General features: G+C 63.6%; 47 protein-coding genes and 1 tRNA gene (2 of these 48 only partly in view). 15 read left to right on the top strand and 33 right to left on the bottom strand.

The genetic code is table 11. The annotated features are described in order from the left end of the window. The 10 genes from rimO to tagH (J1C56_RS03525) all read right to left on the bottom strand — a co-directional run. A protein-coding gene (rimO, locus tag J1C56_RS03570; RefSeq protein ID WP_214386018.1) for a 30S ribosomal protein S12 methylthiotransferase RimO crosses the window boundary here: on the bottom strand, positions 1-456 show its start. It extends 861 nt beyond the left edge of the window; 456 of the gene's 1317 nt are visible here — the first part of the coding sequence; the start codon lies at positions 454-456; its stop codon lies beyond the left edge, outside the window. 198 nt (positions 457-654) lie between these two features. Then, complete coding sequence (locus J1C56_RS03565; protein ID WP_214386016.1) at positions 655-1350, bottom strand: TerC family protein; 696 nt, start codon at positions 1348-1350, stop codon at positions 655-657. A gap of 193 nt (positions 1351-1543) precedes the next feature. Next, entirely contained in the window at positions 1544-1882 is a 339-nt protein-coding gene (locus tag J1C56_RS03560; protein WP_214386014.1) for a hypothetical protein, read from the bottom strand. A gap of 76 nt (positions 1883-1958) precedes the next feature. Further along, positions 1959-2975 (bottom strand): YncE family protein, encoded by a 1017-nt coding sequence (locus tag J1C56_RS03555; protein ID WP_214386012.1) that lies wholly within the window; start codon positions 2973-2975, stop codon positions 1959-1961. Positions 2976-3080: 105 nt separating this feature from the next. Beyond that, positions 3081-5474, bottom strand: a complete 2394-nt coding sequence (locus tag J1C56_RS03550) for a peptidoglycan DD-metalloendopeptidase family protein (protein ID WP_214386010.1) — start codon at positions 5472-5474, stop codon at positions 3081-3083. After that, positions 5471-5860, bottom strand: a complete 390-nt coding sequence (locus tag J1C56_RS03545; RefSeq protein WP_246591165.1) for a DUF1036 domain-containing protein — start codon at positions 5858-5860, stop codon at positions 5471-5473. The genes J1C56_RS03550 and J1C56_RS03545 overlap by 4 nt, the downstream gene beginning before the upstream one ends. 67 nt (positions 5861-5927) lie before the next feature. Beyond that, positions 5928-6695, bottom strand: a complete 768-nt coding sequence (locus tag J1C56_RS03540) for a PP2C family protein-serine/threonine phosphatase (protein ID WP_214386005.1) — start codon at positions 6693-6695, stop codon at positions 5928-5930. 128 nt (positions 6696-6823) lie between these two features. Beyond that, a complete protein-coding gene (gene tssM / locus J1C56_RS03535; RefSeq protein WP_214386003.1) occupies positions 6824-10339 on the bottom strand; it encodes a type VI secretion system membrane subunit TssM in 3516 nt (1171 codons plus the stop codon). Positions 10340-10367: 28 nt separating this feature from the next. Beyond that, the gene (gene tssL, locus J1C56_RS03530; protein WP_214386001.1) at positions 10368-11903 is read right to left on the bottom strand and encodes a type VI secretion system protein TssL, long form; all 1536 of its coding nucleotides are present in this window, start codon (positions 11901-11903) and stop codon (positions 10368-10370) included. 171 nt (positions 11904-12074) lie between these two features. Next, the gene (gene tagH, locus J1C56_RS03525; protein ID WP_214385999.1) at positions 12075-13172 is read right to left on the bottom strand and encodes a type VI secretion system-associated FHA domain protein TagH; all 1098 of its coding nucleotides are present in this window, start codon (positions 13170-13172) and stop codon (positions 12075-12077) included. Between the two features lie 201 nt (positions 13173-13373). Between tagH (J1C56_RS03525) and J1C56_RS03520 the strand changes: the two genes are divergently transcribed. From J1C56_RS03520 to J1C56_RS03510, 3 genes are read left to right on the top strand one after another with little or no spacing between them, the layout of a single operon-like run. After that, positions 13374-15698 (top strand): type VI secretion system Vgr family protein, encoded by a 2325-nt coding sequence (locus tag J1C56_RS03520; protein WP_214385997.1) that lies wholly within the window; start codon positions 13374-13376, stop codon positions 15696-15698. A gap of 11 nt (positions 15699-15709) precedes the next feature. Further along, a complete protein-coding gene (locus J1C56_RS03515; protein WP_214385995.1) occupies positions 15710-16135 on the top strand; it encodes a DUF6484 domain-containing protein in 426 nt (141 codons plus the stop codon). Continuing rightward, complete coding sequence (locus tag J1C56_RS03510; RefSeq protein WP_214385993.1) at positions 16135-16470, top strand: hypothetical protein; 336 nt, start codon at positions 16135-16137, stop codon at positions 16468-16470. The genes J1C56_RS03515 and J1C56_RS03510 overlap by 1 nt, the downstream gene beginning before the upstream one ends. Before the next feature lie 30 nt (positions 16471-16500). Here J1C56_RS03510 and J1C56_RS03505 read toward each other — a convergent pair whose 3' ends face one another. From J1C56_RS03505 to tssA, 17 genes are read right to left on the bottom strand one after another with little or no spacing between them, the layout of a single operon-like run. Next, a complete protein-coding gene (locus tag J1C56_RS03505; RefSeq protein WP_214385991.1) occupies positions 16501-17421 on the bottom strand; it encodes a hypothetical protein in 921 nt (306 codons plus the stop codon). 44 nt (positions 17422-17465) lie between these two features. Continuing rightward, positions 17466-18548: a PAAR-like domain-containing protein gene (locus J1C56_RS32740; RefSeq protein ID WP_246591091.1), complete on the bottom strand. Its 1083-nt coding sequence runs from the start codon at positions 18546-18548 to the stop codon at positions 17466-17468. Then, positions 18545-19570, bottom strand: a complete 1026-nt coding sequence (locus J1C56_RS03495; protein WP_214385989.1) for a 3-oxoacyl-ACP synthase — start codon at positions 19568-19570, stop codon at positions 18545-18547. Before J1C56_RS03495 ends, J1C56_RS32740 begins: the two co-directional genes overlap by 4 nt. Next, positions 19567-20664 (bottom strand): DUF2169 family type VI secretion system accessory protein, encoded by a 1098-nt coding sequence (locus tag J1C56_RS03490; RefSeq protein WP_214385987.1) that lies wholly within the window; start codon positions 20662-20664, stop codon positions 19567-19569. The genes J1C56_RS03495 and J1C56_RS03490 overlap by 4 nt, the downstream gene beginning before the upstream one ends. Beyond that, on the bottom strand, positions 20664-21206 hold the full coding sequence (gene tagF / locus J1C56_RS03485; protein ID WP_214385985.1) for a type VI secretion system-associated protein TagF: 543 nt from the start codon (positions 21204-21206) through the stop codon (positions 20664-20666). The genes J1C56_RS03490 and tagF overlap by 1 nt, the downstream gene beginning before the upstream one ends. Beyond that, a complete protein-coding gene (gene tssM / locus J1C56_RS03480) occupies positions 21188-24727 on the bottom strand; it encodes a type VI secretion system membrane subunit TssM (protein ID WP_214385983.1) in 3540 nt (1179 codons plus the stop codon). Before tssM (J1C56_RS03480) ends, tagF begins: the two co-directional genes overlap by 19 nt. Before the next feature lie 3 nt (positions 24728-24730). After that, on the bottom strand, positions 24731-26050 hold the full coding sequence (gene icmH, locus J1C56_RS03475; protein WP_214385981.1) for a type IVB secretion system protein IcmH/DotU: 1320 nt from the start codon (positions 26048-26050) through the stop codon (positions 24731-24733). A gap of 4 nt (positions 26051-26054) precedes the next feature. After that, positions 26055-27389, bottom strand: coding sequence for a type VI secretion system baseplate subunit TssK (gene tssK / locus J1C56_RS03470; RefSeq protein WP_214385979.1), 1335 nt, complete (start codon positions 27387-27389; stop codon positions 26055-26057). Between the two features lie 40 nt (positions 27390-27429). Beyond that, positions 27430-27882: a type VI secretion system lipoprotein TssJ gene (gene tssJ / locus J1C56_RS03465; RefSeq protein WP_214385977.1), complete on the bottom strand. Its 453-nt coding sequence runs from the start codon at positions 27880-27882 to the stop codon at positions 27430-27432. 3 nt (positions 27883-27885) lie between these two features. Beyond that, on the bottom strand, positions 27886-29400 hold the full coding sequence (gene tagH, locus J1C56_RS03460; RefSeq protein ID WP_214385975.1) for a type VI secretion system-associated FHA domain protein TagH: 1515 nt from the start codon (positions 29398-29400) through the stop codon (positions 27886-27888). Then, complete coding sequence (gene tssG, locus J1C56_RS03455) at positions 29397-30461, bottom strand: type VI secretion system baseplate subunit TssG (RefSeq protein WP_214385973.1); 1065 nt, start codon at positions 30459-30461, stop codon at positions 29397-29399. Before tssG ends, tagH (J1C56_RS03460) begins: the two co-directional genes overlap by 4 nt. Beyond that, positions 30425-32299, bottom strand: a complete 1875-nt coding sequence (gene tssF / locus J1C56_RS03450) for a type VI secretion system baseplate subunit TssF (RefSeq protein WP_214385971.1) — start codon at positions 32297-32299, stop codon at positions 30425-30427. Before tssF ends, tssG begins: the two co-directional genes overlap by 37 nt. A 2-nt stretch (positions 32300-32301) precedes the next feature. Further along, a complete protein-coding gene (tssE, locus tag J1C56_RS03445) occupies positions 32302-33063 on the bottom strand; it encodes a type VI secretion system baseplate subunit TssE (protein WP_214386666.1) in 762 nt (253 codons plus the stop codon). Further along, positions 33050-33514 carry an Hcp family type VI secretion system effector gene (locus J1C56_RS03440; RefSeq protein ID WP_214385969.1) on the bottom strand — a complete coding sequence of 155 codons (465 nt, stop codon included), beginning with the start codon at positions 33512-33514 and terminating at the stop codon, positions 33050-33052. The genes tssE and J1C56_RS03440 overlap by 14 nt, the downstream gene beginning before the upstream one ends. A gap of 25 nt (positions 33515-33539) precedes the next feature. Beyond that, the gene (gene tssC, locus J1C56_RS03435) at positions 33540-35042 is read right to left on the bottom strand and encodes a type VI secretion system contractile sheath large subunit (RefSeq protein ID WP_214385967.1); all 1503 of its coding nucleotides are present in this window, start codon (positions 35040-35042) and stop codon (positions 33540-33542) included. 4 nt (positions 35043-35046) lie between these two features. Next, the gene (gene tssB, locus J1C56_RS03430; protein ID WP_214385965.1) at positions 35047-35586 is read right to left on the bottom strand and encodes a type VI secretion system contractile sheath small subunit; all 540 of its coding nucleotides are present in this window, start codon (positions 35584-35586) and stop codon (positions 35047-35049) included. Between the two features lie 6 nt (positions 35587-35592). Beyond that, entirely contained in the window at positions 35593-36759 is a 1167-nt protein-coding gene (gene tssA, locus J1C56_RS03425; RefSeq protein ID WP_214385963.1) for a type VI secretion system protein TssA, read from the bottom strand. A gap of 257 nt (positions 36760-37016) precedes the next feature. Here tssA and tssH point away from each other — a divergent pair, with 257 nt between their 5' ends. After that, positions 37017-39812, top strand: a complete 2796-nt coding sequence (gene tssH / locus J1C56_RS03420) for a type VI secretion system ATPase TssH (RefSeq protein ID WP_214386664.1) — start codon at positions 37017-37019, stop codon at positions 39810-39812. A 23-nt stretch (positions 39813-39835) separates the two neighbouring features. Here tssH and J1C56_RS03415 read toward each other — a convergent pair whose 3' ends face one another. Further along, positions 39836-40102 carry a hypothetical protein gene (locus tag J1C56_RS03415; RefSeq protein ID WP_214385961.1) on the bottom strand — a complete coding sequence of 89 codons (267 nt, stop codon included), beginning with the start codon at positions 40100-40102 and terminating at the stop codon, positions 39836-39838. A 13-nt stretch (positions 40103-40115) separates the two neighbouring features. Further along, entirely contained in the window at positions 40116-42824 is a 2709-nt protein-coding gene (locus J1C56_RS03410; RefSeq protein WP_214385959.1) for a caspase family protein, read from the bottom strand. Between the two features lie 350 nt (positions 42825-43174). Between J1C56_RS03410 and J1C56_RS03405 the strand changes: the two genes are divergently transcribed. After that, complete coding sequence (locus J1C56_RS03405; RefSeq protein WP_214385957.1) at positions 43175-45211, top strand: serine/threonine-protein kinase; 2037 nt, start codon at positions 43175-43177, stop codon at positions 45209-45211. An 8-nt stretch (positions 45212-45219) separates the two neighbouring features. Here J1C56_RS03405 and J1C56_RS03400 read toward each other — a convergent pair whose 3' ends face one another. Further along, positions 45220-45888, bottom strand: coding sequence for a DUF2161 domain-containing phosphodiesterase (locus J1C56_RS03400; protein ID WP_214385955.1), 669 nt, complete (start codon positions 45886-45888; stop codon positions 45220-45222). 165 nt (positions 45889-46053) lie between these two features. Between J1C56_RS03400 and J1C56_RS03395 the strand changes: the two genes are divergently transcribed. Genes J1C56_RS03395 through J1C56_RS03370 form a run of 6 tightly spaced genes read left to right on the top strand, consistent with a single transcriptional unit; the run spans position 46054 to position 52172 of the window. Then, entirely contained in the window at positions 46054-46290 is a 237-nt protein-coding gene (locus J1C56_RS03395; protein ID WP_214385953.1) for a hypothetical protein, read from the top strand. 6 nt (positions 46291-46296) lie between these two features. Next, on the top strand, positions 46297-48756 hold the full coding sequence (ligD, locus tag J1C56_RS03390) for a DNA ligase D (protein WP_214385951.1): 2460 nt from the start codon (positions 46297-46299) through the stop codon (positions 48754-48756). Positions 48757-48796: 40 nt separating this feature from the next. Next, entirely contained in the window at positions 48797-49669 is an 873-nt protein-coding gene (gene ku, locus J1C56_RS03385) for a non-homologous end joining protein Ku (RefSeq protein ID WP_214385949.1), read from the top strand. Beyond that, positions 49666-50754, top strand: coding sequence for a tetratricopeptide repeat protein (locus tag J1C56_RS03380; protein ID WP_214385947.1), 1089 nt, complete (start codon positions 49666-49668; stop codon positions 50752-50754). The genes ku and J1C56_RS03380 overlap by 4 nt, the downstream gene beginning before the upstream one ends. Next, positions 50755-51393: an alpha/beta hydrolase family protein gene (locus J1C56_RS03375; protein WP_214385945.1), complete on the top strand. Its 639-nt coding sequence runs from the start codon at positions 50755-50757 to the stop codon at positions 51391-51393. It abuts the gene before it with no gap. An 8-nt stretch (positions 51394-51401) separates the two neighbouring features. Further along, a complete protein-coding gene (locus J1C56_RS03370) occupies positions 51402-52172 on the top strand; it encodes an exodeoxyribonuclease III (RefSeq protein WP_214385943.1) in 771 nt (256 codons plus the stop codon). A gap of 61 nt (positions 52173-52233) precedes the next feature. Here J1C56_RS03370 and J1C56_RS03365 read toward each other — a convergent pair whose 3' ends face one another. The 3 genes from J1C56_RS03365 to J1C56_RS03355 all read right to left on the bottom strand — a co-directional run bounded on the left by J1C56_RS03365 (position 52234) and on the right by J1C56_RS03355 (position 53815). Then, on the bottom strand, positions 52234-52512 hold the full coding sequence (locus tag J1C56_RS03365) for a DUF2218 domain-containing protein (RefSeq protein WP_214385941.1): 279 nt from the start codon (positions 52510-52512) through the stop codon (positions 52234-52236). A 224-nt stretch (positions 52513-52736) separates the two neighbouring features. Beyond that, complete coding sequence (locus tag J1C56_RS03360; protein WP_214385940.1) at positions 52737-53504, bottom strand: GGDEF domain-containing protein; 768 nt, start codon at positions 53502-53504, stop codon at positions 52737-52739. Between the two features lie 223 nt (positions 53505-53727). After that, positions 53728-53815: transfer RNA gene (locus J1C56_RS03355), tRNA-Ser, on the bottom strand. Positions 53816-54235: 420 nt separating this feature from the next. Between J1C56_RS03355 and J1C56_RS03350 the strand changes: the two genes are divergently transcribed. The 4 genes from J1C56_RS03350 to J1C56_RS03335 all read left to right on the top strand — a co-directional run. Further along, positions 54236-55531: a septal ring lytic transglycosylase RlpA family protein gene (locus J1C56_RS03350; RefSeq protein ID WP_214385938.1), complete on the top strand. Its 1296-nt coding sequence runs from the start codon at positions 54236-54238 to the stop codon at positions 55529-55531. 123 nt (positions 55532-55654) lie between these two features. Next, entirely contained in the window at positions 55655-56821 is a 1167-nt protein-coding gene (locus tag J1C56_RS03345; protein WP_214385936.1) for a D-alanyl-D-alanine carboxypeptidase family protein, read from the top strand. A 114-nt stretch (positions 56822-56935) separates the two neighbouring features. Then, positions 56936-57607: a dTMP kinase gene (gene tmk, locus J1C56_RS03340; protein ID WP_214386662.1), complete on the top strand. Its 672-nt coding sequence runs from the start codon at positions 56936-56938 to the stop codon at positions 57605-57607. Then, a protein-coding gene (locus tag J1C56_RS03335; RefSeq protein ID WP_214386660.1) for a DNA polymerase III subunit delta' crosses the window boundary here: on the top strand, positions 57604-57671 show its 5' end (the start). It continues 988 nt past the right edge of the window; 68 of the gene's 1056 nt are visible here — the first part of the coding sequence; the start codon lies at positions 57604-57606; its stop codon lies beyond the right edge, outside the window. Before tmk ends, J1C56_RS03335 begins: the two co-directional genes overlap by 4 nt.

Genomic DNA, 57671 nt, shown 5'->3' with positions numbered 1-57671 from the left:
GAAGGTGCAGCGGTTGTTGCAACCCTCTGAAATCTTGAGATACGCATAGTGGCGCGGGGTGAGCTTGACGCCTTGCGGCGGCACAAGGTCGGTATACGGATCATGTGCCGGCGGTGCTGCCTCATGCACCGCGGCCATCACGCTTTCATAGGCCTGTGGTCCGGTGATGGCGAAGACGTTGGGGTGCTTCTCGCGGATCAACTCCGGCGTTGCGCCCATGCAGCCAGTGACGATGACCTTGCCGTTCTCCTTCATCGCGGTGCCGATCGCGTCCAGCGACTCGGTGCGCGCGGAATCGAGGAAGCCGCAGGTGTTGACCACGACAAGGTCGGCGCCGTCGTGCTTGCGGGCGATTTCGTAGCCTTCGGCGCGGAGCTGAGTGAGGATGCGTTCGGAATCGACAAGTGCTTTCGGGCAACCGAGGCTGACAAAACTGACGCGGGGTGCTGCGGACATAGACAAGGTTCCAATGGACAAGGGCCGCAACCCAAGTGGGCCGGCCCGGAAGTCTCGAATTTTCTCGATCTGTCGGCTCTGAAAAGAGCTCAATTCGGGCGGCGCAATAGCACAGATCGGCGTCCAAGCAAACCACCTGATCGCCACATGCTCAAAGGGCCGGAGTGTCTCCGGCCCTTCTAGTCAATCATTTCGGCTTCAGTGGGCGGGGGCGCTATGCCCACCGAACCACTGGCTCAGGAAGCCGAATTGCTCCGGAAACTGGTCGACAGCGCCGTCGAGCAGCATCTTGACCGCGACGTAAAGGATGATCACCAGGCCGATATAGGCGATCCAGCGGTACTTGTGCAGCAGACGCGCGACGAACGAAGCGGCAAAGCCCATCAGCGCGATCGACAGTGCCAGGCCGATGATCAGGACTGTCGGGTGATCCATCGCGGCGCCGGCGACGGCAAGCACGTTGTCGAGCGACATCGACACGTCGGCGATGACGATCTGCCAGGCAGCCTGGGCAAAGGTCTTGCGCGGCCCCCTGCCGGCGATCTTGCCGTCTTTGTCGTAGTCGGCGTCGGAGAGCGCTTCAGTGGCCTCGTGTTCCTGTTCATGGCTGACGCTGAGTTCGCGCCACATCTTCCAGCAAACCCACAAAAGCAGCAGGCCGCCGGCGATGAGCAGCATCGGACCGATGGCCAGGAGCCACTGGGTGATCAGCGCGAAGCCGATGCGGAGAACGGTCGCGGCCGCGATGCCGACGAGGATGGCCTTCTTGCGCTGATCAGCGGGAAGCCCCGCGGCGGCAAGGCCGATGACGATGGCGTTATCGCCAGCGAGCACGAGGTCGATAGCTATGACCTGCAGAAGCGCCGTGAAGCCTGCGGCAGTAAATATCTCCATCGGACGGGACCCTCTCCGTTCATTTCCAATGTCTGATGTGGGCTATAACGCCCGACGCGCGTGCGTCAACAGACAAGCGGGGCGTTTATTCGAAACGGCTCAAATCCCCGCCATCCCTGACGCGAAGCTGACGAAACGCGGTGATAAAGGCGGCATCCGACCATGATCGGAACTCGGCCGACCGGTCTTGCGCCTATTCGCAGACGTATCTGACACGGCCAGTGGGCCCGCTTACCGCGCGACACGCGATCGGCTTGGTGTTGCCGGTGCTGGCCGCGCGGCTTGGCGCGCGGGTCACCGGGCGAGGGCCCGGTTGCTGTGTGGCGAAGCGGATCTCGGGTCCGGCTGGAAAAGCGGTGGCCTGTTGGCGTTCGGCCGCGGCGCGCCTCGCTTCGTCGTCCTGCCAGAAGCGCCGCGAATCCACCGTTTTAGGGATGACCACAGTGCCGTCGGACGAGCGACTGCAGCCGCCAAGAAGCGCGGCGGAAAAACCCAAGGTAAGCGCAAGCGTCAATGTGGAACCGAAACTCATGCGAATGCTATATCGTGCCCGATGGCGTCGATAAAGTCCCTCAGCGCAAGCATTTGGGATAAATGAGAAAATTCGTCTACGTCAGCAAGGCGGGAACATGAAAGCAGGCGAGCGGCTGTTCCTCGTTGGTGACCACGAGCAACTCCCCTGACGGATCGAGATCGAGCCCCTTGGATCCGCCTTCCTCAGGGTTATGCCTGCCCTTGTAAAAGGTCTCGTCGTCGAGGACCCTGAACGAGGCCACCGACCCGTGCTCGCCGGTCCAGTTTCCACGGTGTGGCTCGTAGACCTGGACGTATGGCGTGCCGGCATCGGCCACGTAAATCCTGTTGCCATTTGGCGAAAAGCGAAGTCCGTGCGGATAGCTGACGCCCAGGAGCGTTCCGACATGGCGCGACTGGCGATTGAGGCGCTCTTTGTTGTCGAAAACCAGCACGCTGTGCGTCATGTGATTGCTGACGGCGATCCAGGCCTTGTCCGGGCTGATGGCAATGCCGTCGGGTACGTCGAGGCCTTGTTCCAACAGGACCGAGTTGCGCGGCAGGCTCCGGCCGCCGTCAGCGCGGATCACATGCCGGGTAATCCGGTGCTTGTAATTGTTGCAGACGAGAAGTTCGCATCGGCCGTTCTTTGTGCCGGAAACGCATACCGAGCCAGGGGAATGGAGACGCGTTGCAAGACCTGCCCGTGTGATGGTTCGTAGCGGTGTGAGATTGTGGATGCGCTGCGCTTTGCTGTGAACCGGGATGGCAAGGATCGCGACACCGCCCATCCGATTGGCGACCACCAGCGTTCGATCATCGATGAAGTCGAAGCCATGTGGTTCGTTCAAAGCGGCCGAATGCAGCTCCATGTAGTCTGTGACGTGCAAGATCGGCCGGCTTCCCGAACGCTCGATCTCGACATCGAGCAGCAGGCAGGTTCCCTTGGCGAAACCAGCGATGGCGATGCGGCGACCATCGGGAGAAAACTTCACGTCTTCGGTCCGCCCAAGACGTGCCATTGCCAATTCGGCTTCCTGCGCCACGACGATGTCCAGCCTTGCGCGGCTGTCGTCGATGATCCTGTCGGCGTTGGGAACGGCGATGTTCATGGACTGCTGGCTCGAAAACGCGATGTCTAAAGGATCGTCAGCGCACAAATCACGTCGGCGGGCAGTCTGGCAAGCCGGCCCGGAACAAGCTGCAGGGATACGCGCTCACAGCGTCGTCGCAACCGAACTCAGCGTCGTGGTGATCGCCTGCTTGTACTTCTCGAATTCCGGCGAAGTCTGCCGGACGACCGGCGGCGGTGGCGCAGTGGTGGCTGTGCCGGGCTGCGACGATACGGCCGGGGCGCGTCCGGTCATCTTTTTCTCCGCCCAGGCGACGACATAAGTGGCGTTCTTGCCGGTCAGGAACGGATTGGCCTTGATGACGACCGCACCAAGGACATCGGCAATCAATGCGTCGCCGGACGACGACAGGATCTGGTGGGCACCTTCCATCCCGAGGAAATGGCAGAGATAGAGCCGGCCGGCGGTGATCTGGTGGCCGCGCTGCTTGAGATAGGCTTCGCCCTCGCGGGCCAGGTTGCGCACCATTTCGCGCGAGATCGTCGGGTCGAAGCGCAGTTCGAGCAGTTCGGCGGTCGAGAGCGACCTGGCGAGATCGGGCCGGTAGGTGTTCATCATCCTGATCCAGGTCTTGCTGATGAACTGCCCGAGGCCTGTCGCCGACGACAGCGGGTTCTTGGCACGCGCGCTGCCGCCGCTTTCGACATGGATGATGCGGTTGGTCAGCACCTCGATGGCTGTATCGTCCGAGGAGGTCGTGACGCCGACTGATGTGGTGGTCGTCGTCGTCGTGGTCGTTGCCACGGCGACCGTCACCGTCCCCAGAGGGTCGATGGCCTGGCCGTCCTGATAGAGTTCGAAATGCAGGTGCGGGCCGGTCGACAGGCCGGTGGTGCCGATGTAGCCGATGACATCGCCGGCCTTGACTGTTGTGCCCACGCTGATGCCGTCGGCGAAACGTTGCATGTGGGCATAGCGGGTCTCGCGGTTGTTCGCGTGCGAGATGCGGATGAGGTTGCCGTAGCCCTTGCCGTCGCCCTCGAACACGACCTGACCGTCGAAGGCGGCGGCGATCGGCGTGCCGATGGGCGCGGCCCAGTCGACGCCCTTATGGATGCGGACCGTCTTCAGGATCGGATGCTTGCGCGGCCCGAATGTCGAGGTCATCACGCCATTGACCGGCGTCGCCATGCCATTCGTCGTTGCCAGCGAGCGAACCTGGTCGTCACCGCTCACGCAAGAAAACTGTCCGTCGCTTTGCTGGAAGACGAAGCACTCGAGCTTTTTGTCGGTGCCGTGAACGCCCACATAGAGCACGCGGCCGGCGACGCCTTCCTTGCCGCGCGCAGTCTCCGAATAGAGCAGGACCAGCCGCTGGTCTTCGCTTGCAAAAGCGTTCAGGTCCTGGCCGCGCGACAGGTACATGATCGCTTCGCCAAGCACCCCCGTAGGAACGTTGTTGCGGGCGGCGGTCGAATAGATTGCGTCGAGCAGCCGGTACTGCCGCTTCTGCGCGCCGGCCTGCGGGGCACCGGAATAGTTGAACAGGTCGTCGCGCACCCAGGGGTCGACGCCTGACACAAACTGGCCGGCCGAGTTGCGGGCAAGTGTGCCGACGAACCTGTTCATGGCGTAGACCGAAACCTGCATCAGCGCCATTGCCGGTGCGCCGCGTCGTGGCCGGAAGCCGCGCAGGGCGACGACATAGCCAGGTTCGAGGTTCTCCAGCCTGAAGACCGCCTTGAGCGCGTCGCTGACCAGCTTGGCTTCATCTGTCGCGAAATGGGCCTCGAGCGCCACGCTTTCGAGGGTGCGGTTGGTGAGGATCTTGACGAAGATATCCTCGGTCGCCTCGAAACGCTCGGTTTCCGGCGTCACGCTTGCCACGCTGGTGTTGTTTTCGACGGCGGTTTTTTCGAAGGCGGGCAGGGCGGCTTCGCCCTGGTCGATGGTTTCGCCCCACCCGGCGCCGACATCGGAGGTGTCATCGCCCTCGGGTTCGATCGCATCGAGATCGGTCGCGGCCGGCGGTGTCGGCTGGACGTCGGTTTGTTGCCCTGGCACAGGCTCGGACACCGCGCGCTGCGCCTGGAAGAAGGCGAAGTCCTCCTGCGTCGAAGGGATGGCGGTCATGAAGCGTTCGCTGGAACTCAGCATCGTGTCGGAGAGATATTCGATGCTGGGCGAGATGCCGTCCTCGACAAGGTCAGGCGGGCGGGACAGTTGGCGTCGCTTCGTCTCTGTGCCGGCCTCATGCGCCAGATTGATCCACATCGGGTCGCCGGCGAGATCGACGATGGCCGGCACGTAGACGGCGGCATCCGCCGGCACGATGTCCGCCTCTTCCGTAGGCTGGAGATCGCCGTCATATTCGGCTGATATCCAGTAATCCGCGCCGAAATAGACGGCTGCCGCGATTATGCTGGCGAGTGTCAGGACACCCGCCACTATCAAGGCCTTCAGCCGGCGCTCACGTGAGCGCCTGGCCATACGCTGTTGTTTTTGCTGCTTGAAGCTCGCGTCGATGCCATGGGTCATGGCGAGGACCCGGTCAGGAAGAAGGTCCAGCGGGCCTGTTCGAGCGTGTCGACTTCATAGAACCGGGCAGCGATGTGGCCGCGCTGCCAGCATTCGTCGATGCCGCGCACGGTGAAGCGCTTGCGCTCGACGCACATGTCGGTCGAGCCGCTGAGTATCGCGTTGCCGAAGACGTCGGTCGCGTAGATGTAGATGTAGCGGTTGGCCAGTTCGTCGCGGATGACGTTGACGCACTGGTTCGCGCCGATCGTCCACCAGCCATCGGTCTGGAATGCAGCGTCGACCTCCTGACCGACGGCGAGATTGACGACGTCGAGGGTCTGGTTGCAGACGGTGAATTCCGCTCGGGCCAGATTGGGGGCGAAGAGCAGCGACAGCAGCGCCAGGAGGGCAACAAGCGCCGCGCGTGCATCGGTTCGGTCCCCGATCCCGTCCGCATCGTCTTGCCGGCCGCTATCGGCCTCCCGCCAAAGCCCCAGAAGCTGCACCGTCGGCCTCGCCCCGAATCCGCACCAGCACAATGGTGACGTTGTCCGTTCCGCCGCGCTCGAGAACCTTTGCCAACAGGTCTTCGCATGCCGCCTGCGGTGTCGTCGAAACCACCGCCGCCTCGATCTCGTCGTCCGAGACATGGGCGGTCAGCCCGTCCGTGCCCAGAATGAAGACATCGCCGGGCAAGAGGTCGCCCTGACGGAAGTCGACGTCGATGTCGTCGCTGACGCCGATGGCGCGGGTGATGACGTTGCGGCGCGGCCAGGTTTGCGCTTCCTCGGCCGTGATCGCGCCGCGATCGAGGAGTTCCTGGACCTCGGTGTGATCGTGCGAGACCTGCGAGATTGCGCCATCGCGCACCAGGTAGACGCGACTGTCGCCAAGCCACAGGCAGGCGAACTTGCCGTCCATGGCGAGCAGTGCCGCGACCGTCGAACCCATCGTCGCGCCACGCGAGTCGGAAATCTCGCGGATGTCGGAATGGGCCAGTCTCAGCCTGTCGACGAAGCGCGCGCGCAGGTCTGGTGCCGATTCGGGAATGCCGATCGTCGACAAATGTTCGACGATGCTGGCGGAGGCGACTTCTCCGGCGTCATGCCCACCCATGCCGTCGGCGACCACCCACAAGCCGCTTCGAGGCTCGATCAGGTAGCTGTCTTCATTGACCTGACGGACGCAGCCCTTGTGGCTGACGCCATAGCTTTCGAAGGGGAGGGCAACATTGTTCAATGGCCTCAAGCGCTTCTCAAGCGCCCCTCTGCGTTGCGTGTTGACGCGCGCGTCTTCAGTCTGCCACAGGCCCGTGCGTTAGAGTACAGAAATTAACACGTGCGATATCGCCCTGCTTCCTCACCGGTTCACAGGCCCTTCGGGCAGGTGAAGCCGGAGAATGCGGCAAGCGCAAACGGGTTGCCCGGCGGGTTGATCTGGACCGTGTAAGCGACATCGCGGCCGCCGATGACGTAGCGCAGTTCGAGCTTGTCGCCGTTGAGCGTTGACGTTCCTGCGTCGAGCAGGCGTTTCAGTGCCCATGGGCCCTCGAACCTGATGGCGGACTCGCGCCCGGGCAGCTCCGGCGTCAGGCTGAGATTGGCCGAGCCGGCGGACGCGCTGCCGGGCCAGGTGACGATGCCAGGGCTGCTGCCGTTCTGGTAGCTTTGGACGACCTGTCCGTTGACGTCGAGCAGGGCCATATCGGCGTCGCCATGCAGCGAAAACGGCGTGAAGGTGATGTTGACCGCAGGCATCGAGCCGCCAAGTGGAAAGAACGCGTCACGGATCTCGGCGGCAAGCTGGAATTGCTTCAGCGTCGACCGCGACAGCCCACGCCCGAGGCGCGACTCCTGCTTCCACTGCCACTCCTGGCCCGACATGTCGGCGAAGGAGGCGAGATTTTGGGCGAAAAACCTGTCGATGACGCCGCTGGGCGCGAAAAGCCTGGCGAAGTCGCCGATCGGAACGTCCTGGCTGGCGCCGGTGCCGAAGGGATAGCGGTTGGCGATCACCTCCTCGCATGGGCCGCTGACGGTTTCCTGCAGCGACTGGTTGAGTTGCGCGACAGAGGTTTCCGCGACATCGCCTTCGAAATCGTCGGCTGCGGCATGGACCATCCGCGACAGCGTCTTGGGCACACGCGAGGCATTGGCGCGGAGGTTGGATATCTGCAGCTGCAGATTGGCATTGACCCGGCCGGCTTGAGACGGGGCCGCCGCAGAAATCGTCAGGCTCTGATAGACGGCATGGAAATTCTGGATCAGGGCATCGATCGGCCGCTGGCCGGGACGGCCGTCAACGAGAAGCTGGAACGGGCGGAATTGGGCCTCGATGTTTGCGCCCGGCACGACGGTCGGCGCATTGGCGAAGGCTGCGCCGGCGCGACTGGCGGATTTGCGGCCTGCCAGTTCGATGCCGATGCGGGCAAGGCCTTCGCCGCGGGCATCGGCGTCGCCCGTGGCACTTGCGCCGCGTGTCAGCGCCGTTTCGCGGGCTATCGCCTCGAACAGCTGTGCCAGCGCCGAACTGGGCGAGCCGGCGGCGGAAAGCGCCAGGTACTCCGGTTTATCCGCCGACATCGGCCTGAACTTCAGCTTGTCGAGGACGCCGTTCCATGCGGCCGAAAACTCGTTGCTGTAGCGCTCGAGCATTTCGGGGCCGAGCCGCAGCAACTCCTGGTCCACATCGCCTTGCTCGCCGCCGGCGCCGATGACCCACTGCTCGTCGACGAGTTTTTGCGCGATGCCGGAAAGCTCTGTCAGGTAGAAATCGGTGAAGCCGGCATGGGTGTAGAGGCCGGGAACGCGCAGCGCCGACAGGTCGCTGCCATCGACGGTCTCGAACACCAGTTTTGCTTCCTGACCGCCTTTCGTGGCGACGATGAAGTCGTCGAGAGTGGCGGCAGACAGCGCCGAGGCGATCAGGGCGGAGGCGCGGTCGGCGACCGTCATGCGGCCCAGCGCGCGCTGCGCCGACTCGACGACGAGGCGATTGAGCTCGAATGCCGGATCGAACTCATCGTCGAGCGTGAGCATCGCCCGCAGGTGTTTTTCCAGTATGAGACGGCCTTCGCGATTCTGCGGACCTGGATAGCGGTTCTTCTCCCAGTCTTGCTTCATCCACGACACGATCTGTTCGTCATCGACCTTCGGCGCCTCGCCGCCGAGCATGAGGTAGATCTTGAGCGCGTCATAAAGCGCGGCAGGATCGCTCATCTTCACCTCGATCGTCCGCTCGAGGTGAAGCAGCAGGCGCGGGCGCAACATCCGCTCCAGCGCCAGCCGGTAGGTCGTTTCCGATGCCGAAAGCAGCCGCGCGCGTTGGCTAAGCCCGAGCATTTCCCGAGCCGGCGTCGGCTCGTCGCGGTTCTCGTAGCCGGTTGGCAGGCCACTGATGCTCTCCAGCGCATCGATGACATTCTCAAGGTCGACGTCGGATAGGGTTTCCGCCTGAAGCAGCGCGGCGGCGGACGACGTGTAGCTTTCGGCCGCCTGGCTGGTTGCTGCGATCAGCGCCTTGTTGGTGGCGTAGCTTATGGCCAACGCCCCCAGTGCCGCTGCGGCGACAAGAGTGATGGCGCCGATCCCGGCGAAGCGGGCGAGTCTGGCACGCCGGTCGGCTGCGTCATCGTAGGAAACCCAGCCAGCTTCGGCGAAGATGACCCTGGCCAGCAGGTCGTGCAGGAAGAAGCTCTTGCCGGTACCGGAAAGCTGCGCCTGGGAGCCGTTGCCGAAACTGCGGCCGATGGCGCCGAGCACGCGATCGATCGGCGTGCCCTCCTGTGTGCCGGAGGAGAAATAGAAGCCACGCAGGATGGCGTTGGCCTGCTTTTTCGTCGGCTCGAAGACGCGGCCGAGAAAATTTGCACTGCGCTGCCTGAGCGAGGCGAACTGCGCGGCGAAGCTGAAGATGGAGATGCGTGCGAGCGGGTCTGGCTCGCCTTGCAGGCGATCCGGCACGTCTTCGGACAGGCGGCGCACGAGCGCGTCGAACTCGACAGGTACTTCGCCGACCATGTTCGCCTTGCGCTCTGTGCCCTGGAACGTCGCGCCCCAGACCATGCGCCGGCCGGTTTCATCGAGATTGCCGAAACTTTCCATGAAGCCGGCGATCAGGTCGGCCTTGGTGAACAGCACATAGACCGGGAAGCCGATGTTCAGCGTCTCATGGATTTCCTGCAGGCGGTTGCGGATGATAACGGCATGGGCATCAAGCTCCTGATCGCTTGACGTCATCACGTCCGCCAGGCTGATGGCGACGATCACGCCATTGATCGGCTGCCTGGCGCGGTGCTTCTTGAGCAACGACAGGAAGGCGAGCCAGCCCTTGCGATCGCTTTCGGTATCGGAATCCTGCGTGGTGTAGCGGCCGGCAGTATCGATCAGCACCGCTTCATCGGTGAACCACCAGTCGCAGTTCCGCGTGCCGCCGACACCGGGCACCGGCTGGGCTGCGCCAGACACGGCGAGCGGAAACTTGAGTCCCGAATTGACCAGCGCCGTGGTCTTGCCGGCACCGGGTGCGCCGATGATCAGATACCAGGGCACCTCGTAGAGAAAATTGCGCTTGCCGCTGGCACGCTTGAGCGCAGCGATTGCCTTGGCCATGCCTGTTTCGAGCAAGCTGGCGTCGCCATCATAGGCGCTGTCGCTGGCAACCGCGGCTGCGAGCGCCTGTTGCGCCCGCCGGGCATGCCAGGCACGGAGCAGGGCGACGCCTGCGACCAAGGCCACCATGATGCCGATGACGGCCAGGCGCGGCCAGACAGGTTCAAGCGGTCGGCTGTCGGCCAGGACGATCAGGGGGGCGGCAAACCACACGGCCGCGGCAAAGCCGGCCAGTGCGATGACGCTCAAGATCCTGAGCAGCCAGGCCATCATGGCGACAACACAATACGGCGGCGCGCGCTCACGGCGTGTCCTCCCGCCGGATCATGACATCCACGCGCCGGTTCAAGGCGCGACCGTCGGCGGTCGCGTTGTCGGCGATCGGCACGTCCTCTCCCTTTCCTTCGACAGTTACCCGCGTGGCGTCGCCGATCCCCGGGGCGAGGGCTTTCGCCACCGCTTCGGCCCGGGCAACGGAGAGATCGTAGTTCGACTTGTAGGCACTGGACTGGCGCGGCTTCACGTTGTCGGTGTGGCCGACGATCTTGATCGGACCCGGTTCGCTGGCGAATGCAGCGGCAATGCGTGCCGCCACGGGCGTGAATTCAGGCCTTGTCTCGGCTTTGCCCGATTCGAAGAGCAGCTCGTTGTTGATCTCGACGACGATGAACTCCCCCTTCGAGGTGACCGTCAGCCCGCCGGCGCCGATATCGTCGGCGAGTGCTGCTCGGATGCGGTAGATCTGCGCCATGGTCGGAGCCGCTTCGACAGGCTCGGCTTTCGCGTCCGGTTCGGCATGCTCGACGGGAGGGGCGAAGTCGGTGCGTTCGATGATGACAGGCGTGGCAGGAGTAAGTGCCAGCAATGTCGCGGCAAGCGCGTCACCGTCCCGGGTGACGCCGCCGCGCATCCAAAAAAAGGCGGCAGTGACGAAGGCGAGCGCTAATGCGGCGATCGCCCACAGCGGCAGCCGGTAGGGGCGCCGGGTGCCCACGGTGGCCGCGAGGCCCTGCCAATGCGGGGAAATGCCCTCGTCGGCAAGCGGCCTGAAATAGCGCAGCGCGGCATAGATATCCTGGCGAACGGGCTCGAGGCTCTGTTCGCCGCCGGCCACGCCACGATATGGGCCCTCGAAGCCGAGCGACATGCAGGCATGCATCAGTTCGAGCAGGTCGCCGCGCTCCGCCGGATCGGCCAGCACCGAGTTGAGTGCGTCGAAGAAGCCGTTGCCCGGCGCATCGATGTCATAGAAGCGCGACAACATGCTGTGCTGCGCCCATATGTTGGGCCCTAGACCCGGCAGGTTAGCAATGATGTCGTCTGCGGTCTCGCAAAGGGCGTATTTCGCGATGTGGGCGTCGTCTTCGGTCACGCCCGCTTCGGCGGCTTTCCATTCGAACTCGTCGATGCACTCGGCGACGTACTGAGCAAGCACGGCCGGGTCGGTTTCGACTGTCACCGTCCTGAGATGGCCGAACAGGATCAGAAGCGGTGTCGCGGCCGATATCAGCGGGTTGGCACCGGCAACCTGAACACGCTCGGCGGCCTCGAACAGGGCGTCCTGTGAAGTGCCGGCCGCCGCTGTTGCCTGCTTGCGTTGTTTGCGGCTGTTGCGAGCCGTGTCGTCAGAACCTTCGACGAGAGGCCTGCCTTGATAGATCACCGTGCCCGAAGCCGGCATCTGCCGCTCGGCGCCGGCGGTGTAGATGATGGTCGGATCGGAAGCTGGGGGGTGCGACGCGGGCAGTGGCGATTGGTCTGGTCGCGACACGCGGTGCGGCGATCCGCGAATGACGGTTCTGCCGTCGGAGCCGGAAGGATCGTCCTTCGAACTCATCGCCGATTACCCGCTTTCGCGCGACGGCTGCCATGCCATGACAATGCCGCAGACGCCTCCGGTCACGTGCCAACAACGCATCGTAATGCAAGGAAAAGCCGATGGGAACCGTGGCCGAGCCGGCAGGAGCAACGGAAGGATCGACTGAGAGATCGGATTCGTCGGGCGACGTTACTTCTTGTTCGCCGACTTGGCGTAGGCCTCGCTGAAATAGGCCAAGAAGACGTCGAGCATGCCGTTCTCGTGCGCGGCTTCCTTGGCTTCCCATGTCGCGACAAACATGTCCCAGGCGCGGCCTTTCTTCGACACGAAGGCCGAGGCGGGCAGCTTCCGCTCGATGGCATCAGGCGACAGTTCCGAAAGCAGCCGCGACAACGCCGCCTGCATCGCCGCATAGGTCGCGAGCTCATGGGTCTTGAGATCGCGGAATGCCTCCTCGACGCTGTGCCTGGCGTCAAGATAGCCGGAGCGACGCTGCGCAAACATGATCTCGAGGATTTCTTCCGAGCGCGGAATGAACTTCAGCGGGTTGTTGTCGACGCCGCCGATCATCGTGCGCTGGCTGCTCTTGGCGAGCGCCTTGGCGGCGGCGCGTGCCTTGAGCAACAGGGCAAGCTCGTCGACAACCGCGCGCAGCACGGCGCCGACTTCGGCCGCGACATCCTTCGGATCGCGCTGCAGGAACATGTCGGCGGAAACGCCTGCGCCAGACGCGATGAGCCGGAGCAGTTCAGTGGCCTCCGGCCTTTGCGGCTGCGGCGCGGGAGCGAGTTGGACTGGTATCGGCTGCGGCGCGCGCGCATGCTGGACTGGCTGACGCGCCGCGACGCCGGCCGCGGCCTGGCCGTTGCTCGCGCCACCGAAGAAGGGATCTGCGAGTTGTGGCGGGGGCTGGCCGATGTCACCGACATGGCGGGCCGGGATCGGATTGCCCCAGTCGTTGCTGGCGTTCCGATCATCTTCTACCGCGACCGAGACGATGTAGCGCCCTATCGAAAGCTGGTCGCCATGGATGAGCGGATGCGGGTCGGTGACGCGCTGGCTCGACCCGTTGACGAACGTGCCGTTGCGCGAGACGTCGTAGAGCCAGAACGTGCCCCTGTCGTAGCGGACTTCGCAATGCAGGCCGGAGATGAAGAGGTCGGGGTCGGGCAGGTTCCAGTCGCGATTTTCGCGCCCGATGGCGAAGCTGCGACCATTCGAACCGTAGAATAGCGGTCCGCCATTCGGCAGCCTGTCGACATTCTCGATGGTCAAAGTGATGAGCATCCGAATTCGTCCGCCAAACCTCTGTTTCCGGCAGCCTCGTCCAAATTCCTTATTTTATTCTAGCAGTTTGCTGCCACCGCAGCACAGGGCATTTGGGCGCGGCAGGTTTGACGCCTGCGCCGTGCCGGCTTTGGCCGGTTGAAAAACTTGTGCTAAGCTCAACTCAGATGTCCGGCCGTCCCCGCGGAGAGGCACGACGCCATGGCTAACGATCGCGCGACTGTGGTCCGGACACCGCTCGGCGAGACGTTGACATTCACCCATCTGACCGGTCGCGACGAGGTCAGCCGCTGTTTTGCCTACACCGTCGGCTTCGTCAGCAGCGATCCTGATATCGATCCGTTGAAGATGCTGGGCGGCGCCGTCTCAGTCGAGGGCGAGTCCGATCCGAAACGCTGGTTCAGCGGCCTGGTGTCGGATTTCCGCCTGACCCGCATCGAGGACCGGCAAGTGTATTACGAAGCCGTGGTCCGTCCGTGGATGTGGTTTCTCGGCACGGCCACGGACTGCCGCATTTTCCAGAACATGAGCGTCGTCGAGATCGTCGAGAAGATTTTCTCGAAATACGGCTCGGCGAAGTTCGAAAAGCGGCTGCAAGGGTCGTATCCGCCACGCGACTATTGCGTCCAGTATGACGAAACCGACCTCGATTTCGTGCAACGCCTGCTTGAGCATGAAGGCATCATGTATTTCTTCGAGCATGGCGACGGCGAGCACACGCTGATCCTTGCCGACGCGATGAACAAACTCAAGCCGGCGCCGGGTTACGAGAAGGTGCCGTATCATTTCGAAGGGCAGGGCGCGCGCCGCGACGTCGAGTACATCACCGAGTGGATCCCCGGTAGCTCTGTCAGGCCCGGCGCCTACACCCACACCGACTACGACTTCAAGAAGCCGGATGCCAGCCTGATGGCCAAGTCCGACCAGGCGTTCGGCCACAAACTCGCAGCAGGGGAAAACTACCGCCACCCCGGCGCCCATCTGGATACCGGCCGCGGCGACAAGATCGCCGGCGTACGCCGCGAGGAACTGCAGGCCGTGCACCAGCGCATTGCCGCAGCGGGTACCGTGCGCGGGCTGTTTTCAGGCTGCACCTTCAAGCTTGACGGCTTTCCGCGCGACGACCAGAACCAGGAGTATCTGGTGCTAAGCGTCGAGTACCGGGTGTTCGATCCGGGTTACCGCAGCGGCATACAGACGGAGGGCGAAAACTTCACGGTGGTCCTCGGCGTCGCGCCGACCAGCCTGCCATATCGCCCGCCTCGGATCACGCCGCGTCCGATCATGCGCGGGCCACAGACGGCGCGCGTCGTCGGCCCGTCGGGCGAGGAGATTTTTACCGACGAGTACGCCAGGGTGAAGGTGCAATTCCACTGGGATCGTCTGGGAAAGAAGGACCAGGACAGTTCGTGTTTCGTGCGCGTTTCGCAGACCTGGGCCGGCAGCGGCTGGGGCTTCATCCAGATCCCGCGCATCGGCCAGGAGGTCATCGTCGATTTCATCGAAGGCGATCCGGACCAGCCGATCATCACAGGCCGTGTCTACAACGCCGCCCAGATGCCGCCTTATGGCTTGCCCGGAAATGCGACGCAGTCGGGCTGGAAGTCGAACTCATCAAAGGGAGGCGGCGGCTACAACGAGTTGATGTTCGAGGACAAGACTGGTTCCGAGCTCGTCAATTTCCAGGCCCAGAAGGACCACAACCTTCTGGTCAAGAACGACCGCACCAAACTGGTCCAGCACGACCAGTCCGACCGCATCGACCACGACGCCAAGCATTCCGTCGGCCACGACCTCGACGAGGACGTCGGCAACAACAAGACTGTCAAGGTTGGCGTCGACCAGACGACTGATATCGGCTCGAACGATACGGAAACGGTGGGCAAGAACCGGTCGCTGACCGTCGGCTCGAACGAGACCATCAGCATTGGCTCGAATTCGACCGAGACGATCGGCGCCAACCACGCACAGACTGTCGCCATTGCCCAGGCGATCACCGTTGGCGCTGCGCGGGTTGATACGGTCGGCGCCACGGAGACGCGCACGGTAGGGTCCGCGCAGACCAACACGATCGGGTCAACGCGCGCGGTCACCGTGGGTGCTGCACAAACCCACCAGATCGGTGCCGCGGATAGTTGGAATATCGCCTCAAATCAGGAGGTGACGATCGGCGCGGACCAGACTTTCAACATCGCCGGCGACCAGAAATCGAAGGTCGGCAAGGGAAGGCGCACTGAAATCACCGCCGACGACGGAAGCAAGGTGGGTGGCGCCTACGAATTGCGGATCGCCAAGGCGAGCATGGTTCAGATCGGCGAGGACGGAAAGATCAATGTCGGCAAGACGTTCCTGATAGAGGCCGGCGACGCCATTGCGCTGAAGTGCGGCTCGGCGAGCATTTCGATGAAAAAGGATGGCACGATCACGATCGAAGGCAAGGACATCAGTATCAAGGGATCGGGCAAGATCAACATAAAGGCTTCGAGCGATATCACCATGAAGGGATCGGAGATCAAACAGAACTGAGGGCGGCAGCAATGACCAGGACCGTGAAGCGCATTGATGGGGTTGTGATCGGAATTTTCCTCGGCTTCGACGGGGAGGCGCCGCTTGTTGTGTTCCCGGGCAATGCCAAGGAGACCGCGGCGCAGGCTCGCAGTCTGACCGAGATGAGCTCCGATATGATTGGCGCGGAGGTGGCGCTGCTGTTTGAGGAAGGCGATCCTGGCCGGCCGCTGATCGTCGGCCGCATCGTTGCGCCTGCACGCAAGTCACAAACGCCGCAGGTCGTTCGCGACGGCGAATTGGTCAAGATCGTCGCCGGCGAGCGCCTGGAACTGCGCTGCGGCAAGGCCACAATCATCATGGAGAAGGATGGGCATATCACCATTCGCGGCACATACGTCACCAGCCATGCCAGCGCGGCCAACCGCATCCGTGGCGGCTCTGTAAACCTAAACTGATGCCGAAGATCGTCCTGCGCGAGATTGTGCGGCAGCATGCGGAAATGGCAGCGTTCCTGTGGACGGTCTACGACCATCATCTGCTGCACCCGGACGAGAATCCTGACATGGACGAGGAGCGGCTGGCGCGGCTGGTCGAGCGGCTGGATGCGCATATCGACGGTTTGCGCGTTGCCGGTGAGGCGGGACGGGAGATCGCCGAGGAGATCTATGCCGAGTATCCGGAGGCCGGGGAACTGTTCGTGCTCCGCATGCTGCAGACCGGTGCGCCGAAGAGGATCCAGGAACTCGACCTTGACAAGGTCCGAGCCTATCTCAGCGTCAACGGAGTCTGATCCTCGGCGCCAGGCCGCCAGGGTCCTCAATCAGGCGAGCTTGAAGCCGTTGTCGTACTCAAGCGACAGCGACTTCCATTTCTTGCCGTCGAAGCGCCAGGCGCTGTCGGTCCCGGCTACATAGAGATACTCGCCGTCGGTCCGAATATCTGATGCAGTGCCGGTTTCCACCTCCAGCGGCACAATGGCGTTGCCTTTCTCCACGCCGATGCCACCCTCGTCGCCCCAATAGGCCTTGCCGTTGAGGGTCCGCACGGCGAGGTGGGTGGTGGCATCAGCCGGTTCGATCTCGATCGCCTCTTCATTGACGATGCGTAGGCAAGTTCCGTCTTCGCCGGCGACCCTTATGGTGCCGTCCGCAGCGACGTCGATGCCATAGAACAATTCCTGCCGATGGAGTTCCAGGGGCTGCCATGTCGAGCCCACGAGCTTGTGAACCGATCCTGATTTTCCGCAAACCCAAATGCCGTGTTTCGCGTCGCCGTGAATGTCCAGATATTCAGCCTGGGTGATCGGCGTGATCGGATGCCAGTCGTCCCCGACCAACCTTACCGCGCCGCCGGAAGAGCCGACCATCATGGCGCCGCCCGCATCCGCGGCCCAGACCTGGCGAAAACTCTCGGTGCCGACCTGATCGCGTGTCCATTGCTTTCCGCCATAGCGCCAGATCCAGATGGTCGCCTCGAGCGCAAACAGTTCGCCCGAGGGCGACGCCGACAACGACGTCAGCCATTCGGACGTGAACAGGACGCCCTTTGCGGTCTTTGGATTGAAGTCGTCGACGACGAAAATGACTGACACCGTGGTGTCATAGTCGGAGTCCGCGAGCAGGAACAGGATGGCCACCTTGCCATTGCCCATCGGCGCGACCTGAAGGCACTCGATCGAGGTGTCCTCATCTTCGACGAAGTCTTCCAGTTCTTCCTTGTCCATCTTCAGCTTACCGATCATGGCTAACGCCTCCCTGGCGGTTGGCTAGGCGGAGATCATCCGGTTCAAGGGCAGTCCTTCTTAGACTTGGCGACGTCGGACGCCCTGACGACGACCTTCTTCGGGTCCTTTCCGAGGCTCACGGCCTCCTTCTTCAAGCGCTTCTTGGCAACTCCGGCGAGACGGCCTTGGTCGATTGCCTTGGGGCAGGTGTCGACGCAGCGCTTCGTGTCCTTCACCTCCTGCGCGTCCTTGCCCATGCTCTTCTTCTGATAGTCCTGGTTCGCTTTCCTGAGGCACTCCGCGGCAGCATCCTTCACTTCGTCAGGAATTTTCGGGTCATCCATGTTGTCGACCGTTGCCCTGGCGCATTTCTCGTTGAAATCACCGAGCTTGCCCTCCTGGTTGAGCTTGATCCACTTGGCCGCTTCCTGGGTCTTGAGGTTGTGAGGCGTCTTCGACCCCTTGCCGATGACTTTGCCGGTGGCCCCAGCCTTCTTTGCCTTGGCAGCTTCGCCCGGAACCCATTTCGCCTTCATGCAGATGCACGGGGCCTTGCTTTCGTCATAGGCCTGGCAGCAGTCCAGGGTGAGGTCGCGCACACCCTTGGCGGTGAAGAAGCGTACTTCCGTCGTGTGCTCCTTCTCATATCCCTCCGGGCATTTCAGCTGGTTGTAAGGCTTGATCTCCAACATGCTGCACTTGAAGGTCGCCACGGTCGCCTTGGAGATGTTCGGCATCGGCGGTCCGCCAGCGGTCGGCGAGGCGTGGTCATTTGAACCGATGTCGGAGAAGCGGCTGATGGGTTCGCCGTCCATCTTGACGTTGCCGGACCAGGCGTGGGCGTATTCCTTGCCCGTGTTCACCGAGGTGATGATGTTCTTCTTCGGTGCGCAACCGGCCTCGTTGCCCGAACATTTCGTGTAGTACGACTTGTTCTTCTGCGTGATCGTCTTGCCACCGATCTTGACCGTGCTGGTGCCGCTGTCAGTGTCGTCATCCATGCTGAACGTAGGATAGGGGATCGGTACACCGGGCGGTGTCGCGGGCGTTTGAGGCGGTGTGAAGCAGACATAGGGGAAGGCGGCGATGATCTTGTTGGCCTGCGCCTTGCAGGCTATCTCCAGACCGTTGGCATATACGGTCATACCGCTCTCCTCGTGGCAAACACCGCGGCGCCGCACGCGCCGTCATCCGACGAAGCCTCTATGAGCACCGGATTCCCCGCCGCGTAGCCTTTTGCTGCCGCAGTCCAGGCCATGCCCACCATCATCGGAACGGCTGCGGCGCCGATATTGCCAAGCGATTCCGCAGGCGACCACAAATCCTGGAATTCGTGCCGGCCACGCAGCAGTCGGATCGAGGCAAGTGCGGTCTGCTTGAACCAGTATTGCTCGCCTACGAGGTCGGAGATGCGATAGCCGAGCCGGTTCATGTCGATGCCGGTTTCGCGAAAAGCCGCGTCATAGGCGGCCGTCATGCCATCTGCTCGCAGGGGCAGATCGTCCTTGTTGTAGATCGAGGCTGTTTCGCGGGAGAGACCGAGGCCGAAAAGCTGGAAGGTCCCGCCGTTCGATCGTGTGCACAACACGGCAGCGGCTGCCTCTCCGGGAATGAAACCGTTCGGGTTATCGGCTGTCAGCAGGCGGCGTCCCTTGAGATAGTGGGAAACTGTCGGCGCGGTCAGATAGCTGTCGACGCCGGCGATCATCACATAGGGCACTTCGCCGGATGCCAGCAGCCTGCGGGCATGATCAAATGCGACATGCCCGGCCGGGCGCCCATGCGCCACGGTGCGGGAGCGGCTGTGAGGCTCAACCTTGACGATTTCGCCGATCCGCCTGAGGAGGCCGGAGTTGTCGCGCACGGGCCTGCCCGGGCGGCTTTCCTCGGGAAGGCAGAGAATAAGTGCTGTCTGGCCGCGCGCTTCCGGTGCGCCTTCGAACGCCTCGGTGATGGCACCTGCCGCCAGATGCGCCATGCGCTTCTCGCCGATCCAGTTGCGCGGCAGCGGCACCGGCGCGCCGGTCAGCCATCCCTCCGGTGAGCCGTTGAAGCGCGTCTCCTGAAAACCGTCTATGCGCGCGCGCATCGCGGCGCATGCCGAAGGCGCACCGAGCCCGACGGCCGTGGCCATCCCAATCGAGATGATTGCGACGCCTGCGGTCATGCCTCTTCTTCCTCTGGTGCGACCCCGTCGGCGCGGACGAACGTCCGGCCGGCAGCCCGCGCCCGCAACATGGATTCGGTAGGTGGCCCGACCCAGCATTCGGTAAAATCCAGGATCGTGCGTTCGATCCGCTGCGCGACGCGCCAGGCCAGTTGATAGCGACGGTTCTCCGGGTCGAAAAGGATGGCGTCGGGGTACAGCACGCCCTCGAAGCTCTTGGCGCCATGCTTGAACAGGGTCATCTCGAGCCCAGTTGGTGGGAGCCTGAAGCTCACCCGGCCCTCCGGCGTCAGGTTCACCAGCTGCACCTCTTCTCCGCCCCTGGGATGGTCGATCTGCTGATCGGGCGGGGCCATCTGGAAGTAGCGTTCGTCGAAGTCAGGCGGCAGGAACGGGAAGATGTTCTTGGTCCAGTTGTCGTCGTAAGTGCCGCCATGTTCGATGCGCCCGGGCCAGCCGCGACCCATCGGCCCGAAGCTCATCGGCGTGTAGTCGCCGAAGGGCGAGCGGACTTCCTCGTCGACCTTCTGCGTGTTGGGTAATCGCAGGCCCGGGATGAAGCGCTGGTTCTTCGTGCGCGACCAGCCGGTACCGACCGGATTGGCGGCGTAGACGCCCGGCATCTTGTCCTCGGGGTCCAGCTTGTCGACGCCGCCCCAGGCGACGTCGTAGCTGATCGGCAGCCTCAGGAAGGGCTGCGGCGCGGTCGCGGTGAAGACGGGGCCGATTGCTCGCCATTCGCGATGGCCCACCACCTCGAAGAGTTTCGACCAGTTGCCGATCTTGATGCCAACGGGCACCCGTTCCGCCGGCCGGCCGCCGGGCGCGTAGGCACAGCCATTGGCGATGACGTCGCATCGGGGTTTGCGGAAGGCAAAATCGGTTTCCCACAGAGTCGCGGAATAGCCAGGCTCGCCCGTTTGCGTGTCGGCGAAAACCAGCGGAACCTGCTCGGCCGACTTGCGCACTGGCCCGCCCAGGGTTTCGGGAAAGTCGAACGTGCCCTTGACCACGACGACGATGTATTCGTGGGCAGCCTTGTCCATGGCCACGGTGAACTGGTGGACGTAGCCGGTCTGGTTCCAGATCTGCATCAGCTGGTCTCCCAGCTTGCCGTGAGCAGCCGGTCCAAGGCCACTTGCGGGGCCGTCGGGTCGACGTCTAACGGCACCGAACCACCTGCCCACAAAACCATGCCGAGCACCGGCTCGCCTCTCATGTCGGGTGCCGGAAAGGGCAATGTGGCAAGGCTGGCGGCGAATTCGTCGGCGCTGACATAGCCATAGCGTGCCGCGTCGGCCGCCATCTCGATGTCGTCGAACCATTTCGCTGCCATGTCAGTCACGCCGGATTTGGCGGCGAAGAGGGGGGCTGCAACGGTCAGCGGAAATCGGCGACCGGCGCGATCATTGCTCGTCACGACGATGCCGGCCATCGGGCCATTCGCTTCTGGTCCGAGCAGGAAGCGCAGCGCGAGGTCTTCGGGCCAGGCACCCGACGTCTGCAAAGGAGCGAGGTGGCTTGCCACCCAACGGTCCCATGCGCGCACGAAGTCGCCCGGCAGGCCCCGACCGACAAAGTCGCCGGTCGCCGGGATCTTGCCGTAGAATCCGGTGCCTAGATGTTCTGCGGGCACGTGAACCTCTTGAACATCTGCAGGTTGTAGGGGTTCTCCACACTTGCTGCCTTGAGCTCGAAGTCGGCGTAAAAATTCTTGGCGCCGAGGCGCAGATTGTAGACGTCGGAAAGCGATGTGCCGGTGAAGCGGCCCTTGGTCAAAAGCCGGAGCCAGGCCCAGCTACCGGTTTCATTGACGATGACTTCGGGCGAACCATCGATGGGCTGGAAAGCCAGCGAGATCGTGCCGGTGCCGTCCTTGCCGGGCCATGTCATCGGCTGCGGGCGCGTGGCGTTGTTGTAGTAGACGAGGCTTTGGCCATCGAGATTGAGCGTAACGCGGGTGACTGTCGGTGACAGGTCCTTGGGCTCGAGCGTGAAGCTCATCAAGGGACCTGTTCCGCCCGGGAAAAGGTCGTCACGGATGCGGCGGGCCTGCTCGAAGGCGGCGAGTGCCGAGGAATCCAGGCCCATGTCTGCGCGCCAGGTCCATGGCTGCTTGGCGGTATCGACATAGCTGATCAGGTGGTCGTTGGTGAACGCGTCGATCAAGCCGCCAGGGCCGAACAGTCGGGCGAAATCGCGGACGTTGACGTCGACGGCACTTTCCGGGCTGAACGGGTAGCGGTTGGTCAGCGCTGCCTGGCAGAACGGCAGGATATCGGCGCGCCAGATGGCGTTGAGTTCGGAGGTCACAGCCTTTTCCGTCAAGCCGCTGGTGTCGCCGGCGATGCCGCCGAGCCAGTCGTCGATCGGATCGGGCAATATCTGCGCCTGGCGGGCGACGGCACCGGTCAGTTCGGCGAGGCCGCCTTGCTTCTTGATGGCGTCCTGGGGATCGGGATTGGCGGTGACGGTCTGCAGGACGTTCGACAATGCGGTGAGGGCGACGACAGCGGCATCGAGCATGGGCGGCTGGCCGTCCACTTCGGCGACGGCACTCTTCAGCGGCTTGAAGTGCTCGGCGACAAGGGTGCCCGTCATGTCGACTTCCGCCGCCGAGCCGGCGCGCGGCAGCAGCTTGGCGCCGGCTTTGGCAAGCTTGCCGACCTTGCCGAGCTTGCCCAGAAGCTTGGATGCGCCTTTGTTGGCAGCCTTGTTGTCGCCGGCCGGCTCCTCGTCGGAGCGGATGAGATCGGTCTCGTGGACGACGGCCGTGACGAGGCGCTTGAGCGCTGAATCGGCGCTCGACAGGTCCTTGAGATTTTCGCTGGCGACATTGAGGTCGGTCAACGGCGAAAGGCGGATATCGCGCAACAGGCTGTCCCACTGGGCGATGAAATCCTCGTAGTAGAGCTTGAGGATGTCTTCCGACAGCGCCGACACGGAGGTCTCTGAATTCTCCTCGCAGCCGCCGGCGAAAACGGCGCGATCGAGGGCAGCCTGTGCAGCGACATCCTCCAGCCGGTCGAGGATGACATCGTGGAAGCCGGCATAGGTGAACGCGCCGGGGAGGCCGACACGCATCGTTTTGTCGGATCGGCGAGCAAACACCTTGGAACCGTTGGGGCCGGCAAAGTTGGCCGGAATCCATTCCTTCAGTTCGGACACGGCGGGATCGGCCAGCAGCTGCTTGTAGGCGCGCGCCGGCAGCGAGATGGTGCAGACACTCTTCAGGGCCTCGGCGACCAGTGCCGGATCGGGCGCGACATAACTTGCGTCGATCGTCATGCGGCGGATGGCAGCCAGTTGGTGCTCTTCGGCGTTGGGCGTCGGGAAGGGTGCGACGGGCGCGAATTCCGGCAGGTCGTTGACCCACCAGTCCTGGGCGAAATCGGCGTCCATCTGGGAAAGACCAGTCATCATGCGGTAGGTCTTGAGCGCCCCCAGCATGAACTCGGGATCGCGGACCTGGCGCCACATCGTCGTTTCCAGAAGGGCGACCATGCGCGGTTCGAGGATGTTGCGCAGGGCGTGGTTGTAGCTGTCGGCCTGGGCACGCAGCAGTTCCGGCGCGGCTGTTGGGCCAACCAGGTCCCGATAGCCGCTGGGCGGCGGCGTGCGTGCATTGGTGACTTCGTCCATGGCAGCTAGTGCGACGTCGATGTCGGGTGCATCGACCGGGGCGGGGGCCGCGGCGAATGGCGCGAGCGGCGCCTGCAGCGCTTCCAACTGGCCGGCCTGGGCCGCGATGGCATTGCGGTTGTCGTAATAGGACAGCCCGAACAGCGCTCCGGCGAGCAGTACCGCCGCTCCCGAGGCTGCCGCAGCACCGCGCCAGATCCACGTCCGGCGGCGCTGCGCCAAGGGATCGAACATGCCGAGGCCGGCTTCCTTGAAGATCACCTCGGTCAACAGGTTCTTGAGGAAGAAGCTACGCTTTTCGACACGCGGCGAGGACATGGCGCGGCGTGGCGGCAGGCCGAACGAAGACGAGAGCGCGGCGGTCAGCCGGTCGATGGGCGCACCTTCTTGCGTGGCCGAGGTCAGGTAGACGCCACGCAGCCAGGCGCTGTCTTCATACCGGCTTTCGCCGAAGATCTGTTCGACGAGGAGGCGGATCGGTTCAGACAGGCTTTCGACCTGGGCCGGGAACCTGAAGATTTCGGCACGGGCGGCGAGGCTGTCTTCATCTTCCAGGCGGGGGACGAGGCGCCGCTCGAGTTCGGTCGCAAGCAACGAGATTTCACTTGCTACCATCTTGCCGTCGACGCGTGCGTCCGGCGCGAAGGTGGTGCCCCAGACCTGTTCACGCGCTGAGGTCGAGAGGCCACCGAAGAAAGGCTCGAAGCCCTTGATCAGGTCGGCCTTGGTCAGCATCAGGTAGACCGGCAGCCGGATTTCGAGGCGCTCGTTCAGCTCGGCAAGGCGACGACGGATCTTGCGGCCATGCGCCTTGATGGCCTCGTCGCCTTCGGAAAACGCATCGATCGACAGCGCGACGATGACGCCGTTCAGGGCGCGCCGGCCGCGGTGCTTCTTCAAAAGGTCGAGAAAGCCCAGCCATTCGGCGGCATCGACATCGGGCTGGCTTTCCTGCTGGACGTAGCGCCCGGCGGTGTCGATCAGCACCGCGTGCTCGGCGAAGAACCAGTCGCAGTTGCGGGTGCCACCGACGCCCTGGATGTCGTCGGTGAGGTCGATCGGGAAATTGAGGCCGGACTGGCGCAAGGCCGTGGTCTTGCCGGTGGCAGGCGGGCCGACGATGACGTACCACGGCATGTCGCGCAGCAACTTGCGGCCGCCGAGCTTGCGCCGTTTCATCTCGTCCATCAGCCCCTGGAACTTGGCGCCGACCGCAGCAACGCTTTGTTCGCCCGCCGTCAGCGGCTTTTCCACCGGAGCTGCGGCAATCTCGGCGACGAACATGCGATTGGCTCGGATGGCGCGGCGCTGCGCCAGGATCAGCCAGATCAGCCACAGGATGACGAGGCCCGCAATCAGCGCCATGCGCACGGTTTCGGACGCAAAGGGCGTGCTCTGGCCGACGGCGACGATGGGGCCGAAGATCCAGATGATCAGTGACAGCAGCGTCAGGCCAATCAGCGTCCAGAGCCACCGCGATGTCAGTACCGACCAGAAGAAGCGCAGGATGAACATTTGTCACAGCCTCTTTTCGACCAGCACTTCGACGCGGCGATTGAGCGCGCGGCCCTCGCGCGTGCCGTCGTCGGCAACGGGGTCGGTGGCGGCGCGCCCCTCCGAACGCACGCGATCACGCGGTACGCCGTTCTGGACAAGCATGTCGGCGATGGTTGCAGCGCGGGCCTCCGAAAGGCGCTGGTTGGTGGAAAGCGGGTTGGTTCTTTGCAGGGGGATGCCGTCGGTGTGGCCGACAACAGTGACGTTGCCGATCAGTTCCTGGTTCTCGACGATCACCTTGGCGATCGCCTCGATGAGCGGCTGGAAGCCATCGGTTAGTTCGGCGCGTGACGACTGGAACAGCTCCGGATTTGAAGCCTGGATGACGAGACGGGCCAGCGACACGCTTTCGGCACCCTTGAGCGCCGGGCGAAGACCCTCGGGCGTAGCCGCGGCGAACTCCGGCAGCAACGCGAAGTCGACGGTCTCGACCGGCGGCGCTTCCGCCTGAGGCGCCGTGCGCAAGACCTCGGCGCGATCCGCCGGTGGTAGCGCACGGACCAGCGCCGAGAGCTGGACGGCCTGGTTGCTCAACCCCAGGGAGAAGCCGATGTAAATCGCGGTTGCGAGCACAGCTGCGATGACACCCATCACCCATATCGGCACTATGAAGCGCGGCGCCTCGTCGGCGGCGACAACGCCGCGCCAGTTCGGCGACAGCGGTGCATCCTCGGCATCGGCATCGCGCAGGAAGCGGGCGGCGGCGACACGCACGGCATTCAACGACCTGTCACCCGAGCGGCCGGGCACCCGGTACTTGCCGCGGAAGCCTAGCGCCATGCAGTGGTACTGCAGCTCCAGCATTTCCTTGTCGCGGTTGGGGTGACGTTCGAGCTCTTCCAGGCGCGAGAAGAACTGGGCGCCGGCATCGACGTCGCCGCGCAGCATGACGACCAGCGGCTGGCGTGGCCAGGCACTCGCGCCGCCCCAGGGCGTGTTCAGCGCGAGATCGTCGAGCAGGGCCGCGACAGACCAGGCGGCCTGATCCGCCCGCTCGATAGACGATCCGGCCGCAACAGCCGCATCGCGCCCACGCACGAGTTCTTCCTGCAGGCGCGTGCGAAGGTGCTCCGGGTTCTCAGGCGGCAGTGCGTTTTCAAGCTCGGGCGCGAACTCCAGCAAGGCGGAAAACGCATTGACCAGCGTGTTGGGGTGGGCCCGCGATCGCTTCAGCGGCGCGGACGAAAACGGCATCGGCATGCGCGGCGACGGCGTGCCGATCATGCGTATGCGGGTACGCTCACGATCCTCCGACAAGCCGAAAGGATCGTCCTGGCTCATCGCGTCACCTGTTCACCGAATAGCAATCGACCTGCGGCTCGCTCGGCAGCACGCCGGAAACGCCAATGACGAATCCGGGTGCGTCGAGGAGGGAGGCCCAGTGCTCGCTTCTCTGATCGAGTTCAAGGCAAAGGCGGTCGCCGTCATAGGGGATTTCGCGCGGCTGCGAATGCAGCGGCTTCAGCGGAATGCCCGGCAGGCGAGACTTCCACAGGCCTTCGAATTCGCTGGCCGCGCCCACGGTCGCCTGGTTGACGAAGATCTTGCGCAGCGCATCCTCCGAAAGCTCGGAGCCGACGCGAATGACGATGCGGCTGGCGACAAGCAGCTTTGGATTGTCGATACGTACCTTCCAGACGTTGGTGGAATGGCGCATGACCGGCAGTGCCCGCGATTTCGGCTCGACATAACGCAGGCTCAGGATCAGCGAGCGCAATGTGTCGGCAAGCGCTGAATAGGCCGGGCCCGGCGCCATGTGATCATAGACCGGCAGTTCGGCGAGGCGCCGCGAATTCGAGCCATAGGTCGCCATCGAGCCAGCGAGGCCGGCAAGCTCGAGATAGAGCTCGGCGGGATGGAATATGTCCTGCGCCAGCATATGCGCCAGTCGCGGCCGCGCGGCGTTGGCAAGGTTGAGCATCAACAAGTCTTCGACGCTGCGGCCGGGACCACCAAGCACCATCTTGGCGTGCGCCTCGGCGATCTGGTCGAGACCGGTGATGACCTCCTGGAGAAGCTGGGCATACCAGTGGACAGCGCCGGTCGCGAGCGTTGGCGGCAGGAAGTTGGCATCGACGGCCACGCCACCGTCGGCGCGCAGGCCGGTGATTTCAGTGACCGGCAAAGCTGTGTAGCCGCCGACTGATTTCCCGGGCGCGAGCAGCAACGCCTGCGGGCGGGCGACCTCGATCTCCTCGGGATCCGAACCGCCTTGCACGGCGTCCCGGACTGTGACGATGCGGCCGCGATAACGCGCGCCGCTGGTCTCGGCATGCGCCGGATCGAAGCCGACGCCCCCCGGTGGCTCCAACGGCACTGCGATCAGCACCGGACCGCCGCCCATGTCGGCGGTCACGGCAAGAGGCTTCGGCGCGTCCATTGTGTCGGGAATGGCGAAAGGTGTGCCGTCGGGAAAGATACCACGCGCAGAGAGGACGGCGACCTGTCCGGCCTCAAGCAGGGCAGGGTCCAGGGTGAGTGTGCGAAAGCCGTAGGTGTGAAGTTGCCCGGCCTGCAGCGCGCCGCGCACCGTCGCCTCGAAGAAGCGGTCCTGTTGCTGGAAGTGCTGGGTCCGAAGGAACAGCCCTTCGGACCAGAGCACCCTGTTTGAGTCGGTCATGCGGCAACTCTCTGCATCGACAACTCCTGATATGGCCCGGTCAGGCCGAAATGCCTCCGCTGCCGAGCGTCACGGTGATTGTCACCGTCGAACCCGGCGAAATCGATTTCGTCGTCCGCCAGGTGCGGCCGGTGGGTTCGCGTACAAGTGCGACGAATCCGAGCGCGGTAGCCTCCGGCTCGACGGTGATCGTCTTCGATGCCGCGGCCCCGGGGCCGACCGAAAGCTGGTCCGAGCCGATGAGGTCGCCGGCCAGTGCCGAACCCGCGTCGCCCTGCAGGGCAAAATAGTCGGCCGAGTTGAACTTGCCCGTGCTTTTCAATCGCATGACCAGAACCGTCACCGGCCTGTCGCCGCCGTCGGGTCCGGGGTTCATGCCGGCTTGACCGCTCACGTTGACGGTGACTGTGGACGGTTTCGGTGGCCCGCTTTGGCAGGCGGTCACCAGTCCTGTAGCGCCGAGAGCAATAATGAAGTCGCGCCGGTCGATCATGCGTCACTCCTCTTCATATGCGTTGCGGAAGTCGGCTCCTATTTCGCCCATGAAGCGCGTTTCGGCACTCACGGCGATTTCGCGATGGCGTTTCTTGTAGAGGTCCCAAAGCTTGGCGCTGCGGCCGCCAGCCAGCAGCTTCTCGATCGAGGAACTCGACTTCAGTTCCTCCTCGAGCGCGACAGGATCGAAGCGGTCGATCATGTGGCGAAGCGCGCCCTGCAGGCCGCGCCAGGCGCGAACATGATGATGGGCGAGGTCGCGTATCGCGTCCGCTATGGCCGGCTCGCCGGCGAGGAATCCCGGGCTGCGTTCGGCCAGGATGGTCGCAAGCGCATCATCGACGGTCGGCAGGAATTTGAGCGGATTGACTTCGGACGAGCCAACGATGGTCTGCTCGATGCGGGCATTGCCCTTTTCCTCGGCGCGCTTGCGCAAAAGCTGCATAAGGCCTTCGAGCATAAGGCGATACTCGCGGCCGAATTTCTCCATTTCGGCAATTGGATCACGGTTGGACGGATCGTTTTCATCAAGGCCCAGACCGCGCAGGAATGCGGCCCGCAGCGCGCTGTCGGAAGGCGCCGCTGCTGGTGCAGTCGAACTCGACGCAGCCTTCTCTCGGGCACGCAGGGACATCGGCGGCGGAGGCGGGGCATCAGGCAGGCGAACCGGCAGATCCCAAGGTGCCGGCGATGCCGGCTTGGCTGGGGAGGGGGCATGAGCGGCTTCGCGTGGCTTTGAATCGGCTATGGGCGGAGGCGGCGCGATGGGTGGCAGGTCAAAACCGTCATCGAATGACGGCGACTGCGTCACAACCGGCTCCGCCTTTGGCTTGGGCGGCGGTGTTTCGGCGGGAGTAAGACCAAAAGGATCGGCGAAGGCTGCCGTGCCGTTCTGGCCGTCATCGGCATGACCGTTCGCCACAGGCGTCGCCACCGGGTCCAGGCTGAACGGATCGTCGAAAGCGGGCGAATTTCGTTCGGAGCCTCCGGCGCGCTCGTAGGCGCGAAACGCTCCGGGTTCGGGATGTTCGAACGGGTTCGGAAGATCAGCGGGGCGGGGACGCTGGGGCTCTTCGTCGGTCTTGAGTGAGAAGAAGTCATCGCCGCCCAGGCCGACGGGCGCGCGAGATGCGGCAGGCGCCGGTTGCGGCACCGATGTCCTGGACGGTGCTGGCTTGAAATGCTGTAGCTGGGCCTCATTCGGCTGCAGCTCGACCGACACGACATAGTCGCCGAGCCGGAGCCGCATTCCGTGGCGCAGCCGCGCCGTGTTGCCAGACCCGAGGGCGCTGCCGGCGTCGTCGATGAAGAGGCCGCTGCTGGACGTGTCGATGACGACGTAGCCGTCCTGTCCTGATGTGATCTTGCAGTGGGCGCGAGAGACGAACATATCGGGGTCGTCGATCTGCCAGTCCGCATCGGGACTGCGACCGATCACCAGTTCACCCTTGTCCAGCCGGGTCTGGCGCACTGCCTGTGCGCGCGGTCCCTGCTCAAGCGTGAGGAGCAAGCTCATGCCCCGACTCCCGCCATTTCTGGCCGCCAACCGACGATCGTCCGCAGGCGCATATCCTCAGCATCGTCCCTTTCCGCAGGGGGCGCAAGCCACGCCGTTCGACCGAGCTGCGCAGCACCGATCCGCGCCGGTGGCACCTCTTCGCGGGCCAGCACGATCCTGAGATCGACGTCGAGCAATTCACCGATGAGGTCGCGGATGGCGCGCTTCAGCACGGCCAGCCGCCTGCTGCCGGGAAGGAACGTCGCATAGGTGTCCAAGTCGAGCGGACCAATGCGCAACTCGACCCTGTTCTGGCGGCTGAAGCTGCGCGGTCCGATCGTGGCACTTCTGCCCAGAGAAGCGCTGGTCATGCCGAGCCTCGTCTGCAGGGCCGCTGGAATCTCCAGCCAGGATGCGACGAACTCCTTCAGCTGGACCTGCACCTTGAAGACCTCGGCGACAAACAGGGTCAGCCGCTCCGGCCCGTCGACCTGTCCGGCAAGTGCCGCCGCCTGTCGCAATTTGACCGCATCCAGGTCCGGATCCTGGGAGTTTTTGGTATCGGGCAGCCCAATGCCGGCCATCGCCTCCAGCATGGAGCGGACACGGCCACCGACGGCACGCTCGACCTGCACGCCCGGATGCGCATCTGCCCAGGCGCGATAGAACAGGGCGATCAGGCGGTGCTGCAGGATGTTGACGAACTCGACGAAGGTCGTGTCGCTGGTCTGATGCGCGTCGGCGCCGGCGAACCAGCGCTGCGACATCCGATCGAGCACCCAGCGCGTTATATGCAGCGGCAGCGGACCTTCAGGTCCAAGCAACCCCAGATTGGCGACGGTCACACGCGCGACACTTTTGTCCGTGGCCTCCTCGAACTTGACGACGTCCTGGGTCGAAAAGCCAAGGCGCACATGCTGCCCGAGGCGCGCCGGCTCGCGATCCGGACGCCCGGAATGACCAAACAGGCCGCCGCCACGGTTTTCAAGCTGGCGAAGCAACTCGAAGAAGTCGTAGCTCTCCGTCAGCGTGTCGCGCGCCGCTAGATCAGGAAGCGGTTGCCGGGCGTCATCGGCCATGGCACGTCCTCCTGCTTCTGGAGCAGCCGCGTGCGGGTGCGCACAAAGCCATTGATACCGGCGTGGCGGGCAAACAACCGCGCCAGAAGAGCGGAAAGCAGCAACGAGCTTTGTCCAGACAGGACCGACTGGTCGATATGGAGCAGCATCTCGGTACCGCGGCCGAAGCACATCGGCCCCGGTATCGCCAGCCGCTCGATCACCGGCTGGGAGTCGATGCGCACGATCGAACGGACATGGCGGGTTAGCCCCGGGTCGCCGCGATCGGCATAGAGATCGAGCAGCGCATGCAGCGGATCGACGCCACGACCCTCCTTGGCCAGGCTGAGGAAATTGAGCGCGAGCTGTGCCACCAGCCGCCAGGCAAGTTCATCGGCGCGGGATTCCGCTTCGGCGCCGGCAGGCAGCGTGGCCGGGATCGATGGCTGCGGCGCGCGCAATGCACCGAGCAGCCGGACCGCCTCGACCGGATCGCCGCTCTCCAGCGTCAGCGTCGGATTGTCATCGAGGATCGGCAGGTCGCGGTTGGTGCAAAGAGCCGTGACCTCGATGCGCTTGAGCGGACGGCCGGTCGGGATGCCTGCCGGGCGGGAAATCGCCAGGAAGACGTCGTCACCGGTGTAGGATGTGCGTGTCATGCCCACGCGCCGCTCGTCTTCCGTGGCGCGGCGCGGGCGGCGTTCGGTCGAATAGACCCAGCCACTGCCCCGGTTCTGACCGAGGCTGAAAAGTGCCGGAATCTCGGCGTCGGCGCCTTCGGCCTCCGCGTCCTCGACATGGGTGACGCGGTAGATCTCGAAATCTCTCGGCCGGGTGCGATCGGCGTAAAGAACCTGCCGGGTCTTGCGGGCATCGAGTTCGATGACGTTGCATTCACGCTCGAACAGGTTGATCAGCGGCGTGGCGAACAGTTCGAAATCCGCGGGTGACAAGTCGGCGAGTTCAGGCACGGACCGCCGCAGCATGAAGACGATTTCGAGCCCGGCCTCCGTGCTGCGCACGACAGGCAGCAGTCCTTGAATGCGTGCATAGTGGAAGCGCTCGGGCATGATGAAATATTCGCGCAGCAGGCGGTAGCCTTCAAAGGTCGGGCGCGTGCGCGGCATCAATGCTTCAGTGTCGCTGATGCCGATCATCTCGGGCATCGGCAGGACAGTGAGCTTGCCCGATTTGCCGACGTGACGGGCCCCCATCGCCGTGCAAACGCCAAAGATCGTGTCGAACAGCAGCGAGGCCTTCGTGCGGCCGGCAAAATGCAGGTCGAGCCGGTCAAGCGCCAGTTCGCTGAGTTTGCCCTTGCCAACCCTGGCGATGTTGATGCGCAGTGCCGCTTCGCACGTGATGCCGCCGATCGGTGAGATGCCTGCTGCGGCAAGGGCGCTTCGGTCCTGGTAGTAGCCGACGGACGCGATCTCGATCGGCCACAAGGTGACGTCTTGAGCCGTCGTGAAGGTACTGCGCGTCGACAGGCTGGGCTGCAGGTTGGCGACCAATCGGGTGCCGCGCTTGACGACATGGCCAGTGTTCATCGTCTGAACCTGCTGGCCGGGTTTCAGCACCACAATTGTGGTTGCAGGTGCCGGCGTAAGCAGGTCTGGATAAAGGACGTCAAGAACGCTGCGCGCGAACCTGGAGCGCTCGGCATCGACCTTCAACCGGGTCCGCGCGGCAAGGAAGGCGACACCGTCGAGCAGGCGTTCGACATAGGGGTCGGGGCAGGGCACCGTGTCGAGCGAAAGGTTGCGCGCGACCGCCGGATGCATGTCGGCGAATTCCGCAGCGAGCGTGCGGATGTGGGTCAGTTCCTCCTCGTAATACTCCAGGAAGATCCGATCCATGTTCAGGCTTCCTTGAAATCGGTCCGCGCCATGCCGTTGTCGAGATTTATCGTGGTGCGCAGCCGCAATCGCTCCGGTGTCGGTGTCATGATCAGCACGGCATCGATCTCGATCTTGAGGCCGGTGGTCTTGTCGCCGAGGTTGACTGTCACCTTTGTCGCGCTGTCCTTGAGACGGGGCTCGAAATTGGCCAGCACCTGACGTATCTCGCGCGCCAGGGTTTCACGATCGAAGTCGCGGGATGACCGGCCGGAAAATGACGGCACGCCGTAGTTGACGACGCTTCGGCGTACTTCCGGGAAATCCATAAGATCGGGCGGATCGTCAGCGGCGTGCTCGATCTCGCTGTCGGACAGCATGGGCGTCGCTTCAAAGCGCTCGGTGTTGAACAATGCCTCGATGTCGCGCCGTACCGCCTCGCGCAGCACACGAGCCGACACAACGACACCCCGACTTTCCAGTTCGACACGCTGCCTGTTTTGAAAGCTCAGCCTGTGCAGGCGCCGCTTTTGTTCAGGTGTCAGATCGAGATCTGAATCGATAGCTCTGGCAGTGCCATTGAGAAAGCCGTCGAGACGCTCGGTCCCCAGTTCTTCCTCCAGGAGGTGCCGAAGCCCGTCGATCTCGGAATTCAGTCCCGGCAAGTCGTTGACGAGGCGGTCCCATAGGGAAGGCTGAACCGCCTCGCGTTTCGCCCGCGGACTGCCGGTGGCCGCTGCGATCTCGGCGCCGTGGCGCCGTACATGCCCGTCACTTGCCGACATGGACATCCATTTCAACTTCGTGCTTGTCGTCGTAGTTGAACTTGATGGTCTTGTAGGCAAACGAGACCTTGTCTTCGATGACGTCGGGCTCGTCCGGGCTCGGACGCATATGGTAGGTCACAACCGATGCATCGGTGAGGGTGACGACGAGATAGTCGCTGGTCTCGCCCTCGATCGTGCGCCGGCAGGAGAACTTCACCTCGCCCATCAGCGTGTTGTCGAACAACGCCTTCTGCAGATAGGGTGAAGCCATGTCGTAATGCTTGGTGAACTCGATCATGCCCAAGGCAACGCGACCGCGCCGCGACAGCGAGTTGGGGTCATGCGGCGCGATCATGCTGTAGTCGACGCCATACACCTCAATTTCCTCGTCGTGGCCGTCGCGGACGCTCGGTCCGGGAATATCAGGGACTTTCAGAAAACCGTCGATCTTGGTTCTGGTCTCAGGCATTTCGCTCTCCGTTGCTCATGGCAAATCATGACTTGACCGAAGGCAGCTCCGACACGAGCCGAAGCGAGGCGTTTATTCCCTCCAGTTGGTAGTGCGGACGCAGGTAGAAGCGAGCGTTGTAGTAGCCGGGGCGACCCTCGACGCTGTCGACCTGGACTTCCGCCGCCGCAAGCGGACGCTTGGCGCGAGCCTTGTCGTCGGCGAAGGCCGGATTGGCGAGCACGTAGCGGTTGATCCACTCCGTCAGCCAGACCTGCATGTCGGAGCGTTCCTTGAACGAGCCGACCTTGTCGCGAGCGATCGCCTTGAGATAGTGGGCAAAGCGCGAGACCGGAAACAGGTAAGGCAGGTTGGCGCTGAGGCGCTCGTTGGACTGCGCGTCGGGATCGACGAGCCTGCCGGCCCGGGTCTCGTCGTCCTGCAGCGAATGGGCACCGATGAAGGCGGCAAGATCGGTGTTCTTGCGATGCAGGATCGGCATCAGGCCGAGCTTGGCCAATTCAGCCTCGCGCCGGTCGTCGATGGCGACTTCGGTCGGGCATTTCATCGCCACCGAGCCATCGTCGGTGGGGAAGCTGTGTACCGGTAGGTTGATCACCGTGCCGCCATTCTCGACGCCGCGGATCTGGGTGCCCCAGCCGAACAGCTTGTGGCTGCGGTTGATGTTGACGCCCATCGGGAAGGCGGCGTTCATCCAGATGTATTTGTGGTGGTCGCCCTGGACTTCTTCCTCGAAGGCGAAACCCTTCACCGGGACGGTGTCGGCGCCATAGGGCAGCCGCGCAAGAACGCGCGGCATGGCGAGGCCGATGTAGCGCGCGTCCTCGCTCTCGCGCAGCGACTGCCATGAGGCATAGGCCGGGTTGGAGACGATCTGCTGCAGGTCCTGCGGGTTGGGCAGTTCCTGCCAGCTGTCCATGCGGAACAGGCGTGGCGAGGCGGCGGCGATGAACGGTGTGTGCGCCGAGGCGCAGACGCCCGAAATGTTGCGCAAGAGGCCGACGTCGCGAGGGTGGTTGGAGAACTCGTAGGCGCCGATCAGGCAACCGAAAGGCTCACCGCCGAACATCGAATATTCGTCGGTATAGACCTTCTTGAAGACCGGGCTCTGGTCCCACATCTGGCCTTCATAGTCCTCCAGCGTGTCAGCCAGCTGCTCCTTGGAGATGTTCATCACCCGGATCTTCAACTTCTGGTCGGTCTCGGTGTTGTTGACGAGGTACCAAAGGCCGCGCCAGGTGCCTTCCATCTCGCGCACTTCCGGCGCGTGCAGGATCTCGTTGAGCTGGATCGTCAGCATCTTGTCGATGCCAGATATCAGCGACTTGATCGACTTGATCGCGTTCGACGAGATGGTGGTGGTGTCGGAGCGGGATTGCGCGGCAAGGGCGAGATTGCGCACCAGCTGCTGCAGCTTCTCGCTGTCGTCCTTCTTGACCTTGAAGTCCTTCTCCAGGAGATCGCTGAACTCGCCGAGATCGATGGCTTCCGCTTCGGCGACGGTTGGGCTTTTTTGCTGTTCGGCCATGGTCTTATTCCTCGACCTTGTCGCTGTCGGAGAGCGCCTGGCTGGCGATCTGGCCGAGCAGCGGCTCGTTGTTCAGCAATTGCGCGATGCGCTTTTCCGCGTCGGCCCGGCCGTCCATGAAGCCCAGCAATTCCTCGAGCTGGCGGCGCATCTTGAGGATTTCGGCCAGTTGCGGAACCTGCTCGGCGATCTTGTCGGGGGCGAAATCGCCCATCTTGGAGAAGGTGAGATCGACCGGCAGTTCTTCTTCGCGCTCCGCGCCCTCGGCCTGGGGCAAGGTGTTCTTCACCCGCGCCTTCACCCGCGGCCCGAGCGCTTCCATGAAGCGCGGGAACCTGTTGGCGTCGGTTTCGACGAAGGTGCGATCGAGCACCGTCTTTTGCGCTTCCTTGGTCTGCGATGCGCCGGCGAGATCCGCCATCACGCCCATCACGAAAGGCAGTTCGATCGTCGTCGGGCTGCCGTAGGTCTCGACGTCATAGGCGATCTGCACGCGCGGGGCGCGATTTCGCTCGATGACCTTTGCTTTGCTTTCCGCTGGCATGCTTGGCTACCTTTCATCCTTCTGAGGCGTCTTCTTGCTGTCTGGAACCCCGGCAAGCAGCCGGAATTCCTTCAGCCCGGAGGGTGCGAGATCTTCCATCAGTTCAACGAAATCCATGTGCACCATGCGGCGCACACGGCGGGCGAGATGCGGGATCGGGCTCGACGGCTCGGTCCGGTCGTAGAAGGCAACGACGAGGTCGAGGCATTTGACGACGTCGTCGCGCGAGGACAGGCGGTCGGGGAGGGCCATGGTCGGTCCCGCTTGGTTGACCACCGGTTCGGGCGCGTGGCCGTTGGGCTGTGCTGCGACCGGTGTGGCCTGGGTGAGTTCGGGTTTCGCCGTGCTGGTTGGCGCGGTACGCGCTGTCGATCCGCGTTCGAGCGTCGTCAGCATGCGATCGAGAAACTTCTTGAGGTCCGGCACCGCCGGCCCAGCAGTTTCCAGCCGCTTGTTGAGGGCCGTGTCGACGGCGCTCAAGGCCTTGTTCGCCGCGCGGGCGTCGGCAACCAGTTGCTCCATGGCGGGACCAGCCTGATCGGACTGCGCGGCACAAGCACTGCGCAGCTTGGCCAGAAGTTGCTCGTGGGCTGACGAAAGGGCTGCCCGCTCGGCGGTGTTCAGCCCCTGCGCCGCCTCCTGCAGCATGACGCGGTCGTCAAGCGCGCCCTGCTCCAGTTCGCGGCCGGTGATCGGGCCAAAGCCGCGCGGCGCGAAAAATGCCATCTGGCGGAGGTTGGCGAGCAGTCCGTCCTGGCCGTTTTGCAAGTCGAGCAGCGCGTTGATGCGGCGCAGCGCTGCGTCGCGCGGCAGCGCATTGGCTCTGAGCGCCGGGTGCATGGTTTCCCAATGTTCGTCGAAAGTGCGCGCAATCAGCGTCAGGCCCTCGGCCAGTCCGGCCAGCCCTTGCGTATTGGCCTGGGCACGGGTGACAAGCGTAAGCAGGCGAAGGTCGCGGCCCTGGGCGCGCAGCTCTTCGGCCTTGTCCAGCACGGCTGCCCAATCGACGGGGATACTGACTTGCGATGAGGGTCTGTTGCGTTCGTCGTGGACGACGTCGACCTGCGGCTCGATGAGGCGCTCAAGCTCGTGGAAGCGCGGATCGTTGCGCAAATCTTCCCCGGACGGGTTTTCACCGTTCAAAGGGTTGAGCCAAAGAGCAAGATCAACCACGCACCCCCCCACGCCATACTCAGGTCGGAAGTAGCCGGTATTCCACTCGATGATGGTTTTAGCACAATTCAGGCGGCGCTCAAAGTTGGGCGAGGGTAGCGCTTAAGCTCTAGTGACCGGGTTCATGCGAATTGTTCGCGTCTCGTCATCGGCGGCTACAGCCGGTCGTGTGGCACGCTTTGTAAAGTCGCGGTTTGTGTGGCAAATTGGAAGGATCGCAGTCCGGCCATTGGAGAACCTCCATGGAACAAAAGGGCGTGCAGCCGCGCAGGTCGTCTCAGGGCTTCAAGCGCAAGGAACTTGTCGGCAAGCTCAATCCCACCTGCCTGCGCGCCTTCAAGGCGGCGGCCGACGCGGCAAAGCTGCGTGGCAACCCTTACGTCGAACTTGTTCATTTCATTGAACAACTTGTACTTTCGGATCGCTCCGACGTGCAGATGATCCTGGCCGATGCCGGAGTCGATGCCGCCCGTGTCGCCGGTGACATGACGCGCGCCGTCGACAAGCTGCCTTATGGCGCGACCTCGATCGAGGAGTTCTCCGACCATATCTTCCACGCCATCCAGGAGGCCTGGAACCTGGCGACGCTGGAATTCGGCAGCGAGGAAGTGCGCAGCGCCCATGTGATCCTGGCCTGCCTGAAGGTGCCGGTGCTGGAAGGGCTTGTGTCGAAGATCAGCACCGAGTTCGACAAGATCGACGCCGACGGCGTTATCGGGCGCTTTGCGGATGTCATCGATGGCTCGCTGGAGGGCTCAGTGGCGAGTGCGTCTCCACCTTCGGACGCGGCGCCGCGGCGCCTGTCGCCTGGCGGGGAGTCGGCGCTGGCGAAATATGCCACCGACCTGACGCAGCGGGCACGCGACGGCAAGATCGACGCCGTCGTCGGCCGCGACCCGGAAATCCGCCAGATCGTCGACATTTTGATGCGGCGGCGGCAGAACAACCCGATCCTGACCGGCGAAGCCGGCGTCGGCAAGACGGCGGTGGTGGAGGGTTTTGCGCTGCGCATCGCCGAGGGCGACGTGCCGCCAATGCTGCAAGGGGTGAGCCTGCGCATGCTCGACGTCGGGCTGATGCAGGCCGGCGCCAGTGTCAAGGGCGAGTTCGAGAAGCGGCTGAAGGCTGTCATCGACGAGGTGCAATCCTCGGAAACCCCTGTCATCCTGTTCATCGACGAGGCGCATACGCTGATCGGCGCCGGTGGTGCGGCCGGCACGGGCGATGCCGCCAACCTGCTGAAGCCGGCCTTGGCGCGCGGCGAGCTGCGCACCATCGCTGCCACCACCTGGGCCGAATACAAGCAGCATATCGAGAAGGACCCGGCGCTGACCCGACGTTTCCAGGTCGTCAAGATCGAAGAGCCAGACGAGGCGGCCGCCATCCTGATGCTGCGCGGCGTCGCCGGCGTGCTTGAAAAGCACCACGAGGTGCAGATCCTCGACGAGGCCATTGAAACGGCGGTCAAGCTGTCGCACCGCTACATCCCGGCGCGGCAATTGCCCGACAAGGCGGTCAGCCTGCTCGATACGGCCTGCGCCCGCGTCGCGATCTCCCAGCATTCCCGGCCCGGCGAGGTCGAGGACCTGATGCGCCGCCGGCAGGCGCTCGAGGTCGAGCAAGGCATCATCGGCCGCGAGGCGGCGATCGGCATCGAAGTGGACGAGCGCAAGGCACGCGTCGAGGCCGGGCTGGTCGAGACGGACGCAGCTTTGGCGGCGGCGCAGACGCGCTGGGACAGCGAAAAAGCAGCCGTCGCCGAGATCCTCGAACTGCGGGCCAAACTGCGCGGACAGGGCGTGGCGCTCGATCCGGTTGTCGCGGAGGCCGCCCAAGCCGAAGTTGCAGGCGAAGAGCCGGTCGCAGCCAATGACGACGCTGCGGTCGGCCAAGATGTTGCCGCTGACAGCGTGCCCCAGGCTGAACCGGCCGAAACCGCGGAGCAGCCGGAGGCGGCCTCCGATCCCGGGGCCGACCTTGTGCGGCTCAAGGAGCTGATGGCGGTGCTGGCCGAGGCGCAGGGCGAAACGCCGCTGATCCTGCTTTCCGTCGACCGCAACGCGGTTGCATCAGTGGTGCAGGACTGGACCGGCATCCCGACCGGGCGGATGCTGACCAGCCAGACCGAAAAGGCGCTGCGGCTGGCACAGACTTTATCCGAGCGCGTGGTCGGCCAGGACCATGCGATGGAGATGATCGCCAAACGCGTGCAGACAAGCCGCGCAGGGCTTGGCGCGCCGGAAAAGCCGGTCGGCGTGTTCCTGCTTTGCGGCCCGTCGGGCGTCGGCAAGACCGAGACGGCGCTGGCGCTGGCAGAGACGCTGTACGGCGGCGAGCAGAACCTGATTTCGATCAACATGTCGGAGTTCCAGGAAGCCCACACCGTGTCGACCCTGAAAGGCGCGCCTCCGGGCTATGTCGGCTACGGCAAGGGCGGCATCCTGACCGAGGCCGTGCGACGCCGGCCCTATTCGGTGATCCTGCTCGACGAGGTCGAGAAGGCGCATCCCGACGTGCACGAGATCTTTTTCCAGGTCTTCGACAAGGGCATGATGGACGACAGCGAGGGCCGGCGGATCGATTTCAAGAACACGCTGATCCTGCTCACCTCCAATGTCGGCTCCGAGGTCATCATGACCAAGACAAAGGGCGGCGAGCTGCGCGAGAATGTCGAGAACCTCGACGCTGCCTTGCGCGCACCCTTGCTCAAGGTGTTCCCGGCGGCCTTCATAGGCCGTGTCGTGACGATCCCCTATTATCCGCTGTCGGGCGATATGATCGAGGCGATCACCCGCCACCAGTTCGGCAAGATCGCGCGCCGGCTGCAGATCAGCCACGGCGCGGAACTGGTGATCGGCGATGGCGTGATGGAACTGATCAAGGCGCGTTGCACCGAGATCGAATCCGGCGGCCGCATGATCGACGCGATCCTGACCAACACACTTCTGCCGGAACTGAGCCGAGGCGTGCTCAACCGCTCGCTCGATGGGGAAAAACTGACGCGCGTGACAGTCGGCGCGTCAGGCGAGGGGTTCAGCTACGAGTTTGGGTGAGGAGCTGATCAGTTGGTGGTCTGCTACCAAGGATCGTTCCCACCGTCATTGCCGCTGTCGCTTTTTTCGCTGCGCTCACTGCTTGGCGTCGCAGGAACAATCGGTTTCTTGACCACCCGTGGCTGGACCGGCGCCGCGACCGCGACCTTCCTCACTGGAGCCGCTTTCTTGACCTGCACGGGCTGCACGGGTTGAGCGACTGCCTGTTCCTCGACTTTCATCATGGAACCGCAACCGCCAAGCGGTAGCAGTACGGTCGCCATAAGAAGACTGATGGTATGCGAACGCATGTACGTCTCCCCTTTATGAGCCCAGCATGTCCAGACGTGGTCGTGAATCGATCCATTCCTTGCGCAGAAGCGCCATCAGCAAATCACGAGGGTCGCGTGGAGCTTCCGTTCCGAGTACGGCATTAGCGGCGTCACGCGTTTTGGTGCCGAGCTTGCCGTCGACTTCGCCGACATCCTGGCCTGCCCGCTGAAGCGCCAACTGCACCTCTTTGCCAACATCCGAATTGTCGACCTTCTTCAGGTCCGCCTTGGCGTCTACCGAAACGTCCTTGGTGTTGTGCGATGCTGAGAGCGCGAGCAGACGGGCGACTTCGCCGCTGTCACGCTGCAGTGTTGGATTGTCCTTGAGCAATTCGGCGGCAAAATAGCCTGCCCAGGCGTCGCCACGCTCGGCACTTTCCCGATACCAGCCAGCCACAGTCTGCACATCCGCAGTCTTGTCACGCAGTGCCATGCGACCGAGCAGTCGACCGGCATAGGGATGTCCGTTGGCATGCGCCTTCTGGAAAAGTTCTGCGGCCCGTGTCGGGTCTTTTTGGACGCCAGCACCGTCACGATAGAGTACGCCGAGTAAGACCATTCCAAAGACATCTTCGCGGTCGGCGGATTGAGTGATGAATTTCAATGCGCGAGCATCGTCCTTCTTGACATGCTGTCCGGAGAGGTACTCGCCGCCCAGCATGTTCATTGCATAGGTGTGACCGGACTCCGCGGCACTGGCGACCATTGCCATGCCGCGATCGATGTCAGGCTTGGTGCCGAGCCCCGTGACCAGCGCCCGACCCAGCGCATATTGCGAATAGGGATCGCCACGCTTGGCGCCGGATTCGAACAGCGGGATTGCCTTGGCCGGATCGCGCTCTACCGCCGCGCCGAACTGATAGAGCCTGCCGAGCAGGTAGCTGGCGCGGACATGGCCGGCGTCGCTGGCGGCATTGAGCTCGGTGAGGGCCTCGTTGAAGTTGCCTTCGGCATAGAGCGCGCGGGCATACTGGTACTTGAACCGCGCCACCTCGGGATGCTGGTCGACGGCTGCCTTGCAGGCTGTCAGGGCCTTGGGCACGTCGATGTCGTTGGGCAGCTTGCCGTCGGCAACCGCCTGGACGTCGAGAGGCTCGGCGGCGAGCGTGTCGCATTCATTGACCGAGACGGCGACATTGATGGTGATCGGCGCCGGCGTGGCGGTCTTGACCGCCGGAACCAGCACGACGGTGCGCAACGGCTCTTTGGCGGGCGCCTTGTCGGCGGGCAGGGGGAGCGGCTTGACCTCCATGCTGTCGGTGCTGGTGTCCACCTTGGCGGCACCGGCATTGGTGTTCATCGCGACCGTCTCGGCCACCGGTTGTTCATCGTCTTCGGCACTCACCAGCTTGAGCGACGGGCGGATGCGCAGCTTGGTGATGTCTTCGGCCTTGATCAGGTCGCCTTCGGAAACGATCTTGCCGTCGACCGCAACTTGCGTCTCCGGATCGCGCTTTTCCAGGCGGAGCCAGCCGGTGGGCGCGGCGCTTGTCGAGCGCACCACCTCTTCGGGCATGGCGGCGAAGCCGGTGCCGATGTCGGATGCCATGGCGACGAGGATCGGCTTGGCCTGCTCGGGCGCTGCCGGCTTCGGCTCGTCGCCCTGCTGGATGTTGAGCGCCGGCTTGACCTGCGCCTCGGCGATGGCCTGGGCATCGACGACGACGCGGACGATGCCGCTGGCACTGCGGCCGCCATCGGTGGTGACGGTGTAGCGCACCTCGTCCTGGGTCATGTCGCCGGAGGCCGGCTTGAACATGACTTCCTCGATCCGGTCGGCTGAAATCTTGCTGTCGAGGCTGAGCTGCTCGTCGCCGAGCCAGAGCGTGCCCTGGTCGGGCAGCTTGGTGAAATTGATTGTCAGCTCGGCATTGCCGCTGGTGATGGGCGGGGAGATGCGCAGTGCCACCTCCTTGGTCGCAGGCGGAACGCGAACCTCGCGCATATCCTCAATAATCAACAGGTTCTGCCGGGTTACGAAGAAGAAGGATGAGGTGAGGCTTGAGGCGTCCCAAGGCGTCTGGCGCCCGTCGGTGCGCTTGATGACCTCGGCGCGGATGTCGCTGAGCAGCTTCCTGATCTCGACATTGGGCTTGAGCGCATAGTCGGCGAAGGTGCCGGTGAAGGGGCTGAGGCCGTTGTTGCCGTCGAGCGCCACCCGGTCGGGGGCGGTGGAATAGACGATCAGCGTGCCATCTTGTGGTGCGACAGAGGCGAGACCCTTCTTGCCTTCGACCGCGACCTTGGCCTGGCCGACATAATAGGAATTGTTGGCGAAGGGATTGTCGCGGCAGGCGTCGAGGATCGCGATCTGCAGCGAGGAGGTCTCGCGCATGTACTCGAGCAGGCTCGACATGTTGTAGGCCTGCACCTCGAGGTCGTAGGAGGTCGCAAGCGTCGCATCGACCGGAAGCATGAAATTGTGGCCACCGACCTGCACGGCGTGGCCGCTGTAATAGAACAGCGCAACGTCGCCATCGTTCAGCGTCCGGAGGAAGCCGAGGATGGTCTCCTCAAGGCCCTTCTTGTCGAGATCCTTGCCGAGCGTAACCTCGAAATTGGCGCGCTCCAGCACCTCGCGGATGCGGTCGGCGTCGTTGGCGGCATTGGGCAACTGGGCAAGGTGCTGGTAGGCAGTGTTGCCGATGACCAGTGCTGCGCGGCGGCCGGAAACACCGTCAGCCGCAAAGGCAGTGCTCAAGGCAAACAGAAGGAGGAGACCGCAGGCTGCCAAGGCACCAGTCAGTTGCGTTAAAATGCCAGCATTGCGAGCAGGCAAGCAGCCTTCGCATACCATGAACTGCTCCTTTCGGACGCGCAGTCTTTACAGGCTTGGCACGGCTTGCATTTGTTAGCGTTCAAGCATCCTCCTGACGCGGATCGGTGTCAACGTAGTCGACATAGATCAAACGGCCTATTGCCCGGCCATGCAAAGGCCCTGCGAGCAAAAGTCACCATCGCGAAATTCCGTGTTATTGTCCGCCGAGTGATCCAATACCTGAGGTGTGAAGCAATGGCCGATTGGCGCTCACGCATGGATGGAGCCAGGTCATGACGCCGGAGGACAAGACACGTATCGCGCCCGATACCGGTGTCCATCAGGGCGTGCAACTGAACGGCATCTACGAAATCGACGAGCATATTGCCACCGGCGGCATGGGCGAGGTTTATCGCGGCCATAACATCCAGACCGGCGATCCGGTGGCGATCAAGGTCGTGCTGCGCGAATTCGCCCGCGACCAGGGCATCCTGGCGCTGTTCCGCAAGGAGGCGTCGATCCTCAACCACCTCTCCAACGACGCCATCGTGCGCTATCACGTCTTCACCATCGACCCGACGATCGGCCGGCCCTACCTCGCCATGGAGTTCGTCGACGGCCAGTCGCTGGGCGAACGCATCCGCAGCGGCCCGCTCGACACGCGCGAGGCGCGCAAGATGCTGGCCCGGGTCGCCTCAGGCCTGTCGGTGGCGCATGAGGCCGGCGTCATCCACCGCGACCTGTCGCCAGACAACATCGTGCTGCCGGGCGGCAAGGTGGAAAAGACCAAGATCATCGATTTCGGCATTGCGCGCTCGGCCAATGTCGGCGGCGGTACGCTGCTCGGCGGCAGCTTCGCCGGCAAATACAGCTTCGTTTCGCCCGAACAGCTCGGGCTGTATGGCGGTGAAATTACCGACCAGTCCGACATCTACAGCCTCGGCCTGGTGCTGGCAGCGGCCTTGCGCGGCAAGCAACTCGACATGGGCGGATCGCCGGTCGAGGTGATCGAGAAGCGGCGGACCGTGCCAGATCTTTCGGGCATCGACCCGGATCTGCTGCCGTTGCTGCAATCCATGCTCCAGCCCGACCCGAGGGATCGCCCGGAAAGTGCCGCGGCGATCGTCGAATGGCTGCGCGAGACCAGTGGGGCGACGGCGCCGCCCGTCACGCTGCCCGGCGTGCCGCCGCACGACCAGGAGCAGCGCAAGCCGGCCGAGCTTGCCTGGCGGCCGCCGGGATCGGCATCGAGCGGCCAGAAGCCGTTGCCGCCGGAAGGGGTGCTGCCGCGCGACGCGCCGTGGCGCAGCGCAGGAACGACCGGCCGGCCAATGCCTGACATCAGGCAGAAGACAGCTCCCAAGGTGGCGCCGGCTGCGAATGCGCCAAAGTCGCGGCGCGGCGCGCTGGTCGGCACGGTCCTGCTGGCCGCCATGGCAGCCCTGGGTGGCGGCGCCTATTTTTCCGGGCTGCTGGACGGATTCTTGACCGGCGATGCCAGGGTTACATCGGGAGAAGAAACCGCAGGCGGCAAACTCACACCCGCGCCACCACCCAAGGAGACAGTCCCGACGCCGGTGACGCCGTCGCCTTTGCCCGAGCCGGCAACGGAGGCAAAGGCGCCAGCGCCGACTGACATCGCCAAGCCGAAACCGGCCGAGCCGGTCAAACCAGTGGCCCTGCCGGCGCCCCCGAAGGCCGCAGTCAGCGCCGCCGACTGGTTCAAGGCCTTCGACGGGGGGCCCTGCTTCTATGCCTCGGTGGCCAATGCATCGGCGCCCAGCCCCGAGGTCGAGGGGCTTGCGACCTCGAAAGCGCCGTTCGACAAGCTTGCCCGCGACTTTGCCTCGGCTTTCGGCAGCGGTCCAAAAGTCAATCCGAGGATGATCGAGCGCGAGCAGTGCCCGGTCGCCGATTTTCTCGAGGCGGTGCATCCGGACGATGGCCAGGGCCCGAGCCTGCAACTGAACAAGGACAAGCTCAAGGTCGGGGACTCGCTGCAGGGCACGCTGAGCCGGACCGGCAGCCGCAACGTCAACCTGCTGCTGATCGGCAAGGACGGCGTCGTCTACAATTTCGCCAGCCTGCTCAAGAAGTCCGGGCCCGACGCGGCGAGTTTCAGCATGAAGCTGTTCCCGCTCAACGACCAGGAAGCCACCGCACCCGAACCGCACCTGATCGTGGCGCTGGCCAGCGACAACGGCATCAAGGCGGCCGATATCAAGGATCCAGAGCTGGCATCCGACCTGTTTCCGAAAATCCGCACCGAGATCGAAGCCCAGCCGAACGCCGCCGGCGTCGCCTTCGGCTACTTCCTGTTCGACCGTTGAATTGGGCTTCAGCCCGCCTTGGGCGCCTGCTGCGGCCAGCGCTGCAGCGCCTCACGACCCGTGTCAGTCAGATCGTAAATGCCGCGATCGACGCGGACGAACCAGCCATAGACATTGTCGAGCAGGATTTTTGGCGCGCGCGGCACCGCCTGGCTCAGGTCGCGCGGCCGCCTGGGGCCGTCGACCAGTGCTGCCGCACATTTCAGCGCATCCTGGCGATAGGCCGTCATGATCGGTGCGCGAGAGCCACCGCCGGCGACCGGGTCGCCTTGGCGACGGCGATGTTCTGATACAAGGCGGGAGCGGCGCTTGGCATCGCGCCTGGGCGTGGGTGCCTCCGGGCTGAGCAGGACTTCGATACGCTCGTCATCAAAGATGCCAAGCAGGCCAAAACCCAACCGCCGGCACAGATTGCGGAACCTTTTGTCGCCCTCGCGGCCCTTGCCACGCGGCGACATGCGGGCGGCAAGCCAGATCTCGTCGGCGGCGGCGGCACGGTCGACGCCTTGCAGGATCAGCTCGAGATTGAATTGCAGCTTCAGCTCGCAGACGACGACGATGGGCGGCGCATCGCTGCTCAGCGCCAGCAGGTCGCAGCCGCCGATCTCGCCCTTGACCTCGAAGCCGAGCCCTTCGAGGAAGCGCTTCACCGGGCTATAGAGTGCCGTCTCCAGCAACGGGTTTTTCCTTAAGGCTGCCCGGGGACGGGCTGACGAATCATGGCCACCATTGTGCCGATACACCTGGCATAGTCGAGCAATGGCAGGAGCCCGGGTGGCATAGATTGATCAGTTAAGAACTTTGAGGGATAGTCGCCGTGTTGGTTCAGGAGCCTCGGGCGTATGCGTACACCGGTTGCCAGCCAGATCAGGAAGCGCAGGGCCGTCTCCGACGCGCTCGGCCGCCACAAGGTATTCGTCAGCTCCAGGCTGTTTCGCGGCGACGGGCAGACCGTTTCGCGGGTGCTTGTCTCGGGCCAATATTATGACGTCAACGACGCCTTGCTCGGCAGGCTGATGGCGGGTGCAACCCCCAGGGAGCTTGAGCTGGAGCCCGCGCCCGACGATGCGGCGCGCTAGGCCGGGATGGCAGCGGAAAAGCTTCGCACCTACCGGCAAAAGCGCGATTTCTCCAAGACGCGCGAGCCGCGCGGCGTCGAGCAGGCCGACGAAGGCAACCGCTTCGTCGTGCACAAGCATCATGCCACCGCCGACCACTACGATCTTCGCCTCGAACTCGACGGCGTGCTCAAGAGCTGGGCCGTACCGCGCGGGCCGTCGCTCAATCCGGCCGACAAGCGCCTTGCCGTGGAGACCGAAGACCACCCGCTCGATTACATCGACTTCGAGGGACTGATCCCGGAAGGCGAGTATGGCGGCGGGCCGATGATCGTCTGGGACGCAGGCGTATGGGCGCCGATGGAGGACGCGCGGACGTCGCTGGAAAAGGGTGCGTTCAAGTTCCGGCTGTGGGGCGAAAAGCTCAAGGGCGGCTGGATGCTGGCACGGCTGAAGCCGAAACCGGGCGAGGACAAGCGCAACTGGCTGCTGTTCAAGGAACACGATCCGGCGGCCGACGAGACGACTGACATTCTCGAAACGCGGCCCGAAAGCGTGAAGTCGGGGCGGCGCATCGAGGAATTGGCCGCGCCGCCGAAAACGCCGCCATCGAAACCCGGAGACCTCAAGCCCGGCAAGCTTGCCGGGGCGGTACGGGCGCCGATGCCGGTACGGATCGAGCCACAATTGGCCACCGCAGCACCCAAGCCGCCATCGGGCGAGGGGTGGCTTCACGAGATCAAGTTCGACGGCTATCGCACCATGGTGCATCTCGAAGGCGGTTCTGCCAGGCTGATCACCCGCAGCGGCATCGACTGGACGAAACGTTACGGCAAGCTCGCGGCGGCGTTTCGCAACCTGCCATGCAGCGATGCCGTCATCGATGGCGAGATCGTCGTGCTCGACGACAAGGGCATCAGCCGCTTTGCCGCCCTGCAGGACGCGCTGGCCAGCGGCCACGACGAACTGCTGGTGTTTTACGCATTCGATCTTGTCCACCTCAATGGCTGGGACCTGACAAACACCGAACTCAACAAACGCAAGAGCCTGCTGGAGACGCTGCTTGCCGGCCACGTCCACGCGCAGTCAGCTCTGCAGCTCAGCGGGCACGTCGAGGGCGACGGCCAGGCGCTGTACGACCAGGCAACCGAGATGGGGCTCGAAGGCGTCGTATCGAAACGGATTGCGGCGCACTACACCCCCGGGCGCTCGCACAGCTGGACCAAGACAAAGGCGCTGGACAAGGACGACTTCGTCATCGCCGGCTACACCACCTCGCAAGCCGCCGAGGGCCTGGCGGCCCTCGCGCTCGGCGAATGGGTCGATGGCGAGCTGCACTATCGCGGCAAGGTTGGAACCGGCTTCGACGCCGAGACGTTGCAGTCACTGCTGCACCGGCTGGAAGGCCTGCGCGAGGGTGCGGCGAAGCTTGATGGCGCGCCAAAGGAGGTCATCGCAGTGCGGCCCGTGCTCAACGCCCATGTCCACTTTGCCAATCGCACCGCCGACAATGCGTTGCGTCATGCGGTGTTCAAGGGGCTGCGCGAGGCCGAGCTTTCGGAGGCGCCGCAGGCTCCGCGCAAGCGGCTGATCACCGACACGGACCTCGCCAGCATCTCAATCACCAATCCGACGCGCCGGGTTCTTGGCAAGTCCGGGCCGACCAAGCTCGACGTCGCTGTCTACTATGCCGCCGTCGGCGATTTCATGCTGCCGCATATCATGGGGCGGCCGGTGTCGCTGTTTCGCTGTCCGACCGGCCAACCGAAGGACTGCTTCTTTCAACGCCATGCCTTCAAGGGCATGCCGGCGACGATCGCTTCCTTCGAGACCAAGAATTCGGACGACGAGAGCAAGACCTACATTTCGGTCGAGGATGCCAAGGGCTATCTCGCGCTGGCGCAGTTCGGCGTCGTCGAGTTCCACGTCTGGGGCGCGCAACGCAAGCGCCTGGACAAGCCGGATCGAGTCGTCTTCGACCTCGATCCGGGCGAGGGGATCGGCTGGCGCGAGGTCGTCGAGGCCGCCGTGCATGTTCGCGACGAGCTAACGAAGATGGGCCTCGTCCCTTACGTGAAGACCTCGGGCGGCAGCGGCATCCATGTCGTCGTACCGACGACCGGCAAGCTCGGCTGGAAGCAGTTCCATCAGGCGAGCAGCGAAATCTCGTCCCAAATCGCCAAGACCGCGCCCGACACCTTCACGACGGTGATGGGCAAGGACAACCGGAAGAAGCGCATCTTCATCGACTTCCACCGCAACGCGCGCAGCGCCACCGCGGCAGCCCCTTACAGTCTCCGCGCCCGCACCAACATGCCGGCGTCGACCCCACTCAGTTGGCCAGATCTCGAGTCCATCGACGCTCCGGCCGATTTGAACTATTCTTCGCTTCCCGGACTTGTGGCCAGGTCGGGCGATCCTTGGGCGGACATAGCAGATCATGCCAAGGACTTGCCGGCCGAGGTCATTGCCAAGAGTAAGTCTTGACCAAGAGTATGTCTTGAATTGTGTCGCGTAGGAGACAAGCATGGCACCAAGGGCAAGTTGGAAGGGGTATCTGAAACTCAGCCTGGTTAGCTGCCCGGTACGGTTGTACCCGGCGACCAGCACGAGCGAACGCATCAGCTTCAATCAGCTGCACAAGGACACGCACAACCGGATCAACATGAAACCCGTCGATCCGGAACTCGGCCTTGTCGAGCGCTCCGACCTCGTCAAGGGCTACGAGTACGAAGACAAAAGATATGTCGTCATCGACGAAGCCGACATCGACAGCGTCAAGATCGAATCCAACCACACGATGAACATCGAGGCCTTCGTCGATGAAGATTCCGTCGATGTGATCTACCAGGATGCGCCTTATTATCTGGCGCCCGATGGCGCGATGGCCGAGGAAACGTTCGCCGTGCTGCGCGAAGCGCTGCGCAAGTCGGGCAAGCTCGCCATCGCCCGTCTCGTCCTGTCGAGCCGCGAACGCGTCGTAACCATCGGCTCGCGCGAAAACGGCATGTTCGTGTGCACCTTGCGCAATCCGAGCGAAGTGCGCGGAACATCGGAGTATTTCGGCAATATCCCAGCCGGCAATCCGGATCCCGAAATGCTTGAACTTGCCGAAGCGCTAATCAAGCAGAAGCTGACGACGTTCAATCCGAAGAACTACGAGGACCGCTACGAAATCGCCTTGATGAAGATGATCAAAGAGAAGCTGAAGGGGCACAAGCCGATCATCGCGGCAGCACCCGAGCGCGGCAATGTCATCAACCTGATGGATGCGCTGAAGGCCAGCCTCGGCCAGGCCAAACCGCCAGCCAAGAGCAAGACCAAGGCCGAACCGGCAGAGAAGCCCGCGGCCAAGCTTGCGGCCGTTGGCGGCGGCAAAGCCCTGAAAGGCAAGAAGTGACGGCACTTTCGGGCAGGATATTCGGCCTGGTCGGTGCGCTTGCCGCGTTTCCCAGGCGGCTCGCCGTGCGCGAGGTCGCTCGCCAGGGCGGTGAGTTGCAGCACGGGGTAACGCGCCGCACGACGCATGTCGTGCTCGGCCGGACGTTGCTCGGGAAACTCGACGAGGCGCAGTTGGAAGCGCGGATCAACGCTGCGTTCGCATCGGGCCGTCCGGTGCTCAGCGAGAACGGTTTTCTCAGGGCGCTTGATCTGCTGGACAAGGTCGAGGGCGCCGAAATGACCCGGCAGTCGCTGATCGAGCAGTCGCGCATCGATCCCAAGGCCTTCGACTTCCTGTCGCTGTTCGACGCCTTCGAAAGCGACAGCGAACCTTATGCGTTCCGTGACCTGATCCTCGCCAGGAAGTATGCCGGCCTTCTGGCGGGTGGCGCGACCTGGAGCGCCATTGCCAGGTCGGTTCGCCGATCGGGCGCGGTGGCATCGCTGAGCGCGATGTCACTTCATGCCGACGGCAAGGACTCGATCTACGCCCGTCTTGGCGAGGATTTCGCCGAGCTTGACGGCCAGCGGCTCTTGCCGCTGGAACGCACCAGTGATGCCGAGCTGGAGGATATGTTCGGACGCGCAGAGGAGGCCGAGGAGGGCGGCCGCTTCACCGAGGCGGCAGCGCTTTACGCACGCTGCCTGGCGGCCGATCCGAGCGACAGCGTCGCCGCGTTCAACCGAGCGAACAGCCTGCGCGCCGCCGGCCACAGCCAGGAGGCGATGCAGACCTATCTCAGGGCGGTCAAGCTCGACCCGAAATTCGTCGAGGCCTGGTTCAACCTCGGTGGGCTGTTTGCCGCCGAGGGCAAGGTGCATACCGCACGGCGCCACCTCAAGAAGGCGGTGGCGCTCGACCCATCTTATGCCGACGCGATTTTCAACCTCGCCAACCTCGAATATGAGGCCGGCGACCTGGCCGAAGCCAGGCGCTGGTGGTCGCACTATCTCGAGCTGGACAACACGTCCGAATGGGCCAGGACCGCTGCCAAGGGCATCCAGTATGCCGATCTGCATCTCAGGGAACGGACGGCAAGCTAGATGGCGGTGAATTTTCTCTTCGATGGGCCGGAAGATGCGGCTGTTACCGTGCTTTTGGCACATGGCGCGGGCGCGCCGATGGATTCTGCGTCGATGACGGCCGCGGCGAATGCACTTGCCAAGGCTGGGCTTCGCGTGGCGCGTTTTGAGTTCGGCTACATGGCGGCGCGGCGTAGCGAAGCCGGGCGCAAGCCGCCGCCAAGGGCTGAGACGCTGAACCCCGAATACAAGGCAGCGGTCGAACAGCTTGGCGCCAAGGGACCACTGATCATCGGCGGCAAGTCGATGGGTGGGCGCGTCGCCAGCATGATCGCCGACGAGCTGCATGCGTCGGGAACGATCGTAGGGCTTCTGTGCCTGGGCTATCCGTTCCACCCGCCTGCCAAGCCGACACAGCTGCGCACCAAGCATCTTGCGGCGCTCAAGACGCCGACACTGATCGTGCAAGGTACGCGCGACGAGTTCGGCACGGTCGAGCAGGTTCCCAACTACGAGCTGTCGGACAGCATAGAAGTCCTGTGGCTCCAAGATGGCGACCATGATCTCAAGCCGCGCAAAAGCATTTCCGGCTTCTCCGCCGCCGACCATCTGAAAACGCTGGGCGAAGCGGTTGCTGCCTGGTCGGCCCGGCTGACCTAACTATCCGGATGAAGATCGCCACCTTCAACATCAACAACGTCAACCGCCGGCTCGCAAACCTGCTGGCGTGGCTGAAGGAGGCAAAACCCGATGTGGTGTGCCTGCAGGAGTTGAAGGCAGCGGAAAGGCAGTTGCCGAAATCGACCATCGAAGCCGCCGGATATGGCGCGGTGTGGCTAGGACAGTCGACCTGGAACGGCGTGGCGATCCTTGCCCGTGGGGCTGAGCCGATCCCGACCAGGATGGAATTGCCTGGTGATCCCGACGACAGCCAGAGCCGCTACATCGAGGCGGCGGTGAATGGTGTGCTGATCGCCTCGCTCTATGCGCCGAACGGCAATCCGCAACCGGGGCCGAAATTCGACTACAAGCTCGCTTGGCACGCGCGGCTCAACGCACATGCGGCGACGCTGCTCGCGGCTGATGTTCCGGTGGTGCTGGCGGGCGACTTCAACATCGCGCCGGATGCCCGCGACGTTTACGCAACAACGTCCTACGACGACAACGCGCTCGTCCAGCCTGAAAGCCGTGCTGCCTTCCGGCAATTGCTCGACCAGGGTTGGACCGACGCCATCCGCAAGAGGTTTCCCACCGAGACGGTCTACAGCTTCTGGGACTACCGGCGAAATCGCTGGCCACGTGACGCCGGCCTGCGTCTCGACCACCTGTTGCTCAGCAAGAAGATGGCCAAGCGCCTCACCGGTGCGGGTGTGGATCGCGGCATGCGCGGACGCGACGACGCAAGCGATCACGCGCCAGTGTGGATCAGCACGAAATAGCCGGCTCGCGGCTACTTCGTGATATCTCAATTTTTAGGAGGTGAACCCGTCCGCTGATCGCTCAAACCTGGCGCCAGTCGAATTTCAGCTCCTCGCGAAAGGCGAAACGCACGATATGATCGACCACCACCTGTTCCATGCGCGGCAGGTCTTCAGCCTCGACATCGACAGTCAGTGTGCGGTCGTCGGCCCGCAGGTCGACGATGCGGCCTTCGCCAAGGTCAATGCGCCCTTGGGTAGGTGAAAAGTCGACGGCGAACTTGTGGCTCCAGTGCTTGCAGAGCTGCTGCAGGTATCGGCTGGCGTGTTCGGTTGCGACCGATGCTGTTGATTTCGGCATGATGTCCTCGGAATGATTGTCGCCTGTGCGCGACAAGGCAGAAGTAGTCTCGCGATTCCGTCAAAAATGCGAGGCCAGGGCGATGTGCATGGCAAGGTGGGCTCTGCCCGCTACGCCTTGCACGTCGGAGGGCGAAGGGAAATCCGGCAGAACAACCCGATGCTTAGAGCCAGTGTCTGTTCCCGAGATCTGGCGCTCGCCTTGCAACGACAGGCTGTTCGCCGTCAATGAAGGGAAGGGCGGGATGGCGAGGAGTCTTGCCGAAGATGGGCGTACTCGACGCGGTTGCGTCCATTTTCCTTGGCCGCCTGCATCTGGCGATCGGCGGTAAGGAGGAGCTCGTCGGCGGTCGCATCCGTGTCGAACAGGACGGCGCCAACGCTGACGGTCAAGGGCCAGTTCAGTCCGCCTGCGACAGGTTCGAAGCTCGCTTCGGCAACCGCATGCCGGATACGCTCGGCCACCTTCTCGGCATTCGCCTTGGAGGCACCGGGGAGATAAACGGAGAATTCGTCACCGCCGATGCGCCCGACCAGATCGCCGCTTCGCACGGAAGCGCGGATGATTTCGGCGATCGCGCTCAGCGCCTGGTTGCCAGCGCCATAGCCGATCTGTTCGTTGAGCCGCCTGAGGTGATCGATGTCGATCACCAGCAGCGCGCCCGGCCGCCTTCCTGCCGAGGCCGTGGCGATGACGTTGATTGCCGCCGTGAACAACGGGCCGGTCAGGCATGACGTCAGGCTGTCATGTGCCAGCTCATGGGCATATTTCTGCTTCAGCGAGGCATTTTCCGTAAGGCTCAGGCCCAGCAAGACAAGCAGAGGCGCGATGAAGAGTAGTGGTACGATGAAAGCGTTGACAGCATCGTGCCATAGCATCTCGGCATCCGCACCGGCGAAGACAAGCACACGGAAGCCCAGCCCGACAAGCAAGAACAAAAGCGCGCCAGCCAGCGTCAGGAGCGCAACCTGACCCCATCTGCGATTTGTCAATGCGATAAGCCTGTCTAACATTCGCGCGCAGCCGGAAATCTATCTGAGGATTTGGACCTCACCCGGCATATCTACGCAATGCGCGCAGGGACAGGCGCTTTGACCGCATGGCCACAGTTACGAAACGTTGTGGTTAAGGGAATACTAAAGGAAGGCAATCAAACTTACGAATGCGTCGCCGGAATCTAGCCCGACGTAGCAGCTTTCCGGACATCACGGACACTGGCGGAGGGAGTGGGATTCGAACCCACGGTGAGTTGCCCCACGCCGGTTTTCAAGACCGGTGCCTTAAACCGCTCGGCCATCCCTCCAGACCATTGCATCCTGTGCCATTTGCATACCCCGACATGAACGGGAAGGCAGGCGCGCGGGACTTGCAACCATCTGGTCACGAGAGCCGCGTTTATAGCTTTCCTTGGCGTGGCGTCAACGGCGCCCGAGACATCTTTCCGCTCAATCGACGGCGCTGGCGCCGAGCTATCGGCCGGTTGATAAGCCATCGCATCCACGTAGCAAGCGCCTGGGGGGCAATTGCTGGTCAGGCGCGCGCACTCCGCCGCAATTACGCCACAATCTCGCCCGTTTCGGACCACAGTCGATTAATAGGCTGGCAAGCATTAGCTGCGCACATAGGGGACTGGGGATACGTGCGCGAGCTAACTCCACTTATGCGTGACGGCGCTGCGATCGTTTAGCCGCGCCGGAGTAGACTGGCAGGGGACTTCACGACAATGCAGAACTCGACGCGGACGCGTTTTGGGCGCGCAGCCACGGTCAGCATTCTCGCTGCAACGGCGGTTTTCATTGCCGGCTGCGCTTCCCAGAAGCCAACGTCCGTCGCCGGCAAGAAACGCTCCAAGGAATATTTCGCCGAGTCCGAATATGGCGTGAAGGCGAGCCCACGGGTAACGACAGCGATGTCGAACCTGCCGCGCGGCGGCGGCCGCGACCAGACTGGCAAGCCCTATAAGGTGCGCGGCAAGTGGTACTACCCGAAAGAAGATCGGAACTACGCCGCGATGGGCCCAGCCTCATGGTACGGTGATGCCTTCCATGGCCGGCTGACCGCCAATGGCGAAATCTACGATATGACGCATCTGACGGCGGCCCATCCGACGATGCCGCTGCCCAGCTATGCACGCGTCACCAACACCAAGAACGGCTCTTCGGTGATCGTGCGCATCAACGATCGTGGGCCATATTCGAACAATCGCGTCATCGATCTCTCCAAGCGCGCCGCTGAGATGCTCGACTACGCCCATAGCGGCACGGCCAATGTGAAGGTCGAATATGTCGGCCGTGCACCGCTCGATGGCCGAGACGACCAGTATCTGCTTGCTTCCTACCGTCCGGGCAAGGGCATGGGCGATCCGAGCAATGACGGCCTGCCGACAGGCGTGATGATTGCCATGAACGGACCGACGCCGAGCGCTGCCGTGGGGCAGGCGGCTGCCTTCCCGGGTACCATGACCAACGCAGCGCCTGCCGCAATCCAGCAGGCCAGCGCTCAGTCCAATACGCTTGCGGCACAAGCCGTCCAGTTCGAACAACCTGCCATGGCAGCGCAAAGCCAGGGCATCATCGACGTCGTGCTGCCGGATTTCGGGCCGATCGCGCCTGAACGTCCGGATGGCATGATGGTTCCGCAGACCCGCGTGGCGCTCGCCACCATGGGCTATGCGAGCGAAAGCGAGAGCGCTGCGACCAGGGCTTTCAACGCCCTGTCGGGTAAATCGATGACGTCGAGCGACATCGTCGATTCCTGGAAACGCCTCAACCCGGGACCGCGTGCCCAGCAAGAGCCGGATGCCTACGTCGCGGCCGGCACCTTTGAGGACAGCGCGGAAGCCCAGCGTGTCGCCAAGGCGCTGTCCGCCTATGGCCGCACCCTGGTCGAGCAGTCCGACTTCGAAGGCAAGACCTGGTACTCGGTCGACCTCTATCCCGATGGCAAGACCTCGATCGACGCGATGCTGAAGGCTGCCTGGTCGCACGGCGCGCCCGACGCCTTCGCGGTTCACGACTAAGGCACGAACTCGCGAACGAGGACCTGTGGCTATCTGCCCGGCCACGGTTGATCCGGTCGCTCGAAGACTGATAGGTTCAAGGCGCTCGACCGGAATACGGGGCCGAACGGGGCAGTGCTTTCCATGATCTCCAGACTATCGACGCCGCTCAAGCTCTTGATCGGACTGCTAGCGGCGCTTGCCATCGTCGGGCAGGCGCAGGCGCAGCTTTTCGAAACCAAGGCAACCCAAGCCTACATGATCGATGCCGAGACCGGCACGGTGCTGTTTTCGAAAGAGCCTGACAAACCGATGGCGCCGGCATCGCTCGCCAAGCTGATGACGATGGAGGTGGTGTTCAACGCCATCAAATCCGGCCGCTACAAGCTCGACGACACTTTTGCGGTGAGCGAAAATGCCTGGCGCACCGGTGGCGCGGCATCGCGTGCCTCAACGATGTTTGCCGCGGTCAAGTCGCAGATCCGCATCGAAGACCTGATCCAGGGCGTCACCGTCCAGCTCGCCAATGACGGCTGCATCGTGCTTGCCGAAGGCATGGCCGGCTCGGAGGCCAATTTTGCGCTGCAGATGACCGAGCGTGCCCGCGAGATCGGCCTGGAGAAGTCGACATTCGTCAATTCGACCGGTCTGCCGGCACCCGGCCAGACAACCACGGTGCGCGAGCTCGCCGAGCTCGGCCTGCACATCTGGCGCACCTATCCCGAGTTCTACCGCTACTACAGCCTGCCGGAGTTCAACTGGAACAAGATCCTGCAGCGCAACCGCAATCCGCTCATCACCATGGACATCGGCGCCGACGGCATGGCTGCCGGCTTCACTGAAGGCGAGGGCTTTGCCATCGTCGGCTCGGTCAACCGCGAGGGCAGGCGGCTGTTTGCCGCCATGGCGGGTCTTGCCAGCGACCGCGAGCGTTCGGAAGAAGCACGCAAGCTGCTCGACTGGGGCATGCGCTCGTTCGAGAAGTCGGAGATCTTTGCCGCCAACGAGCCGGTGGGCGAGGCGCAGGTGTTTGGCGGCACCAGGTCGCATGTCGCCCTGGTGGCCCAGAAGCCGATCTCGCTGTTCCTGCCGATCACCAATCGCGAGCGCCTCGTCGCCCGCATCGTCTATGATGGTCCGGTGGCAGCACCGATTGCCAAGGGAACGCCGATCGGCTCCCTCAAGGTCTGGATCGGCGACACGCTGAGCCAGGAAACCCCGCTCTATGCCGCAGAGGCGGTCGAAGTCGGCTCGCTGCAAAGCCGCGCCCTCGACGCGGTCAAGGAACTCGCGGTCGGCTGGCTCAGATAGTTCAGGTGGACCTTTGCGGCTCTCGACGCTAGAGCTTCGGCACCTACATTAAGATATGCCGTGAGGCCGTTCGTACGGCATAACTCGCGTTGCAGCGGACAGAAGGGCATTGGATTGGCGCGCGGCTTCTTCATCACATTCGAAGGCGGCGAGGGCGCAGGCAAGTCGACACAGATCGAGCGCCTGGCCAGCAAGCTGCGCGACAAGCGCTACGACATCGTCGTGACGCGCGAGCCCGGCGGCTCGCCTGGTGCGGAAGCGGTGCGGCACGTGCTGTTGTCGGGTGCTGCCGAGCCGTTCGGGCCGGAAATGGAAGCGCTCTTGTTTGCCGCCGCACGTTCCGACCACGTCGAGCAGGTGATCCGTCCGGCCGTCGAACGCGGCGCCATCGTACTGTGCGATCGCTTTCTCGATTCGTCGCGCGTCTACCAGGGGGTAACAGGCGATCTCGATCCGGATTTCATGGCTGCGGTCGAGCGGGTGGCGATCAACGGCATGATGCCAGACATGACGCTGATCCTCGATCTCGACCCGACCGAAGGCTTGCGGCGCGCGACCGCCAGGCGCGGACAGGATGTCGCCGACCGCTTCGAAAAGGAGACGGTCGACATCCACCAGCGCCGGCGCGAAGCCTATCTGGCTATCGCCGAGAACGAACCGGAGCGATGCGTCCTGATCGATGCATCGAAGGACCAGGAAGAGGTCGAGCATTCGATCACCGACGCCGTGTTCGCGGCCCTTGAGGCCCGCGCCACGGCCGGCAGCCGGGCGAGGGCCGACGCCTGATGTTCGAGCGCCTCGCCCCCGAACAGCACGACACGCTCGACGGCGTACCTGAGCCCGCCGAAAA

Source organism: Aminobacter anthyllidis (assembly GCF_018555685.1).
Lineage (GTDB): Bacteria > Pseudomonadota > Alphaproteobacteria > Rhizobiales > Rhizobiaceae > Aminobacter > Aminobacter anthyllidis.
This window is presented reverse-complemented; position numbering and strand designations above follow the sequence as displayed.

Coding starts and splice junctions, on each gene's coding strand:
- J1C56_RS03565 (WP_214386016.1), bottom strand. CDS start 1,350: ATGGAGATATTTACTGCCGCAGGCTTCACGGCGCTTCTGCAGGTCATA.
- J1C56_RS03560 (WP_214386014.1), bottom strand. CDS start 1,882: ATGAGTTTCGGTTCCACATTGACGCTTGCGCTTACCTTGGGTTTTTCC.
- J1C56_RS03555 (WP_214386012.1), bottom strand. CDS start 2,975: ATGAACATCGCCGTTCCCAACGCCGACAGGATCATCGACGACAGCCGC.
- J1C56_RS03550 (WP_214386010.1), bottom strand. CDS start 5,474: ATGACCCATGGCATCGACGCGAGCTTCAAGCAGCAAAAACAACAGCGT.
- tssM (WP_214386003.1), bottom strand. CDS start 10,339: ATGATGGCCTGGCTGCTCAGGATCTTGAGCGTCATCGCACTGGCCGGC.
- tssL (WP_214386001.1), bottom strand. CDS start 11,903: ATGAGTTCGAAGGACGATCCTTCCGGCTCCGACGGCAGAACCGTCATT.
- tagH (WP_214385999.1), bottom strand. CDS start 13,172: ATGCTCATCACTTTGACCATCGAGAATGTCGACAGGCTGCCGAATGGC.
- J1C56_RS03520 (WP_214385997.1), top strand. CDS start 13,374: ATGGCTAACGATCGCGCGACTGTGGTCCGGACACCGCTCGGCGAGACG.
- J1C56_RS03515 (WP_214385995.1), top strand. CDS start 15,710: ATGACCAGGACCGTGAAGCGCATTGATGGGGTTGTGATCGGAATTTTC.
- J1C56_RS03510 (WP_214385993.1), top strand. CDS start 16,135: ATGCCGAAGATCGTCCTGCGCGAGATTGTGCGGCAGCATGCGGAAATG.
- J1C56_RS03505 (WP_214385991.1), bottom strand. CDS start 17,421: ATGATCGGTAAGCTGAAGATGGACAAGGAAGAACTGGAAGACTTCGTC.
- J1C56_RS32740 (WP_246591091.1), bottom strand. CDS start 18,548: ATGACCGTATATGCCAACGGTCTGGAGATAGCCTGCAAGGCGCAGGCC.
- J1C56_RS03495 (WP_214385989.1), bottom strand. CDS start 19,570: ATGACCGCAGGCGTCGCAATCATCTCGATTGGGATGGCCACGGCCGTC.
- J1C56_RS03490 (WP_214385987.1), bottom strand. CDS start 20,664: ATGCAGATCTGGAACCAGACCGGCTACGTCCACCAGTTCACCGTGGCC.
- tssM (WP_214385983.1), bottom strand. CDS start 24,727: ATGTTCATCCTGCGCTTCTTCTGGTCGGTACTGACATCGCGGTGGCTC.
- icmH (WP_214385981.1), bottom strand. CDS start 26,050: ATGAGCCAGGACGATCCTTTCGGCTTGTCGGAGGATCGTGAGCGTACC.
- tssK (WP_214385979.1), bottom strand. CDS start 27,389: ATGACCGACTCAAACAGGGTGCTCTGGTCCGAAGGGCTGTTCCTTCGG.
- tssJ (WP_214385977.1), bottom strand. CDS start 27,882: ATGATCGACCGGCGCGACTTCATTATTGCTCTCGGCGCTACAGGACTG.
- tagH (WP_214385975.1), bottom strand. CDS start 29,400: ATGAGCTTGCTCCTCACGCTTGAGCAGGGACCGCGCGCACAGGCAGTG.
- tssG (WP_214385973.1), bottom strand. CDS start 30,461: ATGGCCGATGACGCCCGGCAACCGCTTCCTGATCTAGCGGCGCGCGAC.
- tssF (WP_214385971.1), bottom strand. CDS start 32,299: ATGGATCGGATCTTCCTGGAGTATTACGAGGAGGAACTGACCCACATC.
- tssE (WP_214386666.1), bottom strand. CDS start 33,063: ATGTCGGCAAGTGACGGGCATGTACGGCGCCACGGCGCCGAGATCGCA.
- J1C56_RS03440 (WP_214385969.1), bottom strand. CDS start 33,514: ATGCCTGAGACCAGAACCAAGATCGACGGTTTTCTGAAAGTCCCTGAT.
- tssC (WP_214385967.1), bottom strand. CDS start 35,042: ATGGCCGAACAGCAAAAAAGCCCAACCGTCGCCGAAGCGGAAGCCATC.
- tssB (WP_214385965.1), bottom strand. CDS start 35,586: ATGCCAGCGGAAAGCAAAGCAAAGGTCATCGAGCGAAATCGCGCCCCG.
- J1C56_RS03415 (WP_214385961.1), bottom strand. CDS start 40,102: ATGCGTTCGCATACCATCAGTCTTCTTATGGCGACCGTACTGCTACCG.
- J1C56_RS03405 (WP_214385957.1), top strand. CDS start 43,175: ATGACGCCGGAGGACAAGACACGTATCGCGCCCGATACCGGTGTCCAT.
- J1C56_RS03395 (WP_214385953.1), top strand. CDS start 46,054: ATGCGTACACCGGTTGCCAGCCAGATCAGGAAGCGCAGGGCCGTCTCC.
- ligD (WP_214385951.1), top strand. CDS start 46,297: ATGGCAGCGGAAAAGCTTCGCACCTACCGGCAAAAGCGCGATTTCTCC.
- ku (WP_214385949.1), top strand. CDS start 48,797: ATGGCACCAAGGGCAAGTTGGAAGGGGTATCTGAAACTCAGCCTGGTT.
- J1C56_RS03375 (WP_214385945.1), top strand. CDS start 50,755: ATGGCGGTGAATTTTCTCTTCGATGGGCCGGAAGATGCGGCTGTTACC.
- J1C56_RS03370 (WP_214385943.1), top strand. CDS start 51,402: ATGAAGATCGCCACCTTCAACATCAACAACGTCAACCGCCGGCTCGCA.
- J1C56_RS03365 (WP_214385941.1), bottom strand. CDS start 52,512: ATGCCGAAATCAACAGCATCGGTCGCAACCGAACACGCCAGCCGATAC.
- J1C56_RS03350 (WP_214385938.1), top strand. CDS start 54,236: ATGCAGAACTCGACGCGGACGCGTTTTGGGCGCGCAGCCACGGTCAGC.
- J1C56_RS03345 (WP_214385936.1), top strand. CDS start 55,655: ATGATCTCCAGACTATCGACGCCGCTCAAGCTCTTGATCGGACTGCTA.